Source organism: Enterobacter cloacae complex sp. 309I3, from assembly GCF_050031595.1.
Taxonomy (GTDB): Bacteria; Pseudomonadota; Gammaproteobacteria; order Enterobacterales; family Enterobacteriaceae; genus Enterobacter; species Enterobacter cloacae.
On sequence record NZ_JBLGWI010000001.1, the window covers coordinates 1,204,943 to 1,262,322 of the forward strand.

General features: G+C 55.8%; 53 protein-coding genes, 1 tRNA gene and 2 pseudogenes (2 of these 56 running past the window's edge). 36 read left to right on the forward strand and 20 right to left on the reverse strand.

Annotated features, from left to right (window positions below; translation table 11 throughout):
- Window positions 1-264: the 3' end of a type 1 fimbria D-mannose specific adhesin FimH gene (gene fimH / locus ACQG22_RS05600; protein ID WP_020685033.1), read on the forward strand. 741 nt of this gene lie to the left of the window's left edge; the window shows 264 of its 1,005 coding nt (coding positions 742-1,005); the start codon falls outside the window, past its left edge; it ends in the stop codon at window positions 262-264.
- Between the two features lie 9 nt (window positions 265-273).
- Entirely contained in the window at window positions 274-798 is a 525-nt protein-coding gene (sfmF, locus tag ACQG22_RS05605; RefSeq protein ID WP_013095935.1) for a fimbria assembly protein, read from the forward strand.
- A gap of 51 nt (window positions 799-849) precedes the next feature.
- On the opposite strand, the gene fimZ is transcribed toward sfmF, so the two are convergent.
- The 3 genes from fimZ to ACQG22_RS05620 form a co-directional block, all read right to left on the reverse strand.
- The gene (fimZ, locus tag ACQG22_RS05610) at window positions 850-1,482 is read right to left on the reverse strand and encodes a fimbria biosynthesis transcriptional regulator FimZ (RefSeq protein WP_013095936.1); all 633 of its coding nucleotides are present in this window, start codon (window positions 1,480-1,482) and stop codon (window positions 850-852) included.
- Window positions 1,483-2,287: 805 nt separating this feature from the next.
- Window positions 2,288-3,010, reverse strand: coding sequence for a helix-turn-helix transcriptional regulator (locus ACQG22_RS05615; protein WP_023622262.1), 723 nt, complete (start codon window positions 3,008-3,010; stop codon window positions 2,288-2,290).
- 24 nt (window positions 3,011-3,034) lie between these two features.
- Window positions 3,035-3,733, reverse strand: coding sequence for an EAL domain-containing protein (locus tag ACQG22_RS05620; protein WP_029882622.1), 699 nt, complete (start codon window positions 3,731-3,733; stop codon window positions 3,035-3,037).
- A 278-nt stretch (window positions 3,734-4,011) separates the two neighbouring features.
- Here ACQG22_RS05620 and ACQG22_RS05625 point away from each other — a divergent pair.
- From ACQG22_RS05625 to ACQG22_RS05685, 13 genes are all read left to right on the forward strand, one after another.
- Window positions 4,012-4,088: transfer RNA gene (locus ACQG22_RS05625), tRNA-Arg, on the forward strand.
- A 437-nt stretch (window positions 4,089-4,525) separates the two neighbouring features.
- Entirely contained in the window at window positions 4,526-5,356 is an 831-nt protein-coding gene (locus ACQG22_RS05630; protein WP_038418833.1) for a CPBP family intramembrane glutamic endopeptidase, read from the forward strand.
- Window positions 5,357-5,714: 358 nt separating this feature from the next.
- The gene (locus ACQG22_RS05635) at window positions 5,715-6,731 is read left to right on the forward strand and encodes an iron ABC transporter substrate-binding protein (protein WP_058681152.1); all 1,017 of its coding nucleotides are present in this window, start codon (window positions 5,715-5,717) and stop codon (window positions 6,729-6,731) included.
- A 24-nt stretch (window positions 6,732-6,755) separates the two neighbouring features.
- Window positions 6,756-8,330, forward strand: a complete 1,575-nt coding sequence (locus ACQG22_RS05640) for an ABC transporter permease (RefSeq protein WP_013097699.1) — start codon at window positions 6,756-6,758, stop codon at window positions 8,328-8,330.
- A 1-nt stretch (window position 8,331) separates the two neighbouring features.
- On the forward strand, window positions 8,332-9,363 hold the full coding sequence (locus tag ACQG22_RS05645; protein ID WP_369706341.1) for an ABC transporter ATP-binding protein: 1,032 nt from the start codon (window positions 8,332-8,334) through the stop codon (window positions 9,361-9,363).
- A gap of 150 nt (window positions 9,364-9,513) precedes the next feature.
- Window positions 9,514-9,789: a DUF1471 family periplasmic protein YahO gene (yahO, locus tag ACQG22_RS05650; RefSeq protein WP_013097697.1), complete on the forward strand. Its 276-nt coding sequence runs from the start codon at window positions 9,514-9,516 to the stop codon at window positions 9,787-9,789.
- A 223-nt stretch (window positions 9,790-10,012) separates the two neighbouring features.
- Window positions 10,013-12,196: a TonB-dependent receptor gene (locus ACQG22_RS05655; protein WP_029882617.1), complete on the forward strand. Its 2,184-nt coding sequence runs from the start codon at window positions 10,013-10,015 to the stop codon at window positions 12,194-12,196.
- Between the two features lie 126 nt (window positions 12,197-12,322).
- Complete coding sequence (locus tag ACQG22_RS05660; RefSeq protein ID WP_045902386.1) at window positions 12,323-14,296, forward strand: PhoX family protein; 1,974 nt, start codon at window positions 12,323-12,325, stop codon at window positions 14,294-14,296.
- A 102-nt stretch (window positions 14,297-14,398) separates the two neighbouring features.
- On the forward strand, window positions 14,399-15,784 hold the full coding sequence (pheP, locus tag ACQG22_RS05665) for a phenylalanine transporter (RefSeq protein WP_040021452.1): 1,386 nt from the start codon (window positions 14,399-14,401) through the stop codon (window positions 15,782-15,784).
- A 283-nt stretch (window positions 15,785-16,067) separates the two neighbouring features.
- Window positions 16,068-17,306, forward strand: a complete 1,239-nt coding sequence (locus ACQG22_RS05670) for an MFS transporter (protein ID WP_029882613.1) — start codon at window positions 16,068-16,070, stop codon at window positions 17,304-17,306.
- A 15-nt stretch (window positions 17,307-17,321) separates the two neighbouring features.
- A complete protein-coding gene (locus ACQG22_RS05675) occupies window positions 17,322-18,347 on the forward strand; it encodes a sugar phosphate isomerase/epimerase family protein (protein ID WP_310815299.1) in 1,026 nt (341 codons plus the stop codon).
- On the forward strand, window positions 18,340-19,482 hold the full coding sequence (locus tag ACQG22_RS05680) for a Gfo/Idh/MocA family protein (protein WP_058651679.1): 1,143 nt from the start codon (window positions 18,340-18,342) through the stop codon (window positions 19,480-19,482). Before ACQG22_RS05675 ends, ACQG22_RS05680 begins: the two co-directional genes overlap by 8 nt.
- A gap of 75 nt (window positions 19,483-19,557) precedes the next feature.
- Window positions 19,558-20,529: a LacI family DNA-binding transcriptional regulator gene (locus ACQG22_RS05685; protein WP_369706342.1), complete on the forward strand. Its 972-nt coding sequence runs from the start codon at window positions 19,558-19,560 to the stop codon at window positions 20,527-20,529.
- Here the strand turns inward: ACQG22_RS05685 and ACQG22_RS05690 are convergent, their stop codons facing one another.
- Complete coding sequence (locus ACQG22_RS05690; protein ID WP_020689363.1) at window positions 20,530-21,774, reverse strand: mechanosensitive ion channel family protein; 1,245 nt, start codon at window positions 21,772-21,774, stop codon at window positions 20,530-20,532.
- A 64-nt stretch (window positions 21,775-21,838) separates the two neighbouring features.
- Complete coding sequence (locus ACQG22_RS05695) at window positions 21,839-23,275, reverse strand: MFS transporter (RefSeq protein WP_029882609.1); 1,437 nt, start codon at window positions 23,273-23,275, stop codon at window positions 21,839-21,841.
- A 107-nt stretch (window positions 23,276-23,382) separates the two neighbouring features.
- Between ACQG22_RS05695 and ACQG22_RS05700 the strand changes: the two genes are divergently transcribed.
- The 3 genes from ACQG22_RS05700 (at window position 23,383) to ACQG22_RS05710 (ending at window position 26,039) form a co-directional block, all read left to right on the forward strand.
- Window positions 23,383-24,252 carry a helix-turn-helix transcriptional regulator gene (locus ACQG22_RS05700; protein ID WP_369706343.1) on the forward strand — a complete coding sequence of 290 codons (870 nt, stop codon included), beginning with the start codon at window positions 23,383-23,385 and terminating at the stop codon, window positions 24,250-24,252.
- Window positions 24,249-25,283, forward strand: coding sequence for a DUF2157 domain-containing protein (locus tag ACQG22_RS05705; protein WP_369706344.1), 1,035 nt, complete (start codon window positions 24,249-24,251; stop codon window positions 25,281-25,283). Before ACQG22_RS05700 ends, ACQG22_RS05705 begins: the two co-directional genes overlap by 4 nt.
- Before the next feature lie 153 nt (window positions 25,284-25,436).
- Window positions 25,437-26,039 carry a hypothetical protein gene (locus tag ACQG22_RS05710; RefSeq protein WP_262819720.1) on the forward strand — a complete coding sequence of 201 codons (603 nt, stop codon included), beginning with the start codon at window positions 25,437-25,439 and terminating at the stop codon, window positions 26,037-26,039.
- A 27-nt stretch (window positions 26,040-26,066) separates the two neighbouring features.
- Here the strand turns inward: ACQG22_RS05710 and nfsB are convergent, their stop codons facing one another.
- The 3 genes from nfsB to ACQG22_RS05725 all read right to left on the reverse strand — a co-directional run bounded on the left by nfsB (window position 26,067) and on the right by ACQG22_RS05725 (window position 27,789).
- A complete protein-coding gene (nfsB, locus tag ACQG22_RS05715) occupies window positions 26,067-26,720 on the reverse strand; it encodes an oxygen-insensitive NAD(P)H nitroreductase (protein ID WP_058661410.1) in 654 nt (217 codons plus the stop codon).
- Between the two features lie 120 nt (window positions 26,721-26,840).
- Entirely contained in the window at window positions 26,841-27,209 is a 369-nt protein-coding gene (locus ACQG22_RS05720; RefSeq protein ID WP_013097681.1) for an MmcQ/YjbR family DNA-binding protein, read from the reverse strand.
- Window positions 27,199-27,789 carry a TetR/AcrR family transcriptional regulator gene (locus ACQG22_RS05725; protein ID WP_013097680.1) on the reverse strand — a complete coding sequence of 197 codons (591 nt, stop codon included), beginning with the start codon at window positions 27,787-27,789 and terminating at the stop codon, window positions 27,199-27,201. The genes ACQG22_RS05720 and ACQG22_RS05725 overlap by 11 nt, the downstream gene beginning before the upstream one ends.
- Window positions 27,790-27,979: 190 nt before the next feature.
- On the opposite strand from ACQG22_RS05725, the gene ACQG22_RS05730 reads away from it, so the two are divergent.
- A complete protein-coding gene (locus ACQG22_RS05730; protein ID WP_013097679.1) occupies window positions 27,980-29,083 on the forward strand; it encodes an MBL fold metallo-hydrolase in 1,104 nt (367 codons plus the stop codon).
- A gap of 32 nt (window positions 29,084-29,115) precedes the next feature.
- Window positions 29,116-29,457 (forward strand): RamA family antibiotic efflux transcriptional regulator, encoded by a 342-nt coding sequence (locus ACQG22_RS05735; protein ID WP_014830972.1) that lies wholly within the window; start codon window positions 29,116-29,118, stop codon window positions 29,455-29,457.
- Window positions 29,458-29,504: 47 nt separating this feature from the next.
- Here the strand turns inward: ACQG22_RS05735 and ACQG22_RS05740 are convergent, their stop codons facing one another.
- Window positions 29,505-29,753: a DUF1158 domain-containing protein gene (locus ACQG22_RS05740; protein WP_020689370.1), complete on the reverse strand. Its 249-nt coding sequence runs from the start codon at window positions 29,751-29,753 to the stop codon at window positions 29,505-29,507.
- 489 nt (window positions 29,754-30,242) lie between these two features.
- On the opposite strand from ACQG22_RS05740, the gene ACQG22_RS05745 reads away from it, so the two are divergent.
- The 3 genes from ACQG22_RS05745 (at window position 30,243) to ACQG22_RS05755 (ending at window position 37,265) form a co-directional block, all read left to right on the forward strand.
- Window positions 30,243-32,951, forward strand: coding sequence for a cation-transporting P-type ATPase (locus ACQG22_RS05745; RefSeq protein ID WP_038418853.1), 2,709 nt, complete (start codon window positions 30,243-30,245; stop codon window positions 32,949-32,951).
- Between the two features lie 105 nt (window positions 32,952-33,056).
- Window positions 33,057-34,121, forward strand: coding sequence for an efflux RND transporter periplasmic adaptor subunit (locus tag ACQG22_RS05750; protein WP_102752032.1), 1,065 nt, complete (start codon window positions 33,057-33,059; stop codon window positions 34,119-34,121).
- 9 nt (window positions 34,122-34,130) lie between these two features.
- Window positions 34,131-37,265, forward strand: coding sequence for an efflux RND transporter permease subunit (locus tag ACQG22_RS05755; RefSeq protein ID WP_369706345.1), 3,135 nt, complete (start codon window positions 34,131-34,133; stop codon window positions 37,263-37,265).
- Here ACQG22_RS05755 and ACQG22_RS05760 read toward each other — a convergent pair.
- Window positions 37,216-38,337, reverse strand: a complete 1,122-nt coding sequence (locus ACQG22_RS05760; protein ID WP_023620415.1) for a YbdK family carboxylate-amine ligase — start codon at window positions 38,335-38,337, stop codon at window positions 37,216-37,218. The genes ACQG22_RS05755 and ACQG22_RS05760 overlap by 50 nt on opposite strands.
- Window positions 38,338-38,442: 105 nt before the next feature.
- Between ACQG22_RS05760 and ACQG22_RS05765 the strand changes: the two genes are divergently transcribed.
- Window positions 38,443-39,333, forward strand: coding sequence for an oxidoreductase (locus ACQG22_RS05765; RefSeq protein WP_102752030.1), 891 nt, complete (start codon window positions 38,443-38,445; stop codon window positions 39,331-39,333).
- Here the strand turns inward: ACQG22_RS05765 and ACQG22_RS05770 are convergent.
- From ACQG22_RS05770 to ACQG22_RS05785, 4 genes and pseudogenes are all read right to left on the reverse strand, one after another.
- Window positions 39,330-39,551 (reverse strand): annotated as a pseudogene (locus ACQG22_RS05770) (helix-turn-helix domain-containing protein); the annotation flags it as partial. The gene ACQG22_RS05765 and the pseudogene ACQG22_RS05770 sit on opposite strands and share 4 nt — an antisense overlap.
- A 57-nt stretch (window positions 39,552-39,608) precedes the next feature.
- Window positions 39,609-40,001: a hypothetical protein gene (locus ACQG22_RS05775; protein WP_013097670.1), complete on the reverse strand. Its 393-nt coding sequence runs from the start codon at window positions 39,999-40,001 to the stop codon at window positions 39,609-39,611.
- Window positions 40,002-41,393 (reverse strand): PAAR domain-containing protein, encoded by a 1,392-nt coding sequence (locus tag ACQG22_RS05780; RefSeq protein ID WP_102752029.1) that lies wholly within the window; start codon window positions 41,391-41,393, stop codon window positions 40,002-40,004.
- Window positions 41,393-41,863, reverse strand: a complete 471-nt coding sequence (locus ACQG22_RS05785; RefSeq protein ID WP_102752028.1) for a PAAR domain-containing protein — start codon at window positions 41,861-41,863, stop codon at window positions 41,393-41,395. The genes ACQG22_RS05780 and ACQG22_RS05785 overlap by 1 nt, the downstream gene beginning before the upstream one ends.
- Before the next feature lie 189 nt (window positions 41,864-42,052).
- Here ACQG22_RS05785 and ACQG22_RS05790 point away from each other — a divergent pair.
- The 7 genes and pseudogenes from ACQG22_RS05790 to ACQG22_RS05820 all read left to right on the forward strand — a co-directional run.
- Window positions 42,053-42,289 (forward strand): annotated as a pseudogene (locus tag ACQG22_RS05790) (efflux transporter periplasmic adaptor subunit); the annotation flags it as partial.
- 72 nt (window positions 42,290-42,361) lie between these two features.
- Window positions 42,362-42,799 carry a DcrB-related protein gene (locus ACQG22_RS05795; RefSeq protein ID WP_108453285.1) on the forward strand — a complete coding sequence of 146 codons (438 nt, stop codon included), beginning with the start codon at window positions 42,362-42,364 and terminating at the stop codon, window positions 42,797-42,799.
- Between the two features lie 17 nt (window positions 42,800-42,816).
- Window positions 42,817-47,007, forward strand: a complete 4,191-nt coding sequence (locus ACQG22_RS05800) for an RHS repeat-associated core domain-containing protein (protein WP_369706346.1) — start codon at window positions 42,817-42,819, stop codon at window positions 47,005-47,007.
- Window positions 47,007-47,375, forward strand: coding sequence for a hypothetical protein (locus ACQG22_RS05805; RefSeq protein WP_095427340.1), 369 nt, complete (start codon window positions 47,007-47,009; stop codon window positions 47,373-47,375). The genes ACQG22_RS05800 and ACQG22_RS05805 overlap by 1 nt, the downstream gene beginning before the upstream one ends.
- A gap of 256 nt (window positions 47,376-47,631) precedes the next feature.
- Window positions 47,632-48,174, forward strand: a complete 543-nt coding sequence (locus ACQG22_RS05810) for an SMI1/KNR4 family protein (protein WP_369706347.1) — start codon at window positions 47,632-47,634, stop codon at window positions 48,172-48,174.
- A 55-nt stretch (window positions 48,175-48,229) separates the two neighbouring features.
- Window positions 48,230-48,445 (forward strand): hypothetical protein, encoded by a 216-nt coding sequence (locus tag ACQG22_RS05815; protein WP_130626539.1) that lies wholly within the window; start codon window positions 48,230-48,232, stop codon window positions 48,443-48,445.
- A complete protein-coding gene (locus ACQG22_RS05820; RefSeq protein ID WP_369706348.1) occupies window positions 48,432-48,809 on the forward strand; it encodes a hypothetical protein in 378 nt (125 codons plus the stop codon). The genes ACQG22_RS05815 and ACQG22_RS05820 overlap by 14 nt, the downstream gene beginning before the upstream one ends.
- Window positions 48,810-48,877: 68 nt before the next feature.
- Here ACQG22_RS05820 and ACQG22_RS05825 read toward each other — a convergent pair whose 3' ends face one another.
- Together ACQG22_RS05825 and ACQG22_RS05830 are read right to left on the reverse strand one after the other, a co-directional pair.
- Window positions 48,878-49,297 (reverse strand): helix-turn-helix domain-containing protein, encoded by a 420-nt coding sequence (locus ACQG22_RS05825; RefSeq protein ID WP_369706349.1) that lies wholly within the window; start codon window positions 49,295-49,297, stop codon window positions 48,878-48,880.
- The gene (locus tag ACQG22_RS05830) at window positions 49,294-49,605 is read right to left on the reverse strand and encodes a type II toxin-antitoxin system HigB family toxin (RefSeq protein WP_369706350.1); all 312 of its coding nucleotides are present in this window, start codon (window positions 49,603-49,605) and stop codon (window positions 49,294-49,296) included. Before ACQG22_RS05830 ends, ACQG22_RS05825 begins: the two co-directional genes overlap by 4 nt.
- Before the next feature lie 458 nt (window positions 49,606-50,063).
- On the opposite strand from ACQG22_RS05830, the gene ACQG22_RS05835 reads away from it, so the two are divergent.
- Entirely contained in the window at window positions 50,064-50,768 is a 705-nt protein-coding gene (locus ACQG22_RS05835) for a DUF4145 domain-containing protein (protein WP_369706351.1), read from the forward strand.
- A gap of 181 nt (window positions 50,769-50,949) precedes the next feature.
- Here ACQG22_RS05835 and ACQG22_RS05840 read toward each other — a convergent pair whose 3' ends face one another.
- Window positions 50,950-51,405 (reverse strand): hypothetical protein, encoded by a 456-nt coding sequence (locus ACQG22_RS05840; protein ID WP_369706352.1) that lies wholly within the window; start codon window positions 51,403-51,405, stop codon window positions 50,950-50,952.
- Window positions 51,406-51,634: 229 nt separating this feature from the next.
- Window positions 51,635-52,516: a LysR family transcriptional regulator gene (locus ACQG22_RS05845; RefSeq protein WP_020684590.1), complete on the reverse strand. Its 882-nt coding sequence runs from the start codon at window positions 52,514-52,516 to the stop codon at window positions 51,635-51,637.
- 105 nt (window positions 52,517-52,621) lie between these two features.
- On the opposite strand from ACQG22_RS05845, the gene budA reads away from it, so the two are divergent.
- The 4 genes from budA (at window position 52,622) to ACQG22_RS05865 (ending at window position 56,497) form a co-directional block, all read left to right on the forward strand.
- On the forward strand, window positions 52,622-53,401 hold the full coding sequence (gene budA / locus ACQG22_RS05850; RefSeq protein WP_014831009.1) for an acetolactate decarboxylase: 780 nt from the start codon (window positions 52,622-52,624) through the stop codon (window positions 53,399-53,401).
- Window positions 53,373-55,094 carry an acetolactate synthase AlsS gene (gene alsS / locus ACQG22_RS05855; protein WP_176601416.1) on the forward strand — a complete coding sequence of 574 codons (1,722 nt, stop codon included), beginning with the start codon at window positions 53,373-53,375 and terminating at the stop codon, window positions 55,092-55,094. Before budA ends, alsS begins: the two co-directional genes overlap by 29 nt.
- 20 nt (window positions 55,095-55,114) lie before the next feature.
- Window positions 55,115-55,885, forward strand: coding sequence for a (S)-acetoin forming diacetyl reductase (locus tag ACQG22_RS05860; RefSeq protein WP_013097651.1), 771 nt, complete (start codon window positions 55,115-55,117; stop codon window positions 55,883-55,885).
- 138 nt (window positions 55,886-56,023) lie between these two features.
- Window positions 56,024-56,497: a cold-shock protein gene (locus ACQG22_RS05865; protein WP_013097650.1), complete on the forward strand. Its 474-nt coding sequence runs from the start codon at window positions 56,024-56,026 to the stop codon at window positions 56,495-56,497.
- A 101-nt stretch (window positions 56,498-56,598) separates the two neighbouring features.
- Here ACQG22_RS05865 and ACQG22_RS05870 read toward each other — a convergent pair whose 3' ends face one another.
- A complete protein-coding gene (locus ACQG22_RS05870; RefSeq protein WP_029883734.1) occupies window positions 56,599-56,817 on the reverse strand; it encodes a YgdI/YgdR family lipoprotein in 219 nt (72 codons plus the stop codon).
- Window positions 56,818-57,013: 196 nt separating this feature from the next.
- Window positions 57,014-57,380: the end of a glycyl-radical enzyme activating protein gene (locus ACQG22_RS05875; protein WP_248091050.1), read on the reverse strand. Its footprint extends 593 nt past the window's final position; 367 of the gene's 960 nt are visible here — the last part of the coding sequence; its start codon lies beyond the right edge, outside the window; the stop codon is at window positions 57,014-57,016.

The window sequence follows — 57,380 nt, forward strand, 5'->3', positions numbered from 1 at the left end:
GCGTATCTGACGATGCGCATCGAGGCGGAAAAAATCTCGGGCAATGCGCTGGTTTCCGATAACCCGGATTTAGGGTTTGTCGTGGCGAACGATAGCGGTACGCCTCTGACGCCTAACAACCTGAACAGCAAAATTCCGTTCCGTCTGGATGACAGCGCGCAGGCGCAGGTGGGGATCCGGGTCTGGCCGGTGAGCATTACGGGGAATAAGCCAGCAGAAGGCCGGTTCACCTCTCGCGGCTATCTGCGCGTGGATTACGATTAAGGGGAAGAGATGGGGAACTGGAAATGGCCTTTCGCTGCGCTGGCCCTGACGATGTGTCAGGCAAACGCGTGGTCAGCCACAGCGCTGGGCGAGATCAATATTCAGATGTACGGCAATATCGTTGATTTTACCTGTGTGGCAGAGGGCAGCGACAGCGACAAGACCGTCACTCTGGGCACCTGGCCGACGAAGCAGCTCAGCACCACGGGGAGCCGCACGCAGCCCATGCCCTTCACGCTGAAGCTGACAGGCTGTCCGCCAGGCTCGGCATCAATTACGTTTTCCGGGAAAACTGACGGGAGTGACAGCGGATTGCTGGCGTTGAATGACGCCAGTACGGCGAATAACGTCGCGGTGGAGATCAGGGATGCGGATAAAACACGTCTTGCGTTACAGCAGGCCAGCCAGCCGGTGGCGGTAGATGCGCAGGGTAATGCCGTGTTGTCATTTTATGCTAATTATATTGCCACAGCGGATAACCCCCGGCCCGGACGCGCCGATGCGGATGCCACATTTATGATTAATTATAATTAGCGCTGACCGCACTCCCTGCAACTCAGATAAACTGCAGGGAGTGAATTCAGGTTATAGCAGCTCGTGTGCCTTGGCGTAATCAATTAATTCCACAATGCTTTGCACACCGAGCTTGGAATAAATATTGGATTTGTGCGCGCTAATGGTTTTGTTGCTTAATAGCAGCTGTTCGGCAATTTCCTTATTCGATAAGCCATTCGCCAGATACCGCAGTACGGTGACCTCACGGTTCGATAATGGCATATCGGATGCCATCCCTTTCCCTGAGCCCAGATGATTAATAAAGTTCAACGTTTCCGACGGGAAAAAAGAATAGCCCATCAGAATCATTTCCACGGCGTTGTAGATCTCACCTAAATCTTTTCGTTTACTGACAAACCCATTTGCCCCGGCGCGGATGGCGCGGCCCGCGTAAAAGGACTCCGATTTGGAAGAGAGGAACAGGACCTTTATGTCTTTGTTTAAGTTTCTGATTCTTTTCAATAAAGCGAAGCCATCGGTGCCCGTAAGTTCAATGTCCAGGATCACCAGATCGATGGCGTGATTGCGGATACAGTCGAGAACTTCATGGCTGTCGCCAGACTTCAGTTTGACTGTGATATTTTTATTTTTCTGTAGCAGGACTTCTATCGACATTCTGACGATAGGATGTTCGTCCATAATGATAACGGATGCCGGTTTCATTTTTTATGCCTCAGATTGTTAAAAGCGTTATGCTGAGTTTGGTTCAAACTCTCGAAATGCCGGAAGGATAAATTTGCAGATCCTTATAGGGTGGTATTTCCCTGGAAAGAGCGAAAGCATCCTTGTTAACGTAGTGGTAATGTCATTGCCTCAGCGCGGTCATCTCATTTGGCTGGTGGCGGCAAAAAGGTTTTTCTTATTCATAATTGGTACGCGTCTTATTATACCGTGTAAGTTTTCTCCGAAAAGCCTGCAGATTAATTCATGATTATTGATTTGTATTATCTTCTGGATCTGAATGGCTATTTTTTTAAATTTAGCGGAAATGTCCTGTTATTCCATTTACCGCATCTTTTCATCTTTATGTAATAACAAAAAATAACAGATACCACTATATGTTGCAAAGTTGTTAATGAAATGACGGGGCAGTAAAACGTCTCACCTGCTGCTGAAGTGGCGTGAATTTGCACAGATAGCGCGTCTCATCCTCATCCCGATACCTCTCCCCGATATCAGAAAAATACTATGCCGGAAGAGCAAAATCTTCTGCGGCCTTCGCTTTTAGCGCCAGGGGCGTGCAACCAAATTGCTTGTTTTTACATCATTATCATCCTGTTAACGGAACCATCAATCCCTTAACGCATGGATGAAAGTGCTGCGCTTTACTTATTCTTTAATATTTCACGTGGTTCAGAGTCAGAAATTAGGAATAGTTGTAATTTCGAGATTTATGTTAATGGTTAACATAAAATTAACATTTCCAGTAAGTAACTTCCTAAAGATCTTTAGGAAATAAGGGGTTAGGTTAAGAGTAAAACGGGCAGTCGGAGAGATTATTGAGAAGATGCAGCAGTTCCTGGCGATGGCTAAGCCCGAGCTTCACCAGAATGCAGCTAAGGCGATAGATAATGCGGCTGTAGGGGCGATTCTGCAGCAGGGCGATCTGACGTAGTGATTTCCCCCGCGACAGCTCCTGTAAAATGGGCCACTCGCCGCGAGAGAACCACTCTTTACTGGAGCCCTGTGGAGGGCTGATGTCCATCAGGCTGTGCTGGAGTGCCGCCGCCGTTGACTGGCGTTCAAGGACATGAAACGGCCCCGCCGCTTTACAGAACAGACGGGTGTCGTAATTATCCGCCCTGACCAACAGATACGGCGTGAGAAAGGGCGGATACAGGCTGTGTCTTCTCAGCTGATCCAGCTTTTCCATAAGCGCCGTGGTGCGGCTTTCAATATCTACCACCAGACGGGCTGCAGGCCACTGATTCAACGCCTGAAAAGCTTCGTCCAGCGTCGGGTAGTCGCTACAGCTGCTCAGGGGAAACTGGCCGTTCAGAAAACCGGTGCGCAGGAAATGATCTTCCGTGACCAGAATAATAAAGGGCGCGTCGGTTTTGCGATGTTGGTGGATGGACTGGCTCAAAAATTCGAGCCGGTCGAAAAAGGGGGGAGCAAAAGGCGAGTGCGTAAATCCCAGTGCATCACTTCCTGTACGCCGCCGCCGGTAACGGCGCACTGTCATTCGCATGGCTTCCCTCCTGGAAATGGCTTTTTATTCCTCCGGCCATGTCCAGGACGGCCAGTAGTACCCCTGGCCGAGTCCTGCTCCTGCCTGTCGTGCCCGGCTATGATCCTTTTCAGTCTCAATACCTTCAATAAGCACGTTGTCGGCAAGCTGAAAGCAACGTGTCACCAGTTGCCCGAGCGCAGGGGTGGCGCGTAAACGCCAGAATGCTTCCTTGTCGATTTTTATGCCGGTTAACGGCAGCCGGCAGGACAAAAACGGTTGGACGATCGCTTCATCAATATCATCCAGCCAGATACCGTGGCCTTGTCTTCTGAGCTGCAGCAGGCGCTGGTGAACATCCTGCCGTTTTGTGTCAGACAGCGCCAGAAAGCGTGCCGGGTCGACAATTTCTATATTCAGCGGTGCGGCAGGCAGCCGGAGAAGCCGCTGAAAGGCGTCCGGCTGCGTTAATACGGTTATCGGCAGATTGACGTAAAGATTATGACAGTGCGGGGTATTTTTTAGCGCGACAAGTTGCGCTTCAAGCAGCGTAAGTGACCACTCCGCAGATCGATCGTTGAAAAATGCTTCGCTTTGCTCTCTTGCTGACAGAACGCTCAGCACTTCCACCCCAACCTGGCGCTGCGAGGAGAGGGCGATGATAGGCTCAAGTTTGATGCCCGCGATATCGTGAGAGAGGTGCTGTAAGCTGGGGGACGTATCGATCAGGTTTTGCGCTGTCACTCCATTGTCCTGTTGTCTGTCAGCCTCCAGGCGGCCGGGATACCTCACACTAGTGTGACGAGCTGACGCTCAGGAAAACAGCAGGCGTTACTTAAATGCAGCTAAGCCTTTTCGCAGCGCTAAATTCTACGAAAGAAAGGCCGGGAATGTTGAAAAAACAGCCATATTTACAATCAGCTAGCCCTAATCGGAGGTGAAAACGGAAAAGGCATTGACTCACCTGCCATTGACCGTATAATTCTTCGCGTTTCACCACCGCGAAGTTCACTCTTCTCAGTGCGCCCTTAGCTCAGTTGGATAGAGCAACGGCCTTCTAAGCCGTAGGTCGTAGGTTCGAATCCTACAGGGCGTGCCATTTAGTCTCAGCGCTTAATCCAGCCCACTCTTCCCCAGACCGACCAACCGCTACCGATCCTTCACTCTGTGCCTGCTTTTAACCGTCTGATTTGCGTGGTTAATTCCAGATGTGTATCATTCTGAACCCGGCCCTGTAGCCTGTCGGTCAGAACGTTTGTTCCGCCATCGACCGGTCATTGGCGTAGTTCCAGTCAGGGCCACCATACCGCCACTAGCTCATCGGGAAGAGCGACAACCAGGATGTTGTAGTACGGGGTTCGAGGCTCCGGTGGCGGACCAACGCCGACTTAGCTCAGTAGGTAGAGCAACTGACGTGTAATCCGTAGGTCATCCGTTCGATTCCGGTAGTCGGCACCCTATTTATGGCTTCCCCGCGGGATGCCTCCGGCACGACATTCGTTTCACTGTTGTACATGCCAATCATGAAGGACATTTATGTGGTATCTACTCGCAACTTCGCTTGCCGCACTTTCCCTGAATAAAAGCCTGGCTTACCTGATGCTGGGGTTAACGGCATTTCTCGGCTGGAAACAGAGCATTCTTGACGCCCCGGCGCTGCTGGTGATTGCATTAATCGTTATTGGCTGGTCTGTTGTTGAATGGCTACGTAATAAAAATAATAAATATACTTATCTGGTCGAGGGCCTGTGCGTGGTCATCGCCGTTGCCCTGGTTTTGCATGCGATCCCTGGCTTCCATAACCCGAAGGTACTGGACGCTGTCGTTGTTGGTCCGCAAAGCATGCCGTTCAGTATGTACTTTAATATGGACAAGGCAGTGGTGCCGTTCTTTTTAATTACGTGCATGCCAACGTTATTCGTAGCAAAACCCCTTTATAAAGCTGGCAAGGTCGGCTGGGGAATATTGGTATTGGCGATACCCGCGCTGTTACTTCTGGCTGTTGCGTTGGGCGGGCTGAGAATTGAGCCGCATGCGCCAGAATGGTTTGCTCAATTTGCCCTTGCGAATATTTTCTTCGTCTCTTTGGCCGAGGAAGCCTTGTTCAGAGGCTATCTGCAGCAGCGCTTGTCCCGGGTTGTGCATCCTGTTGTAGCACTGTTGATTGCCTCACTCATTTTTGGGCTAATGCATTATAGCGGCGGTTTACTGCTGATTATTTTTGCCAGCCTCTCCGGTATTATTTACGGCCTGGCGTGGATGTGGAGTGGCAGGCTCTGGGTTGCAACGTTCTTCCATTTTGGGCTGAACTGCGTGCATTTATTGTTCTTCACCTATCCGATGTATGCCCCTCACGCGTCCGTGTGATGCTTTTTAAAATAGTGGCCTTATAAATTTGGCTGCCTCCGGATAAGCATAAAAAGCCCCGAAGCATCGGGGCTTTTTTTATATATGCCGCGGGCATGAATAACACATTTACCTTCGCGTCAGAATAAATAGAAGGCTAATGAATTTCATTGTTGGCAGGCTTAAGGTTTTCTTAATCTAAAAATTATCTCGCATTAAAATTTGGGTTTTTATCATTCTAAAATCTGCTAAAAACGCATTTTACACTTTTACGTCTAAACTCGATTGATAGTAATTATCATTAGCGTTGTTGTATGCTTTAATCCTGTCCCACACAGCCCTTTGTTGTTTATCACGTTGGTCTATTAAGGATATGTTCATGAATTCTCGCCTGCTGTCATGCTTCTCGCTTGCCCTGTTGTCTTCATCACTTTTCCTTTCAACTCAATCGGTTGCCGCTGATAACAACGAAGGTATCGTTGTTTATAACGCGCAGCATGAAAATCTGGTGAAGTCGTGGGTAGACGGTTTTACCAAAGAAACGGGTATTAAGGTCACGCTGCGTAATGGCGATGACAGCGAGCTGGGCAACCAGCTGGTGCAGGAAGGCAGCGCATCGCCTGCGGATGTATTTTTAACTGAAAACTCGCCGTCAATGGTGCTGGTTGATAACGCCAAACTGTTTGCGCCATTAGATGCAGAGACATTAAAGCAGGTACCGGCGGAGTATCGTCCGGCACACGGCCGCTGGATCGGGATCGCCGCTCGCAGCACGGTGTTTGTCTATAACCCGGAAAAACTGAGCGAGCAGCAGCTGCCAAAATCGCTGATGGATCTGGCTAAACCCGAGTGGAAAGGCCGCTGGGCTGCCTCTCCGTCAGGAGCCGATTTCCAGGCGATCGTCAGCGCAATGCTGGCTCTGAAAGGCGAGCAGGCTACCCTTGAGTGGCTCAAAGCGATGAAAGCCAATTTCGTTGCCTATAAAGGCAACAGCACCGTGATGAAAGCCGTTAACGCCGGTCAGATTGATGGCGGGGTGATTTATCACTACTACCGTTTTGTCGATCAGTCCAAAACGGGTGAAAACAGCAAAAACACTAAGCTCTACTACTTCAAACACCAGGATCCGGGCGCCTTTGTTAGCCTCTCCGGCGGCGGCGTGCTGGCGTCCAGCAAACACAAAGCGCAGGCACAGGCCTTCATTAAATACATCACCGGCAAAGAAGGGCAGGAGAGCCTGCGCACCAATAACGCCTTTGAATATGCGGTGGGCGTGAACGCGGCCTCTAACCCGAAACTGGTGCCGCTGAACGAGCTGGATGCACCGAAAGTGGAACCTTCCACGCTTAACAGTAAAAAAGTCATCGCGCTGATGACGCAAGCTGGCCTGCTGTGATCCTGAGAGTAAAGTGAACGTCCTATGTCTGGTCTGAGTCTCGACATCGGCAAAAACAGAGTGCGGGAGCCTGCCCGCAGGCGTCCTGCGCTGCCGATGGTTGCGTTAGCTGTCCTGTTTTCATTAATGGCGCTTCTGCCTTTGGGCTTTATCATTGCCATAGGCATTGAGACGGGCTGGGAAACCATTAAGGCGTTGGTGTTTCGCCCGCGTGTTGCTGAGCTGCTCAGCAACACGCTGTGGCTGACGGCCTTAGCGGTGCCACTCTGTATCGTCACCGGCGTGGCGATAGCCTGGCTGACGGAACGTACTCAGCTCGCCGGGCGGGGGATCTGGTCTGCGCTGGCGGTGGCCCCGTTGGCCATCCCCGCGTTCGTGCAAAGCTACGCCTGGGTGAGCGTGGTGCCTTCCATGCATGGGCTTTCTGCGGGCGTGTTTCTCTCCGTGTTAGCCTACTACCCGTTTATCTATATGCCCGTGGCGGCGGTGCTGCGTCGTCTGGATCCAACGCTTGAAGATGTTGCCGCTTCGCTCGGCACGCCGCCGTGGCGGGTCTTTTTTCGCGTGGTGTTACCGCAGCTTAAGCTCGCGATTTGCGGCGGCGCGCTGCTGGTGGCCCTGCATCTGCTGGCGGAATATGGCCTGTACGTGATGATCCGCTTTGATACCTTCACCACCGCCATTTACGACCAGTTCCAGTCGACATTCAGTGGCCCGGCGGCAAACATGCTGGCGGGGGTGCTGGCGCTATGCTGTCTGGCCATCTTGCTGCTGGAAGGGGTCACCCGCGGGAAAGCCCGTTATGCGCGCATCGGCGCTGGGGCGGCACGTGAACAGACGCGCTGGCCGCTAAAGCCTGTTGCTGCGGCGTTGGGCCAGCTGTTTTTCCTCATGCTGATTGTGCTGGCGCTGGGCGTACCGCTCATTGTGCTGTGTCGCTGGATATGGCTTGGCGGCGTACAGAACTGGATGAGCGCCGATCTCTGGCACTCGCTGCGCCAGACGCTGATGCTCGGCGTGGGCGGCGCGCTGCTGACCACCGCCTGTGTCATTCCCATCGCCTGGCTCGGTATCCGTTATCCGCACCGCATCTTCCGGATGCTGGAAGGGTGCATTTACATCACCAGTTCTCTGCCGGGGATCGTCACCGCCCTCGCGCTGGTCACGGTCACCATTCACTATGCACGTCCGATTTATCAGACCGAAATTACGCTGTTCCTGGCTTACCTGCTGATGTTTATGCCCCGTGCGCTCATTAACCTGCGGGCCGGGATTGCCCAGGCGCCGGTGGAGCTCGAAAACGTGGCGCGCAGTCTGGGCAGCACGCCCGCGAAGGCATTGTGGAGCGTCACCATGCGATTGGCCGCGCCCGGTGCGGCGGCAGGGGCGGCGCTGGTCTTCCTTGGCGTCAGTAACGAACTGACGGCGACGCTGCTGCTCTCCCCGCTGGGAACGCGCACGCTGTCCACCGGTTTTTGGGCGCTGACCAGCGAGATCGATTATGTTGCCGCTGCGCCTTACGCCATGCTGATGATTTTGATTTCACTTCCGCTGACCGCCATTCTTTATATGCAGTCCAAAAAAATTGCAGGGCTATGAGATGCTTGAATTAACGTCCATTTCTAAATCGTTTTCCGATGCGCAGGTGCTCGACAGCTTAAACCTGAGCGTCGCGCCGGGAAGCCGGACGGCGATTGTCGGGCCGTCAGGGTCGGGTAAAACCACGCTGCTGCGTATCCTTGCCGGGTTCGAAACGCCGGATAGCGGACGGATCGTGATGCAGGGCCGAACCCTGTTCGATCAGAACAACTTTATTCCCGCGCATCTGCGTAAAATTGGCTTTGTACCTCAGGAGGGGGCGCTCTTCCCGCATCTTAATGTGGCAGACAACATTGCCTGGGGATTAGACGGTACCCGCCACGAGAAGCGCCAGCGCGTGGAAGTACTGATGGAGATGGTCTCGCTTGACAGACAACTCGCCACGCACTGGCCGCATGAGATTTCCGGCGGCCAGCAGCAGCGCGTGGCGCTTGCCCGCGCGCTGGCGCAGCGTCCTTCCCTGATGCTGCTGGATGAACCCTTCTCGGCGCTGGATACCGGCCTGCGCGCCATGACGCGTAAGGCCACGGCTGACCTGCTGGCGGAAGCGGGCGTGGCCTCGATCCTGGTTACTCACGATCAAAACGAAGCGTTGTCCTTTGCCACGCAGGTGGCGGTCATGCGATCCGGACGTTTCACTCAGGTCGGCACGCCTTATCAGGTCTATAGCCAGCCCGTGGATGAAGAGACGGCGCTGTTCCTGGGGGATGCGGTGATCCTGCCTGCTCAGCTCGCCAGCGGCTATGCGCTCTGCGCGCTGGGCGAAGTGCCCACGGACAACGCCCAGGCGACGGGGCAGGGCAGAGTGATGTTGCGCCCTGAGCAACTGCACGTGACGGCATGCGCGGCGCACGAAAGCCCGGTGTCGATTGTTGATGTGGATTTCACCGGCCAGCTCTCCACGCTGACGCTGGCGTTAGCCGGACAAACGGAGCCGATTACCCTGAAAACCGTCAGTCAGCCTGGATGGCACCCGGGGGCGGCGGTGCGTATTGATATTGCTGGTACGGCGCGCGTTTTTGAATATTCTTAATGTTCGTTAGTAATTCAATCCAACGGGTTGTTATAAAAGAATTTTCCTTAACGTGTGGCATTTCCTGAGATTCTCTACCATGCTCATAAAACCTCACCATCATGTGTGAGGTTTTTCGTAGTTGCTGATTAATCTCAAGGAAAAAAGGTTATGAAAAAGACGACTGCTATTTTGCTGGGAACGGCGTTTCTGTTTACCACCAATACCTTTGCGGCTGAACTGCTGACGAAAAATGAATTCGAGAAAGTCGAATCGCAGTATGAAAAAATCGGTACGGTAAGCACTTCAAATGAAGTCTCTATTGATGATGCAAAGAAAGAATTGATTGAAAAAGCAGATAAAGAAGGTGCCGACGTACTGGTGCTCACGTCAGGTAATACCAACAACAAAATTCACGGCACGGCCGATATTTACAAGAAAAAATAATGTCCTGCAGCCATCCCGGATCCGGGGTGGCTGTGCGTCACGCTTTTCCTCTGTAACACCTCTCTCTTCCCCGGCTTCATTTAACCCCCTGTCCTCAGGCCGAAACGCGCGGTTACACTTGCTAACGCAGATATAATGCGTATAGTTCTCATTTGCATTACACATAAACTTTTCTAAGGCCCGACAACGGGCTATTTTTGCGCGCACATTTAATGAGTCCATTATGAACAACACCAGAATGCATAAAACACTGCTGGCGCTCGCCGTTGGCGCAGTGACCCACGCTGCCCTGGCGGCAGAGGCAAAGCCAGAAGACACCATGGTCGTCCAGTCTGCCACCGGGCCTGATTTCACTCCCGGCGGCGACCAGCTGGTACCCGCCTTCCTGGATGGACAGGTGGCAAACGGCGGCCGTCTGGGGATGCTCGGCCAGCAGAATGCCATGGACGTGCCGTTTAATATCATCAGCTACACCTCGAAGCTGGTGGAAGATCAGCAGGCGAAAACCATTGCTGATGTGGTTGCCAACGATGCGGGCGTGCAGTTCGTGCAGGGTTACGGTAACAGCGCCGAAACCTTCCGTATTCGCGGCCTGAAGTTTGACGGCGATGACATGACCTTTGGCGGCCTGTCCGGCGTGCTGCCGCGTCAGGTGGTGGATGCCCAGATGGTCGATCGCATTGAAATTTTCAAAGGGGCAAACTCGCTGATGAACGGCGCGGCAAGCTCCGGCGTGGGCGGGATGATCAACCTTGAGCCAAAACATGCGGGCGACGTCCCGCAGGCGAAAGTGGGCGTGGACTACACCTCCGACTCACAGATTGGCACCACGCTCGATGCTGGCCGACGCTTTGGCGACAACGATCAGTTCGGCGCGCGCGTGAACCTGGTTCACCGGGAAGGGGAAACCGGCGTGCCGAACGACCGTCGCCGCACCACGCTGCTCTCCACCGGTCTGGATTACAAAGGCGACAATTTCCGCACTTCGCTGGATCTGGGCTATCAGAAGAAAACCTTCCACGGCAGCCCGACCAGCGTCAACATTTCCGCCGTGGACTTTGTGCCAGAGCCGCCGAAAAACGATCGTAACTTCTCGCAGAAATGGGCCTACAGCGACATTGAAAACGAGTTCGGGATGTGGCGCAGCGAGTACGACATCACTGACAACTGGACGGCCTATACCGGCCTCGGCGCGCAGCACGCGCACGAAGAGGGGATCTACAGTGCACCGAAGCTGGTGGACAAGAGCGGTAAGGCCACGGTCAGCCGTCTTGATACCAACCGTATCAGCGATTCCGTCAGCGGTATGGCGGGGATACGCGGTCACTTCACTACCGGCTTTGTCTCGCACAAGGTCAACGTGGGGTACTCCGCGATGACCAAAAACGAAAAAATCGCCTGGAAAATGTCGGCGACGGCGGATAACCCAACCACCAACATTTACCACAACACCGGCGTCGCGATGCCGGACAGCTCCAATTTCAACGGCTCTGGCGGCAAATACAGCGATCCGCTGACCAGCGGGCGCACCCGCACTCAGGGCTGGCTGCTGAGTGATACCCTGGGCGTGCTGGATGACAAGCTGCTGTTTACCGCTGGTGCACGTCATCAGAAAGTGGTCATTCGCGGGTACAACAAAATTACCGGTGCGGAAAACGACGCGGACGGTTTTGACGGCAGCCGCTGGATGCCAACCTACGGTGTGGTTTATAAACCGTGGGAGGAAATTTCGCTTTACGCTAACCACACCGAAGCGCTGCAACCGGGTAAAACCGCGCCCAACACGGCCACCAACTACGGCCAGAGCACCGGTATCGTTCACTCTAAGCAGAATGAAGTGGGCGTGAAGGCGGACTTTGGTCGCGTGGGCGGCTCCCTGGCGCTGTTTGAGATCAAAATGCCGTCGGCGATCCTCGACGACAGCGGTCACTACGGCCTGGACGCTGAGCAGCGTAACCGTGGCGTAGAGCTGAACGTCTTCGGCGAGCCAATGCTCGGGATGCGCCTGAACGCCAGCGCCACCTGGCTGCAGGCCGAGCTGACCAAAACCAAAAACGGCGTGAATCAGGGTAACGATGCCATTGGTGTCCCGAACTTCTACGCCGTGCTGGGCGCAGAGTACGACATCAAACCGATTGAGGGCCTGACGGCTACCGCCCGCGTCAACCACTCCGGCACGCAGTACGCCGACCTCGCGAACAGCAAAAAGCTCGACAGCTATACCACGCTGGATCTGGGCATGCGCTATCGCTTCGCGGTGAACCACAATGAAAACCAGATGACGGTGCGCGCGGGCATCGACAACGTGACCAACGAAAACTACTGGTCCAGCGTTGACGATTCCGGCACCTACATCACGCAGGGCGAACCGCGTACCTTTAAGGTCTCGGTTGGCTACGAGTTCTAAGCGTTCCACCTCGTTATCCGGGGCAGGGATGCCCCCATCCTTCCGTACCTTGTTATAAAATTGTAATAAAAGCTTCTTACACTGGCCTCCAGACCTTTACCTCTTGGCCAATGACAGGAAGCCGCTATGGGCAGACCCCTCAAATCCGTATTTAAAAAAGAACATCGCGACGATATCACTAACCGCAGCGCTAACCCGGTATTCTCCGAGGTTGCGGAGGTATTCCTCTCCCGCCGCCGTTTTTTACAGATGGGCGCCGTGGCGGGTGCTGCCGCTTCATTCCCTTTTCTGATCAAACCTGAAAGCGCCATTGCCGCAGTATCAAAGCCTTCTGCACTGGCAAAAGCGGTTTCCCTGGGCTTTACCAGCATCGACGTATCCACGGAAGATACGGTCAGGGTGCCGGAAGGCTATATCGCCCGTCCGTTTTATCGCTGGGGTGACCCGACGGGGATCAAGAACAACATGCCGGCGTTTAAACAGGATGCCAGCAACACTACCGACGAACAGGCCGTGCAGGCGGGCATGCACCACGACGGGATGGCGTGGTTTAGCCTGCCGCAAGGGAAACAAAACCCGGAACATGGCCTGCTGGCGTTGAATCATGAGTACATCGATAACGGGATGCTGTTTACCGACGGCACGGCCAACTGGAATCTCGACAAGGCCCGCAAGGGGCAGAACGCGATGGGCGTGTCGGTGGTGGAGGTGAAAAAATCGGGCAGCGACTGGCAGGTAGTTCGCCCGTCTTCGTATGCCCGCCGCATTACCGTCAATACGCCGATGCAGCTTACCGGCCCGGCGCGGCATCAGGACTTAATGAAAACCGCCGCTGACCCGCAGGGGGAACGCGTGCTGGGCACCATGCAAAACTGCGCCAACGGCCATACGCCGTGGGGCACCTATCTCACCTGCGAGGAGAACTGGTCGGATATTTTTGTCAAAAAAGCCGATCTTAATCCGCTGGAAAAACGCTACGGCATCAGCGACAGCGATGAATCCTACCGCTGGAACGAGGTGGATGACCGCTTCAGCGTCGATAAAACCCCTAACGAACCCAACCGTTTCGGCTGGGTGGTGGAGATTGATCCCTACGATCCCACCTCCACGCCGCGCAAGCACACCGCTCTGGGCCGCTTCAAGCATGAAGGCGCCGCCGTCACGCTCGCCGCCGATAACCGCGTGGTGGTCTATATGGGGGACGACCAGAAGTTTGAGTACATCTATAAATTCGTCTCGGACAAAAAATACGATCCTGCCAACCGTGAAGCCAATATGCAGCTGCTGACGTCCGGCACGCTGTACGTTGCCCGGTTCAACGAGGAGGGGAGCGGCGACTGGCTGCCGCTGATCTTCGGGCAGAATGGCCTGGATAAAAGCAACGGTTTCGAAAGCCAGGGCGATCTGCTGATCAAAACCCGTCTGGCGGCCGATGTGGTGGGGGCGACGAAAATGGATCGTCCAGAGTGGATTGCGGTCGATCCGCACGCCAGCGGCAGCGTCTACTGTACGCTCACCAACAACAGCGATCGCGGGAAGGAGGGCAAGGCGCCGGTCGATGCCGCCAACCCGCGTGCCAACAACGTGTTTGGTCATATTATGCACTGGCACGAAGAGGGAGCCGATCCGGCCGCCGCTCGCTTTAAGTGGGATATTCTGGTGATGGCCGGGCGTACCGACAGCGACGATCCGAAGGCCAAAGGCTCCATGCAGGGTGCAGCATTCGGCAGCCCGGATGGCCTGTCGTTCGATCACCAGGGCGTGCTGTGGATCCAGACCGATGTCTCTTCCAGCACCATTAATAAGAAAGCGTACGAAGGGATGGGCAATAACCAGATGGTGGCTACCATTCCGGGCACCAATGAGTATCGCCGTTTCCTGACCGGCCCACGCGGGTGTGAAATCACCGGGATTGCGTTTACGCCGGACAACCGCACGCTGTTTATTAACATTCAGCATCCGGGAGAGGGCGGGGATGATATTACCGACCCGGCCAATCCGCGTGCTGTTTCCAACTGGCCAGACGCGAACCCGAACGGCCGTCCGCGTTCGTCGACGGTGGTGATCACCAAAGCGGACGGTGGGATCATCGGTTCGTGACGTTTATCCGCCGGGTGCACGCAGTGGCCCGGCGTTAAACTTGCTACCACCAGCATGAAGTGTTAAAACGTGCCCCTTCTAAAAAAGAGACAGGGGTAGGACGTGAAAGACGCGTCATCCGCTTCAGGCAACGGTAGCGCTGAAGCTTCGTCGGAACAGAACCCGACGCTGCAACGTGGTTTGCAAAATCGACATATTCAGTTAATTGCCCTTGGCGGCGCGATCGGTACCGGGCTGTTCCTGGGTATCGGCCCCGCCATTCAGATGGCTGGCCCGGCGGTCCTGCTGGGGTACGGTATCGCCGGGGTTATCGCCTTCCTGATCATGCGCCAGCTCGGCGAGATGGTCGTCGAAGAGCCGGTGTCAGGCTCGTTCGCTCACTTTGCCTATAAATACTGGGGCCCGTTCGCAGGCTTCCTCTCCGGCTGGAACTACTGGGTGATGTTTGTGCTGGTGGGAATGGCCGAACTGACCGCCGCAGGCATCTATATGCAGTACTGGCTGCCCGAGGTGCCAACGTGGGTCTGGGCTGCGGCCTTCTTTATTATCATCAACGCCGTTAACCTCGTGAACGTGCGCCTGTATGGTGAAACCGAGTTCTGGTTCGCGCTGATCAAGGTGCTGGCGATTATCGGCATGATCGGCTTTGGCCTGTGGCTGCTGTTCTCAGGCCACGGCGGCGAGCGGGCCACTCTCGACAACCTCTGGCAGCACGGCGGCTTCCTGGCGACGGGCTGGAAGGGGCTGATCCTGTCGCTGGCGGTGATTATGTTCTCGTTCGGCGGGCTGGAGCTGATTGGGATCACCGCGGCCGAAGCGCGCGATCCGCATAAAAGCATTCCAAAAGCGGTTAACCAGGTGGTGTACCGTATTCTGCTGTTCTACATCGGCTCGCTGGTGGTACTGCTGGCGCTCTACCCATGGGTGGAAGTGAAGTCCGACAGCAGTCCGTTTGTGATGATTTTCCACGATCTGAACAGCAACGTGGTGGCGTCGGCGCTGAACTTCGTCATTCTGGTGGCGTCGCTGTCGGTCTATAACAGCGGGGTTTACTCCAACAGCCGCATGCTGTTTGGCCTTTCGGTGCAGGGGAACGCCCCGAAATTCCTCACCCGCGTCAGCCGCCGCGGCGTGCCGGTCAACTCTCTGCTGCTTTCCGGGGCCATTACGTCGCTGGTGGTGCTGATCAACTACCTGCTGCCGAAATCCGCCTTTGGTCTGTTGATGGCGCTGGTTGTCGCCACGCTGCTGCTGAACTGGATCATGATCTGCCTGGCGCACCTGCGTTTTCGCGCCGCGATGCGCCGCAAGGGGCGTGAGACGCAGTTTAAGGCGCTGCTCTATCCGGCAGGCAACTACATCTGTATTGCGTTCCTGGCGATGATCCTGGTGCTGATGTGCACCATCGACGACATGCGCCTGTCCGCCATGCTGCTGCCGGTGTGGGTGGTGTTCCTGTTTATCGCGTTTAAGCTCTCTCGAAGGTAAAAGCAAAACGGCAACCTGGTTGCCGTTTTTAATGTTTGCCCCCTCTCCCTGTGGGAGAGGGCCGGGGTGAGGGCACCAGACCGCACCAAACCCGACCGCATCCCGGCCGCATCTGCCTTCACGCCCGGTGGCGCTGCGCTTACCGGGCCTACAAAACACCGCTTCATCTTTATCGTGACCCCCCTCCCAAATCTTCTACGCTCCACAGGATCTTTATTTTGTAATCGATTACTTTTTGTTTGAGCTGTTTTGTAATCGATTACTTTTTAGGGTGAGGCTTATCATGGTGTCAACAACTGAAAGTAGTGGAAAAGCGATAGCACCGCACCGGCTGCTGGTGCCGCGTCTGTCGCTGATGATGTTTCTGCAGTTTTTTATCTGGGGAAGCTGGTCGGTCACGCTGGGTCTGGTGATGACCCAGCACAACATGTCGTTGCTGATTGGCGATGCGTTCTCCGCCGGGCCTATCGCCTCTATTCTGTCGCCGTTTGTGCTCGGCATGCTGGTGGATCGCTTCTTCGCTTCGCAAAAGGTGATGGCGGTGATGCATCTGGCCGGGGCAGCAATCCTCTGGTTTGTGCCGGGCGCGCTGATTGCTGAAAACGGTGCGCTGCTGATCGGCCTGCTGTTTGGTTATACGCTCTGCTATATGCCGACGCTGGCGCTGACCAATAATATCGCCTTTCACAGCCTGGCGAACGTGGATAAAACCTTCCCGGTGGTGCGCGTGTTTGGCACTATCGGCTGGATTGTGGCGGGCATTTTCATCGGCGTCACCGGCGTGGCGGCAAGCGTCACCATCTTCCAGGTGGCGGCAGTGAGCTCCGTGCTGCTGGCTCTCTACAGCCTGACGTTACCGCACACGCCTGCTCCCGCGAAAGGGCTGCCGGTGCAGGTTCGCGATCTCTTCTGCGCGGATGCCTTTGCGCTGCTTAAAACCCGCCACTTTTTCGTCTTTTCCGTCTGCGCGATGCTGATCTCCGTCCCGCTGGGGACCTACTACGCCTACACCGCCTCGTATCTGGCGGATGCGGGTATTGCGGATGTCAGTACCGCCATGTCGTTCGGGCAGATGTCTGAGATCTTCTTCATGCTGGTCATTCCGCTGCTGTTCCGCCGCCTGGGCGTGAAAATCATGCTGTTGATCGGCATGCTGGCGTGGTTTGTGCGCTACGCCATGTTTGCGCTGGGCGTGAGTGAAGAGGGGCGCATCCTGCTCTATCTCGGCATTCTGTTGCACGGCGTCTGCTACGATTTCTTCTTTGTCGTCGGCTTTATCTATACCGACCGGGTCGCAGGCGAAAAGGTCAAAGGTCAGGCGCAGAGCATGATCGTGATGTTCACCTACGGCATCGGCATGCTGCTTGGCTCGCAAATTTCTGGCGCGCTCTATAACCGCCTGGTGGCCGGGCAGGCCGTTCCGCAGGCGTGGGTCACGTTCTGGTGGATCCCGGCGGTGGCTGCCGCGGCGATCGCGCTGATTTTCCTTCTCACGTTTAAGTATGACGATGACAAGGCGTAATGTTCTGGAGGTGGTATGAGAACGATTAAGGGTCCGGGTATTTTTCTGTCGCAGTTTATTGGTGTGAATGCACCGTTCAACACGCTCGACGGGCTGGCGGGCTGGGCGGCAGCGATGGGCTATAAGGCGGTGCAGATCCCCTGTAACCATCCGGCTATTTTTGATGTGCAGAAAGCGGCTGAAAGCCAGACCTATTGTGATGACATCACCGGCACGCTGGCGGAGCACGGGCTGGTGATCAGCGAGCTGTCGACCCATCTGGAAGGCCAGCTTGTGGCGGTAAACCCGGTGTACAGTGACGCGTTTGACCACTTCGCCCCTGCAGCCGTGCGCGGCAATGAGGCCGCCCGGCAGGCGTGGGCCACAGAAAAACTGAAACAGGCCGCTGTGGCCTCGGCGAGATTAGGCCTGAAGGCGCACGCCACCTTCTCCGGCTCGCTGGCATGGCCGTTTTTCTACCCGTGGCCGCCGCACAATGAGCAGCGTTTTCAGGCGGCGTTCCAGGAACTGGCAACCCGCTGGCGCCCGATTCTGGACGCCTTTGACGAGCAGGGCGTGAACGTCTGCTTTGAGCTGCATCCGGGGGAAGATCTGCACGATGGAGTGACCTTTGAGCGTTTTCTGGCGCTTGTTGATAACCACCCGCGCTGCAACATTCTCTACGACCCAAGCCATATGCTGCTCCAGCAGATGGACTACCTGACCTTTATCGACATCTACCATGCGCGTATTAAAGCGTTTCACGTGAAGGATGCCGAGTTTCGCCCCAACGGGCGCAGCGGCGTCTACGGTGGCTACCAGCCGTGGCTCAACCGGGCCGGGCGGTTCCGCTCACTGGGGGACGGGCAGATCGACTTCAAAGGCATCTTCAGCAAGCTGACCCAGTACGACTACGACGGCTGGGCGGTGCTGGAGTGGGAGTGCTGCCTGAAGGATGGCGATACCGGCGCGAGGGAAGGCAGCGAGTTTATCCGCTGTCACATCATTCCGGTCTCCGGGCGTGCGTTTGATGATTTTGCCGCAGGGGGTAACGATGATTAACGTCGGCATTATCGGCAGCGGGTTTATCGGCCCGGCGCATATCGAGGCGCTTCGGCGTCTCGGGTTTGTGCAGGTGGTGGCGCTCTGCGACGGTACGTTTGCCGAGGCGCAGGCAAAAGCGCGTCAGCTTAACGTGCCGCACGCCTTCGACAGCGTGGAGGCGTTGCTTGCACATCCGGATTTACACGTGGTGCACAACTGCACGCCAAACCATCTGCACGCGGAGATTAATCGCCAGATCCTGCGCGCGGGAAAACACGTCTTTTCCGAGAAGCCGCTGTGCATGACCCCGGACGAAGCGCGTGAGCTGGTAGCGCTGGCGGAGCAGGCAGGGGTGATCCACGGCGTCAGCTTTGTCTATCGCCAGTTTGCCATGGTGCGCCAGGCCGCAAGCATGATGAGGGCGGGTAGCATCGGGCGGATCTTCGCCGCGCACGGCAGCTATTTGCAGGACTGGATGCTGCTGGAAACGGACTACAACTGGCGGGTGGATGCGGCCCTGGGCGGTGCGTCGCGCGCGGTGGCGGATATCGGCTCGCACTGGTGCGACACGGTGCAGTTTGTTACCGGGCGGCGCATCACCGAGGTGATGGCCGATTTATCCATCGTCTGGCCGACGCGCAAGGCAAACGTGGCAGGCAATCACACCTTCACTCATGACGAAAATGCGCAGTATGAAGACAAGCGGGTCACCACCGAAGACGTTGGCTCCGTCCTGTTCCGCTTTGACGACGGCAGCAAAGGCTGCTTTAGCGTTTCGCAGGTGAGCGCCGGGCGCAAAAACCGTCTGACGTTTGAAATCAACGGCAGCGAACGGTCGGTGGCATGGGATCAGGAGGTGCCGCAACAGCTGTGGATTGGCCACCGCGCGCAGGCCAATCAGACGCTCAGTGACGATCCGGGTCTGATGAACCGCGATGTGGCCGACAGCGCTCACTTCCCCGGCGGGCACATCGAAGGCTGGCCCGATGCGTTTAAAAACATGATGGCGCAGTTTTACCGTGCCGTGCAGGCTGGCGTGATGCCCGAACGGCCGGCGTTTGCGACGTTCCACGACGGGGCAAACGTGATGTATATCATTGATGCCATTGTGAAAAGCCATCAGCAGCAGCGCTGGGTTCGTGTGCAAGCGTAACGCGTTGCCCGGTTCGCCGGGCAACGAATTTATGGTAGCCTGCATAAAACGTTAACCGCAGGAAGTGCCGTCGCTATGTCAATTCAGAAAATCGCTCAGCTTGCCGGAGTGTCCGTGGCAACGGTCTCGCGCGTGCTTAACAACAGCGATACCGTGAAGGCGAAAAACCGCGAGCGCGTCCTACAGGCCATTAAAGAGAGCAATTACCAGCCCAACCTGCTGGCACGCCAGCTGCGCACCGCGCGCAGCTATATGATCCTGGTGATGGTCTCGAATATCGCCAACCCGTTCTGTGCCGAAGTGGTGAAGGGCATTGAAGAGGAAGCCGAGAAGAACGGCTACCGTATTTTGCTGTGCAATTCCGGGTCTGATATCGAACGCTCCCGCTCGGGGTTAAGCCTGCTGTCGGGCAAAATCGTCGACGGCATTATCACCATGGATGCCTTCTCAAAATTGCCTGAACTTGCCGCCCTGATCGGCTCCGCGCCGTGGGTGCAGTGCGCCGAATACGCCGATGCCGGAACGGTCTCCTGCGTGGGCATCAATGATGTGGACGCGTCACAGCATGCCATCAGCCAGCTTGCCGACGGCGGACGCAAACGTATCGCGATGATCAATCACGATCTCAGCTACAAATATGCCCGCCTGCGCGAACGCGGTTACAAAAGCGTGCTCCACCTGCGGGATCTGGGTTATCAGGCGGTGGAATATGCCCGCGATCTCAGCTCCAGCGCGGGCATGGCGGCGATGCAAAATCTGCTGAAGGACAACCCGCCGGACGCGGTATTTGCCGTGTCCGATACCCTTGCGGCAGGGGCGCTGCGTGCCATACAGCAGGTGGGGCTGCGCGTGCCGGAGGATATCGCGGTGGTAGGGTTTGACGGTACGGAGCTGGCGGAGATGATCTCGCTGACCACCATTGAACAGCCTTCGCGGGATATCGGGCGCAAGGCAGTCGATCTGCTGTTGAATAAAATCGACAACCCGGATGCGCCCACGGAGAGGGTGATGCTGGACTGGCGCTTTATTTCCCGCGCCAGTACCTGATTATTGTGCGATGCCGCCCGCCAGGGAGCGAATATCGTTCCCGGTGGGGGACTGATGAATACGCAGACCAAATTCATCCACCACGGCAAAAATATGGTCGAAGATGTCAGCCTGAATCTCTTCATATTCCGCCCAGACCACCGTGTTGGTGAAGGCATATATTTCAATCGGCAGACCATTTGCGTCAGGCGCCAGCTGGCGCACCATCAGCGTCATATCTTTACGAATACGCGGGTGGTTACGCAGATATTCATTCAGATAGGCGCGGAAGGTGCCGATATTGGTCATCTTGCGCAGGTTTAATACCGATTCCCCTTCACCGTTTTGCTGATTCCACAGGTTTATTTCCTCATGACGCGCGGCCAGATAAGGCTTAAGCAGTTTCGCCTGAATCAGCTTCTGCTGCTCCTGCTCGTCGAGGAAGTGAATGCTGGTGGTGTCGATATTCAGGCTGCGCTTAATGCGTCGCCCGCCGGAGGCAGACATGCCGCTCCAGTTGATGAACGCGTCTGAGACCAGCGCCCACGTCGGAATGGTGGTGATGGTGTTATCGAAGTTGCGGACTTTAACCGTGGTGAGACCAATGTCCGTCACCGTGCCGTTAGCGCCGTATTTCGGCATCTCCAGCCAGTCGCCGAGCTTGAGCATATCGTTAGCGGAGAGCTGAATACCGGCGACCAGCCCCAGAATGGGGTCTTTAAACACCAGCATTAACACCGCCGCCATGGCCCCCAGGCCGCTTATCAGAATGGCGGGTGACTGGCCGATCAGCAGAGAGATAATTAAGATCCCCACCAGAATGGCGCTCACCAGCTTGATCCCCTGGAAGATCCCCTTCAGCGGCAGCTGTGAGGCGGTCGCCATTTTCTGCGACAGATTAAAAATCACGTCCAGCAGCGAGAAGAAAGAGAGCAGGGCATACACCATCACCCACAGCTTCGCGCAGGTGGTGAGCATTTCCGCTGCTTCGCTGCCTTTTTGCAGCCACAGTACCGCCTGAACGTTGACGATTATCCCCTGAAGGGTAAACGCCAGGCGGTGAAATAACTTGTTCTGCGTAATGATCTGCAACCATAAATGGCTGCTGGCCTGCGCGCGTTTCTCAAAAGCGCGTAGCACCACTTTGTGCAAAATAAAATGAACAATGATGGCGGTAAGAAAAATAATACCAAAGATAATCACTAACGAGGTGGTGTGATTAATTTCAATCCCTAACTCTTCAACCTGAGCAATTAATTCCTGCATAACGTCTCCTGTATTGATGCAGCCCCATAATGGCGGCTGCGGATCTATTATGCAAATTCGCGGCTTATTTGGTGGCGTGGCAGGTTTTCACCACCGGCAGGCACAGACGATGGCGCATACGTAACGTTGCCAGCCCCAGCACGATCATCATGCCGGTTTCCACGGCGAGGAAGACGTTAATCGCCTGGGTGTAATCGCCGTGGTGGTTTTGCAGCGCGTGCAGCAGGATCGCACCAAAAATCGCCGGGCCAAGCCCCAGGGCGGCCTGCTGCAGCGTACTTAAAATCGCGCTGGCCGCCCCGGCATCGTCAGGCTGAATGTCGCGCATCCCGATGCGGTAGAAGCTGTTGACGATCAGCGCCTGCCCATAGCCAACCAGCCCGGTTGCCGGTGCCAGCGTCAGCGCCGTGTTGTCCATGCCCCAGAGACGGAAGGTGGCAATCAGCGCCAGCAGGCCGATAATCTGAATCGCCAGCCCGGTCAGCAGAATCGAGCTGGTGCTGTAGCGGGCAATCAGACGCGGGGCAAACCATGCCGATATAAAATAGGTCACCCCCAGGGCGATAAAACTGTTCCCCGACTGCCACGGTGCCATTCCCAGACCGGTTTGCATGGTCAGCGCCATACAGAACATAAACCCGGACCAGACGCTGAAAAAGAGCAGCGCAATCAGCACGCCAAAGCGGATGCTGCGAAGCTGCATCAGACGCGGCGGGATCAGCGGATGGGCATCCTCACGCTCTTTTTTACGGGCATTTAAGACCATCAGATACCCCAGCGGGATAATCGCCATCAGTGCGGCCTTCAGCGGCCAGGACCAGTGCCACTGCGGGCCGAGGGCCATCGGAAACAGCAGGCAGCAGAGAATGACGGCCAGCAGGACGGTGCCCGTCCAGTCAATGCGCGACGGGGTTTCGCGACGGGTTTCCGGCACATAGCGACGGCTCAGCCCCAGAACCACCAGACAGATGGGCACGTTGATAAAGAAGGCGTTACGCCAGCCCAGCCCGGCGATATCTGCCGACACCAGCCAGCCGCCGCCCATCTGCCCGACGATAAACGCAATGCCGCCGATACCGCCAAACAGGCTGATCGCTTTCGCATGGGCCGTGCCTTTTAGCGTCACGTGCAGCGTGGCGAGGATTTGCGGCACGATCAGCGCCGCTCCTGCGCCCTGAATGATGCGCGCGGCAAGCAGTTGCTCAATGGTTCCCGCCATTCCGCACAGCAGCGACGCCAGGCCAAAACTTGCCACGCCCCACATAAACAGACGACGGCGCCCGAGGTTATCCCCGAGCTTGCTGCCAAGGGCAAGGCAGACGGCGAAGGCCACGCCGTAGAGCGCGACAATCAGCTCCAGTTCGGTGGCGGTGGCGTGCAAGGAGTGGGTGATAGCGTCCAGCGCTACGTTGGTGATCGAGGTATCAATCAGCGGCAGCATCTGGCCGGTTAACAGCAATATCAGGCCTGCGCGACCCGGTGAAACAACTGACGTATTCATGGTAACTCCATTGCGTCATTCAACAGATGGTCGTAGCATCAACGATCTGATAAACGGGTACCAGTTCTTGCTTATACTGGTACTGGCACTACCATGCAGGGGGAGTTATGGCGCTGATGTCTGAACCTGTTGTCTCACTCAAGGACGACACGCGAAAACAGCTGGGGGCATTTTTACGCGCCCGGCGTGAGAGCCTTGATCCACAGCGTCTTGGATTGCCGCGCAGCGGCCGCCGCCGCACGCCGGGGTTGCGCCGTGAAGAGGTGGCTTTGCTGGCTGACGTGGGCGTGACCTGGTACACGTGGCTGGAGCAGGGCAGAGATGTTAATCCCTCCAGCACCGTGATGGCGGCAGTGGCAAAAGCGCTGCAATGCACCCCGACCGAGACGCGCCACCTTTTTGTGCTGGCCGGATTGCCGCCGGGTGAAGCGCCACAGGCGACGGGCTGCGAGGGGATCAGCGAGGGCACGCGTCGCTTGCTTGATACCCTCATGCCGAAACCCGCCAGCATCCAGAAACCCAACTTCGATATCGTGGCGTGGAACGACAGCTTCGGGCACTTAATGGGCGTCGATTTCAATGCGATCCCGCCGGAAGATCGCAACTGTATTTATCTTTTCCTCACCCATCCCGCATGGCGTGCGCGGCTTGGCAAGCGTGACGACGTGCTGCCGATCTTTGTCTCCTATTTCCGCGTGGCGATGGCCGAGCATCGGGGCGATCCGCTGTGGGAAGCGAAACTGGCGCGTTTCTTTGCGGTGTCTGAAGAATTTAAAACCCTGTGGCATCAGCGCAACGACGTGCGCGGAGTGGAGAACCAGCTCAAGCTGTTTACCCATCCTGAGCTGGGCGAGTTTACCCTGCAGCAGATGTACTGGTACTCTGCACCGCGTAATGGATCGCGGCTACTGGTCTATCTGCCGGTGGATGACGCGGGGGAGAGGGCGATGGAATGGCTGGCGGAGCAGGCAAAATGAAGGTAACCCGAAAACAGGAGCGGCTTTTGCGCCGCGCGCTCAACGAATGGCAGCAGGAAGGCACATTAAGCGCTGACGAGCATCAGCGTCTGGCGGGCACCTTGACACGCGTCACCATGGACTGGCAGCGGCTCAGCCGCTATGCCTTCTGGACGGCGCTGGCCTGCGTGATCATCGCTATCGGCAGCCTGTTCTCCGACAGTGAATTGATGGCGCGCATTATTGCATTCTTCTCTTTCTCCTCCATCGCACGCATCGGGCTGCCTGCGCTGGTTGCCGTGCTGTTTTATCTGTGGGGCTTCAGCCGACAGCGGCGTGAAACCCAGTGGCATTACAGCACTGAAGCCATGCATTTTCTCGGCGTACTCTTTACCGCCATCGCGCTCTGGCAACTCGGGGAGCGACTGGATAACGGCAGCGGCCATATCGCACCGCTGTTCCTGGCGGGATGTGCGGTTTACGGGCTGGTGGGCTTCTTTGGTCGCTCTGGCCTGGTGTGGCTGTTTTTCCTGCTCTCACTCGGTAACTGGTTTGGTGCGGAGACGGGCTATATGTCCGGCTGGGGCGCCTACTGGCTGGGAATGAACTACCCGGTACGCTTTATCTTCTTCGGCGGTGCGCTGCTGGCACTGTGCTGGCTGCTGCGCGGAAGGCTGCAGGCGCGCCATCTATACACGACCAGCAAAGCGATGGGGCTCACGTATCTGTTTGTCGCCCTGTGGATCATGTCGATTTTCGGCAACTACGATATCGATAACTGGTATGGCGTTACGCAGGCTTCGCTGCTGCCGTGGGCGCTGCTGTTCGCCGTGGCGGCGGTGCTCTGCATTTACATCAGCCTTAAAACCGACGACGGCATGCTGCGCGGTTTTGGCCTGACCTTCCTCGCCATTAACCTCTACACCCGCTATTTCGAATACTTCTGGGACGGGATGAACAAAGTGGTGTTCTTCCTGCTACTCGCGGCGTCGCTGGCGGTGATTGGGCGCTATGCAGAACGAATCTGGCACGCGGGTAACCCGGCCAGGTAAGTTTTTTGCGAGAAGGATTCAGGGAATCAGTGACGGTTCTGCTGTATCGATAAAAAGCGCGTAAGGTGAGCTTTGAATTAAACCAACCTACTGAATCTGCGTCATTTAGATGCGTTGTAAAGTGGACTATACTTACGCGATGAGAAACCACCGATGTCGCCACTGATGATTGAGTCAGCAGATTTTAGTCAAAAACTCGGGCTTATCTCCCGAAATGTCGAACATACAGAAGCATTCCTGGCGCGGGGCACGGTGGATTTTCAGTTGCCGGGGTATTTGCTGCCTGCAGGATACCGGCTCCTGAAATCGCGTTATAGCGATGAATACCGTCTCGTCACTACCGACGACGGCAAACCTTATACGGCATATGCCGTGAAGCTGGCGTTCCATAAAGAGATCACCTTTCCTCACGGTGCCGCAACGCAAGTTATGGTCTGGCGTACGCCCCGCGCTGTCCATCAACGCGTGATAAGCGGATTACCACAATTGTTTTTTCAGTGGGTGCTAAGCGAATACGACATTGTAGTGTCAGACAGCGAGCAAACCGGAGACGGTCAACGGTTCTGGTTACGCATGATCGACTGGGCATTTACCATGAATTATCGCATTAGCGTGGCGGACGGCACGGAAGGAGAAGAGTGGAGACTCACGCCAGTAAGTTCATACGCGGAACTGGAAGAGCGCTGGATCGCCTTTGCGTGGGGGTACGATCGTGACGTTCATCCGCACCGCAGATTGGTGATCAGTAAGGTGTAACGGGCCGCAGCGAGCGGCCCGTATGTATTAGCACTCAGTCACAATCGTGCTCAGCGGCAGGCGAGATTTTGGCAGCGTGGCGTTGAAATCTTCCACGCTGTGATGCCCAACCGGCACCACCACCAGGCTGGTGAAACCTTTCTCTTTCAGGCCGAACTCTTCGTCGAGGATCGCGGCGTCGAAGCCTTCAATCGGTACTGCATCCAGGCCCAGCGCAGCCACGCCCAGCAGGAAGTTACCCACGTTCAGATAAACCTGTTTCGCCATCCAGTGGTCGTCATCTTTCAGATCCACACGGTGCATGTCAGCGAAGTAGGTACGACCTTTATGGTTCGCCGCTTTGGCTTCTGGCGTGTTGAAACGGCCATCGGCCTCTTCCTGATCCACCACGCGTTCCAGCCAGGCATCGTCCATCGCGGTTTTTGCGCAGAACACCACCACGTGAGAAGCGTCCAGCATTTTGCGCTCGTTGAAGACGTAAGTACCTGCGGCAGATTTCGCCACGCGAGCTTTACCTTCCTCGGTGCTGGCGACAATAAAGTGCCACGGCTGAGAGTTGGTGCTGGACGGGCTGTATTGCAGCAGGGTTTTGATCTTTTCCGCTTCGTCTGCGGTCAGTTTTTTAGCGGGATCGAACGCCTTGGTGGAGTGGCGTTTCAGGGCGACAGAAATAATATCCATAACAACTCCTGGTAATGAAATTCGCCCGCACGCGGGCGCGAAAGGAGAGCAGATTACAGCGAGACGCGGAAAAAGATAAGTGCGATTCGAGCGCTTATACTGTTCGTCTCAGACGAACAATCAAACCGGTCTGATCCACTTCTGGTCTTTTTTCGGCAGCTTATCCACCACCAGATTCCACGAGTCATTGATGAGATCGGTCACCAGCTCTGGCGTAACGTCGTCGGTACCGTAGAGGGAAATCCAGTGTTTTTTATTGAGGTGATAGCCCGGTTCCACTCCACGATAAATCTGCTGGTTTAACAGCGATTTTTCCGGGTCTGACTTCAGGCTGACGTGGGGCCGTCCATGTACGGTGCCCATCAGCATAAAAATTTTTCCGCCTATCTTAAACACATCGTATTCCGGCCCAAACGGCCAGCAGTGTTCGGTGAAAGGCAGCTCCAGCGCCACGCGTTTGGCGTGCTCCTGCAGGGATTTACTGTCCATCGCTCTCTTCCTGGGCAAGCCCGCGCCACATAACCTCAAACCCGAGCGCTTTAAAATCGACGGCGCGAGAAGGATCGCGGGTGGCAAATTCCATTGTGGATTCGGCAAGCGATAAGAAAAGCGCATCGCCAAAGGTTTTAAACTCATCGGACATAAACACCTGGCGCACCGAGCGGCGGCAGAGTTCATGCAGCTCCGGGAACATCTCTTTCACCGCCAGTTCCGTTTCGGCGCTCAGCTTTTCACTCACGCCTATCTGGCGGATTGCCGCATGCGCAACGGGGTTACGAATCCCCCAGTCCACATAGCTGTTCCAGATGTTTCGCGTATGCTCTTTCGGTGTGGTAAGGCTGCGGTCCAGATTAGAGAGCATTGACTGACAGAGGTCCTGCTTGAGGTGCAGGTAGAGGGCATTCAGCAGATCGTCTTTGGTAGCAAAGTAGCGGAACAGGGTGCCTTCGGCGACGCCCGCTTTACGGGCAATTAACGCCGTTGAGGCGGCAATACCTGACTGCGCAAATGCCGCGGTTGCGGCGTCCAGTAAGGCCTGTTTTTTATCTTCACTCTTCGGACGTGCCACTAAATTTTTCCTCCTGTCAATTGTAAAAACCCTGATTGAAACACGTGCTTTGACCCGCTGCAACGCGGAATGTCAAAGATCGAAAACGTCTTGACGACTTTATCATCATATCTATAATGAGTGCTTACTCACTCATAATCAAGTTCAGCCCGCGCAAACCATCGGATGGGGCGCGTTTTCGGGTCAGGATATGAAAAAGTCCCTCTTCATCTGCGTGGTGTTTGTCATGATTATTGCTTCAGCCGCGAGTTTACCGTTTGTTCTGAATGCCGGATTTGGCCAGCCACCGCAGGGTGCGCAGCTCACGGAAGTGGAGGCCTCGCCGCAGTATCGCGACGGCAAATTCCACAATACGTTGCCCACGCCAGGCTATAACGGCGACAAAAATATGCTGGTGGCGATGTGGGAGTTCCTGACCAAAAAGACCGAAAACGCCCGTCCTGCACAGCCACTGCCGCTGGTGAAAACCGATCTCGCAAGCCTGCCGCGGGAGCAGGAGACGCTGGTGTGGCTCGGTCACTCCTCCTGGTATATGCAGCTTGCGGGGAAACGGATCCTTATCGACCCCGTTCTTGGAAATTACGCCGCACCGTTTTCATTCCTCAACAAAGCCTTCGCCGGGGAATATCCCTGGCAGGCGAGCAGCATGCCGGAGATCGACCTGCTGATCATTTCGCACGATCACTACGATCACCTGGATTACGCCACCATCACGGCGCTGCTGCCGAAGGTGAAACGCGTGGTCACTCCGCTGGGCGTGGGATCGCACCTGCGTTACTGGGGAATGAAGCCGGAGATTATTGAAGAGCGCGACTGGAACCAGTCGGTGCGCATCAGCGAGGCGCTGACGGTACATGTACTGCCCGCGCGTCACTTCTCCGGGCGCGGCATCAAGCGCAATCAAACCCTGTGGGGCAGTTTTATGTTCGTTACGCCCGAACAGAAGATTTATTACAGCGGCGATTCAGGTTACGGGCCGCATTTTAAGGCCATCGGCGAGCAGTTTGGCGAAGTGGATTTAGCCATTATGGAAAACGGTCAGTACGACCAGGACTGGAAGTACATCCATATGCTGCCGGAAGAGACGGCGCAGGCCTCGGTGGATCTGAACGCGAAAGCCGTGGTGCCGGGACATAACGGGCGCTTCGTGCTGGCGAAACATACCTGGAACGATCCGCTGATCCAACTGGCAAAAGCCAGCAAGGACAAAAATTATCGGCTGTTGACACCCGCGCTGGGCGAGCCTGTCCGGGTGAGTGATCCCACGCAAACATTTCGTGAGTGGTGGGAATAATGATCAATCAGGAAGCTGAAGGGGAGAGCAGTATGACCATTTCCGCTCAAGTCATCGACACTATCGTCGAGTGGATCGACGATAACCTGCACCAGCCATTACGTATCGAAGAGATTGCCCGCCATGCGGGTTACTCGAAATGGCACCTGCAGCGGCTGTTTATGCAATACAAAGGGGAGAGTCTGGGGCGCTATATCCGTGAACGCAAGCTGCTGCTGGCGGCGCGGGATCTGCGCGAATCAGACGCCCGGGTGTACGACATCTGCCTGCGTTACGGGTTTGACTCGCAGCAGACCTTCACCCGCATCTTCACCCGCACGTTCAACCAGCCGCCTGGGGCGTATCGTAAAGAGAACCACAGCAGGGCACACTGATCTGTTTTGCCCGGTGGCGGTTTCGCCTGACCGGGCCTGCATCACGCTTACGACGTCAGAGAAAACCAGCGGCGCCAGACGAAACGCAGCACGAAGAATTCGATGGCGCCGAGCAGTAAGAACCACACGCAGAACAGAATGGTGTAGAGCTGGTTAAGGTCGACCATGTGGAAGGTCTGAACCAGCTTCTGCGCCAGCACCAGCCCGAGAGAGGGTGCCGGTAGCAGCAGGCACGAAAGCAGGGCCAGCAATAAAATGCCGCCCGCAGTGAGCAGCGATTCTAACGGGTGTTTCATCGTAATGTTAATCGTCAGTTAAAAATGTCATTGTCCGGCATCCCGGAACGTAAAGCAATATAAACCCACCCACCCGGTTTCACTGAAATAATCACCGCTTATCAGCTTCTTATTCGTAAAATAAAAATAAATCCTCACGCGCGATTAAGACAATATCGCGTTATGTCAATTAATGTCTGGATTACGAAAATAATTTTACAAAGGAATAGGTGCTATATCCAATTAACGTTGCAATAACAATGGCTGCGATAATGTATAACGCCAGACGGCGTCCGCGATAAATACCAAACATGGTTCCTCCTCGTTTAAAGTTGGTTTAGAAATATTTTGTAAAAATTGGCTCATCGAAATAGTTTTATGCAGTTTTGAATAACCGAGAAGTCATTATATTGCGGTAGATCAATTTTACTCGCAAGACTTTAAAATGAATTTATTTTAGCCCGAAAGGAATTCAGGCTTCAGTTCACCGGATATTGAAGGAAAAATACGATGACCGAAAAAAAATTGTCCCCGAACGTGCCGCCTTCCGGCGGGCTGGCATACCAGCAGACCGTAGAGCAGGTGCTTGCGCACACCCAGAGCCAGGCCAGGGGTCTGGAGCGTGCAGAGGCGCAGGCGCGTTTGCAAAAACATGGCCCGAATGCGCTGCCGGAGAAAAAAGGTAAACCCGCCTGGCTGCGTTTTTTAGCCCATTTTAATGATGTTCTGATTTATGTCCTGCTGGCCGCAGCCGTATTAACGGCAATAATGGGCCACTGGGTCGATACGCTGGTTATTTTAGGCGTGGCGGTGATCAATGCGTTAATTGGTCATATTCAGGAAAGCAACGCGGAAAAATCATTGAAGAGTATTCGTAATATGCTCTCCAGCGAGGCGCGCGTTATTCGCGATGGCAACCATGAAACAATACCCACAACTGAAATAGTTCCGGGGGATATTATTGTTTTACGGGCGGGGGATCGTATTCCCGCAGATATGCGCTTAATCGAAGCACATAATTTACGCGTGGAAGAGGCGATTCTCACCGGCGAATCAACGGTGGTAGATAAACACACCAACCCGCTGACCGGTGAACTGCCGCTGGGCGATCGCACTAACCTGGTCTTCTCGGGCACCACCGTGAGCGCGGGTGGGGGGATCGGCGTGGTGATTGCCACCGGGCAGGAGACCGAGCTTGGCCACATCAACCAGATGATGGACGGGATTGAAAAACACCGCACGCCGCTGCTGGTACAGATGGACAAGCTGGGCAAGGCTATCTTCGCCATTATTCTGGCGATGATGGCGGCGCTGTTTATCTTCAGCCTGGTGTTCCGCGAGATCCCAATGGGCGAGCTGCTGCTCTCGCTGATTAGCCTGGCGGTGGCGTCCGTACCGGAAGGTCTGCCGGCGATTATCTCCATTATCCTCTCTCTGGGTGTGCAGGCGATGGCGCGCAAGCGGGCGATTATCCGCAAGCTGCCAACGGTTGAAACCCTGGGGGCGATGACCGTGGTCTGCTCGGATAAAACCGGCACCCTGACCATGAACGAAATGACGGTGAAGGCCATCATCACCGCTGACGCCTGCTACCGCGTGGACGGCAACAGCTACGAGCCGGTGGGTAACATTTACCTGGAAGGCAGCGACGAGCCGATGCAGATCCAGCCGGACACCGTGCTGGAGCAGTACCTGCGCACCATCGACCTGTGCAATGACAGCCAGCTGATTCAGGACGAGCGCGGCCTGTGGGGCATCACCGGTGGGCCGACCGAAGGCGCGCTGAAGGTGCTGGCGGCGAAAGCCCACCTCGCGCCGGTGATGACCACGTTGATTAACAAAATCCCGTTCGACTCGCAGTACAAGTACATGAGCACCCACTACCAGATTGGCAGTGAGGAGCAGATCCTGATCACCGGCGCGCCGGATGTGATTTTCGCCCTCTGCGCACAGCAGCAGACCCGCAACGGTGCGCAGGCGTTTGACCGCGCGTACTGGGAAAGCGAGATGGAGCGCTATGCGCGCCAGGGGCTGCGTATGGTGGCCGCAGCGTTCAAACCGGCAAACGGCGAGCAGGCGCTGACGCATGACGATCTCAGCCACGGTCTGATCTTCCTCGGTATCGCCGGGATGATGGATCCACCGCGCCCGGAAGCCATTGACGCCATTAACGCCTGCCAGCAGGCGGGGATCCGCGTGAAGATGATCACCGGCGATCACCCGCAGACGGCAATGAGCATTGGCCAGATGCTGGGGATCACCAACAGCGAGCAGGCGGTGACCGGCTACCAGCTGGAGAAGATGGATGACACCGAGCTGGCGGACGCGGCGGTGAAGTATGACATCTTCGCCCGTACCAGCCCGGAGCATAAGCTGCGCCTGGTGAAAGCGCTGCAGGACAAAGGCGAGATCGTCGGCATGACTGGCGACGGCGTGAACGATGCCCCGGCGCTGCGTCAGGCGGACGTGGGTATTGCGATGGGCATCAAAGGCACGGAAGTGACCAAAGAGGCGGCGGACATGGTCCTGACGGACGATAACTTCGCCACCATTGCCAGCGCGGTAAAAGAGGGGCGTCGTGTCTACGACAACCTGAAGAAAACTATTCTGTTCATCATGCCAACTAACCTGGCGCAGGGGCTGCTGATTGTGATTGCGCTGCTGGCGGGGAACATCATTCCGCTCACGCCGGTACTGATTCTGTGGATGAACATGGCAACCTCCGCCACGCTCTCCTTCGGCCTGGCGTTTGAAGCCGCCGAGCGCAACATCATGCGCCGTCCGCCGCGTCAGACCGGGCAGCATGTGATGGACGCGTATGCCGTGTGGCGCGTGGCCTTTGTGGGCACCATGATTGCCATCGCCGCCTTTGCGCTGGAAGCCCTGCTGGCCCCGCGCGGTCACAGCGCGGAGTTCATCCGCACCGTGCTGCTGCAGATGCTTGTCTGCGCCCAGTGGGTGTACATGATCAACTGCCGCAACACCGAAGGGTTCTCCCTGAACCGTGGCCTGCTGGCAAACAAAGGGATCTGGCTGGTTACCGGCGTGCTGTTCCTGCTTCAGGCGGCCATCATCTACCTGCCGTTTATGCAGATGCTGTTCGGGACGGAAGCGCTGCCGCTGCGCTACTGGTTCGTAACGCTTGCGGTAGCGGGCGTGATGTTCTTCGTCGTCGAAATCGAGAAGCGACTCACCCGCAGGTTCCGTAAGGCTGCATAACCTTTTGCCCTCACCCTAACCCTCTCCCACAGGGAGAGGGGACCCTGACCTCCCTCTCCCGGTGGGAGAGGGCCGGGGTGAGGGCAACAACCCTGAGGTACTCCCATGAAATTCCCACTCCTGTTCGCACTGCTTACCTTCACCCTGCCACCTGCCTTTGCCGCCGCCATTCCTGTTCGCGTTGCCACCGTGGAACAAACTACCCACGCTGCTGAGCGCCAGATCCCGGGCCGCATCGAGGCGATTCACACCGTTGAGTTGCGAGCACGTACGGAAGGCGTGATAACCAAAATCAACTTCCGCGACGGGCAATATGTGAAAAAAGGCGACGTGCTGTTCGAACTGGATGATGCCGAGCCACGTGCTGCCGTGCGTCTGGCTCAGGCCGAGGTGACAAGCGCCGAAGCCACGCTGCGGCAGGCGCAGCAGCAGCTCTCCCGTTTTGAAAGCCTGGGCAACAACAACGCCATCAGCCGCCACGATGTGGATAACGCCCGTATGCAGCGCGATGTCGCCCGCGCCGCGCTGGAGCAGGCGAAAGCCCGGCTGGAAACCCGCAACGTGACGCTGGGGTACACGTGCATCACGTCACCGATTGCCGGGCGCGTGGGGCACAGCAACTTCCACGTCGGCAGCCTGGTCAACCCCGCAAGCGGTGTACTGGTGGATGTGGTGCAGCTGGATCCGATCCGCATCGCTTTTGCGCTGGAAGAGGGCGCCTTTGCCGCTAAAGTCGGCAAGCATACCGATCTCCGCGCCATGAAGCAGGCCTGGCAGGCATTAATTGACAACAACGGTCAGCGTATCGTCGGCGAGCTGACGTCGGTGGACAACCGCATCGACCCGCGCACCGCCAGCGTGATGCTGCGCGCCGAATTCGCCAATCCACGCCATCAGCTGCTGCCCGGCGGCAATGTGAATGTTTTTCTGCGGCCCGCCAGCGCAACGCCGGTTATGACGCTGCCCGCCGCTGCCGTACAGCAGAATGACGGCGGTTTCTTCGCCTGGGTGGTAAACGCCGACGGCAGGGCGGAAAAACGTCCGCTGACGGTCGCCGGACAGATCGGGCAGCAGTTCCAGATCGCCTCTGGCGTACAGCCTGGTGAGCGAGCGATCGCTGACGGCGTGCAGCGTGTTCAGCCCGGCGCTGCCGTCCAGATACTGAATTAAGGAGCCATCATGCTGACGTTTTTCATCAAACGCCCGCGCTTTGCGATGGTGATTGCGCTGGTCATTACCCTGTTGGGGGCTATCGCGCTGAAGCTGATCCCGGTGGAGCAGTATCCGCAGATCACGCCGCCGGTCGTGAATGTGTCAGCGTCATGGCCGGGGGCCAGCGCGGCTGACGTGGCCGAGGCCATCGCCACGCCGCTGGAGACCCAGCTTAACGGCGTGGACCACATGCTGTATATGGAGTCCACCAGTTCGGATGAAGGCACTTACAGTCTGAACATCACGTTTGCTGCCGGGACAGACCCGGATCTGGCCGCCATCGACGTGCAAAACCGCGTGTCGCAGGCCACGGCACAGCTACCGGCCGAGGCACAGCAAAACGGCGTGCAGGTGCGCAAGCGCGCCACCAACCTGATGATGGGGGTAAGTCTTTACTCACCGGAAAACACCCACACGCCGCTGTTTGTCAGCAACTACGCCAGCACTCAGGTGCGCGAGGCGCTGTCCCGTTTGCCCGGCGTCGGGCAGGTGCAGATGTTTGGCGCGCGCGACTACAGCATGCGTATCTGGCTGCGGCCCGATCGCATGAACGCGCTCAACGTCACCACCGACGACGTGGCGCAGGCGCTGCGTGAGCAGAACGTGCAGGGCGCGGCAGGCCAGGTCGGTACACCACCGGTCTTTAACGGCCAGCAGCAGACCCTGACCATCAACGGGCTGGGGCGCTTAAACCAGGCAGAAGAGTTTGCCAACATCATCATCCGCGCGGGCGAGATGGGGCAACTGGTGCGCCTGCAGGACGTTGCCACCATCGAACTTGGCTCGCGCAGCTACAGCTCCGGCGCGCAGTTGAACGGGCATGACTCCGCCTACCTCGGCATTTATCCCACTCCGTCTGCTAACGCCCTGCGCGTCGCCGGGGCGGTGCGTGCAGAGCTGGAGCGTCTCTCGACGCGCTTCCCGGACGACCTGGTTTATGAGGTGAAATTCGACACCACCACCTTCGTGGCTGCCACCATTAAAGAGATTGGCGTCTCTCTGGCGCTGACGATGCTGGCGGTGGTGGTGGTCGTCTCCCTGTTCCTGCAGAGCTGGCGCGCCACGCTGATTGTCGCCCTTGCCATTCCGGTGTCGCTGGTGGGCACCTTTGCGGTGCTTTACACGCTTGGCTATTCCGCCAACACGCTCAGCCTATTCGCCATTATTCTGGCGCTGACCATGGTGGTGGATGACGCCATCGTGGTGGTGGAGAGCGTCGAAACGCTGATGGCGGAAGGGCAGAGCCGGACGGCGGCGACAGCGCTGGCGCTGCGCCAGATTGCCGGGCCGGTGATCGCGACGACGCTGGTGCTGCTGGCGGTATTCGTGCCGGTGGCGCTGCTGCCGGGGATTGTCGGCGAGCTGTACCGCCAGTTTGCGGTCACGCTCTCCACCGCCGTAACGCTCTCAAGCCTGGTGGCGCTGACGCTGACACCCGCGCTGTGTGCGCTGCTGCTGCGTCCGCGTCCGGCGCAGCCCGCGGCGATTTTCCGCGGCTTCAACCGGGGGCTGGAGGCCACGCGTAGCCTCTACTCCCGCATGGTGAGTATATTCACCCTTCGTCCGTGGCTGGCACTGCTGGCCACCGCTGGTGCAGCGGCTGTGGTGGTGTTCAGCTTTATGTCGATGCCTAAAGGTTTCCTGCCGCAGGAAGATCAGGGCTACTTCTTCGCCAGCGTTCAGTTGCCGGAAGCGGCCTCGCTGGAGCGCACCGAGGCGGTGATGGCTACGGCACGCGAATTAATTGCTAAACATCCGGCGGTGGAAGACGTGATTCAGGTCTCCGGGTTTAACATCCTCAACGGCACCAGCGCCTCCAACGGCGGGTTTATCTCCATCATGCTGAAGGACTGGAGCGAGCGTCCGCCGCTGGATGAAGTGATGGGTACCCTTCAGCGCCAGCTGCTGACGCTGCCGGAAGCAACCATCATGACCTTTGCCCCGCCGACGCTGCCGGGGCTGGGCAATGCTTCCGGCTTCGACCTGCGTATTCAGGCGCAGGCGGGGCAGAGCCCGGCGGAGCTGGAGCGCATCACCCGCGAGGTGCTGGTAAAAGCCAACCAGCATCCGCAGCTGAGCCGCGTATTCACCACCTGGAGCAGCAACGTGCCGCAGCTGACGCTGACCGTTGACCGCGAGCGCGCGGCGCGTCTCGACGTACCGGTGTCACGCATCTTCAGCAGCCTGCAAACCGCATTTGGCGGCACGCGTGCCGGCGATTTTAGCGTCAACAACCGCGTCTACCACGTGGTGATGCAAAATGAGATGCAGTGGCGCGAGCGCGCCGGGCAAATCAGCGAGCTGTTTGTGCGCAGCAACAACGGCGAGCGGGTGCGCCTGAGTAATCTCGTGACCATCACGCCCACCGTTGGCGCGCCGTTCCTGCAGCAGTACAACCAGTTTCCATCGGTGTCGGTGAGCGGTTCCGCGGCGGAAGGGGTGAGCAGCAGCACTGCGATGGCGGCGATGGGCGACATTCTGGCGCAGAGCCTGCCCGCCGGGTACGACTACGCCTGGAGCGGCATGTCGTACCAGGAGCAGCAGACCGGCAATCAGGCAATCTGGATCGTGCTGGCGGCGGTGGTGATGGCGTGGCTGTTCCTCGTCGCCCAGTACGAGAGCTGGACGCTTCCGGCGAGCGTAATGCTTTCGGTGCTGTTCGCCATCGGCGGGGCGCTGGTCTGGCTGTGGATAGCCGGCTACGCCAACGACGTGTATGTGCAGATTGGCCTGGTGTTGCTGATAGCCCTTGCTGCCAAGAACGCGATCCTTATCGTCGAGTTTGCCCGCGCGCGGCGCATGGAGGGGATAGCAATTGTCGATGCGGCTCGCGAGGGGGCATCACGCCGCTTCCGTGCGGTAATGATGACGGCGGTATCGTTCATTATTGGCGTCCTGCCAATGATGCTGGCGACCGGGGCGGGTGCCCAAAGCCGTCGCATCATTGGTACTACGGTATTCAGCGGTATGCTGGTGGCGACCGTGGTGGGGATCCTGTTCATCCCCGCACTGTTTGTGCTGTTCCAGCGCCTGCGCGAGTGGGGGCACGGCCTTACGGACTCGTCGCCCACAGCTCGCAGTGCTTCTGAACCAGAGAAATAAGCGAGCCGCCGTCGGCGATAAAGTCCCGCATGCGCTGCGCCTCGCTCTTGCCCTGCTTTAACAGCAGGGCAAGTTCCTTAATCGCGCTCGTCGCGCCGAGTTTCTCGGCCGATGGCGCAACCTGCTCCAGCAGCCAGGCAAGATCTTCCGCCACCGTCTTATGCTCGCCGGTATGCACGTCCGTCAGTATGCCCTCAAGCCCGTAGCGACACGCCTGAAAACGGTTAAAGCGATACAGCAGAAAATCCCTCTCCTGATGCTTATACGGCCGGGTGGTCAGCAGCCAGTGGGATGTCGCCTGGATCAGCCCGGCGATATTGATCGCATGGCCGAGCGTCAGCGGCGTATCCATCACCCGCACCTCAACGGTGCCAAAATGTGGGCTGGGGCGGATGTCCCAGTGCAGATCTTTAATGCTGTCGATCATGCTGGTTGAGCTCAGGCGGCGAAACAGCCCCTCGAACTCCTGCCAGTTGTTGACCCACGGCATCTGCCCGTTATCCGGGAACCCGGAAAAGATATTGAGTCGCGAGGAGGCAAACTTCGTGTCCGTGCCCTGCATGTAGGGTGATGCGGCGGCCAGGGCGATAAAGTGCGGGACAAAGCGTGACAGGCCATGCAGCAGATAAATCGCGTCATCGCCGGTCCGGCACCCGACATGCACGTGCTGGCCAAACACCGTCGCCTGTAAAATCAGATAGCCAAAGCGCTCCAGCGTGATGTTGTAGCGCTCGTCATCGCACACCTCCTGCCGCTGCCACTTCTGGAACGGATGCGTCCCGCCGCCGCAGATCTGAATATGATGCTCCGCCGCCGCCCGCAAAATGCTCTGCTGCATCATGGAGAACTGTGCCGCCGCCTGATCGATGTTCTGGCACACACCGGTGGCAATCTCAAGCATGCTTTCGGTGATATCGTGTTTAACTTCACCGCCTTTGATGTCGTCTTTAACGGCGGCGATAAGCGCGGAAGAGTCCTGGCTCAGATCGTATCCCGGTGGGTTAACCACCTGCAGCTCGAGTTCGATGCCAAGGGTATAGGGTTCAGAGGATTTGAAATCGGGTAAAGGCATGGCGTACTCCGTTGTCTGTCGTGTGTTGAGTATAGACAACGACGTGGCGCTCACTTTTTACAGTGGTATAACTGTTAGCAGGCTTAGCGAAAAGGGGAGTTAACCATGTCTGACAATCCAGTGATTGCGCTGATTGGTCCTGGTGCAATTGGTACCACTATCGCCGCGGTGCTACATGACGCTGGCCGCACGCCGCAGTTGTGCGGACGCACCGCACATCCTGAACTGCGTCTGCGCGACGACGAAGGTGAAACGGTCGTGCCGGGTCCGGTATTAACCGACCCGTCTGTCGTCACGCGTCCCGCCGATCTGGTTTTTGTGGCGGTGAAAACGACTCAGAACGCCGACAGCGCCGGGTGGCTGCGCGCCCTGTGCGATGAAAACACGGTGGTCTGCGCCCTGCAAAACGGCGTGGAGCAGAAAGCCCAATTGGAGCCGTGGGTTAATGGCGCAACGGTGCTGCCGTCGGTGGTCTGGTTCCCGGCGCAGCGTGAGCCGGATGCGTCGGTCTGGTTGCGTGCCAAACCGCGCCTGACGCTGCCGGACGTTCCGCAGGCAAAACGGGTGGTAGACGCGTTGCAGGGCACACGCTGTGCGGTTGAGCTGTCGGCTGATTTCGCCACTGTCGCCTGGCGCAAGCTGCTGCAAAACGCGGTGGCCGGGTTAATGGTGCTGGCCAATCGTCGTGCCGGGATGTTTTCGCGCGAGGATATCAGCGCGCTGGGGCTGGCGTATCTGCGCGAAGGCCTTGCTGTCGCCCGTGCCGAGGGGGCAGCGCTCAATGATGACGTTGCGCAGGAGATCCTGGCGAACTTCCAGCGCGCCCCGGCCGATTTAGGCACCTCGATCCTTGCCGACCGTCAGGCCAACCGCCCACTGGAGTGTGATATCCGCAACGGCGTGATCCAGCGCTATGGCCGTGCGCACGGTATTCCGGTGCCCATCAGCGATGTGATAGTGCCGCTGCTGGCGGCGGGGAGCGAGGGGCCGGGCTAACGGCCGCTGTTTTTCCGTTCGGCAAAGTAGTGCGCGGGCGTGGTGCCCATCGCTTTGCGAAACATGGTGATAAACGCATTCACGGATTCATACCCGAGTTTTGTTGCCACATTCTGCACCGGGGCACCGCTCGCCAGCTCCTGCAGGGCGATAATCAGGTGCAGCTGCTGCCGCCATCGCCCAAAGCTCAGCCCGGTCTCGCGCTGCATCAGGCGCGCAAATAAAAAAAATATATTTAAAATCAATTTTTTCCTGTATTTTTGCTTAAAGGGATGCTATCGAAAATATAACACTGCTCCGGCGATAACGATTGATACCAATCCTAAAGCGGAGAAAGCATACTCGACGATAAACCAGTTTTTGAGGTGAGGTGGCAAGTCTTTGATGAATGCAACATCATCATTTGTACTGTCAACTGAGCTTTTACCAAAGATCAAAGGGTTCACGATAAAGTTGATCTTCGCTGCATAACCTGAGCTAAACCCTATAGAATCGGCATTATCGAAGATAATCGATCCGGCAGGGAGAGAACCAAACTTTTCTTTATACAGCGTGCAGATCGCGGAGAAGCGCTTTTTGTTGAGAAATGAGAGGAACGCGACCGCGATACCACAGCAGAGGCTTAACCCTGCGAATCCGCAGATAATCAAATCAGATAGAGTGAACATTTATTTAACAACCTCATAAATTTTCTCTCCTGCAAACTCCCCAACGTTGCTGCCAACTTCACCGACACCATACCCAACGGCTCCAGAAACTATTACGCCACATGCTAACGCGCCAACGGCTCCGACTTCTACAGTTAACGCGCCGAGCACTACCGCACATGCCGCAGTGGCTCCACTATACACTGCTGAGGATGTGTAAATACCCGCAGCAGTACCAACACTGAATCCGCCGACCTGAGTAAATGCCGCTTTTTCACAATCGCTCCCAACGGTGCAGGCTTCATAAACTTTGTCCAGCCTGTTAGCGCCATCGAGAGCAATACCGACATAGCCAACTGCTTTCATCATCTTCACGTATTTTGCTGCGTTCTCCATGAAGGTGGCGTAGCCTTCAATGTCAGCAACCCCCGTTTGATTCCAGCGGTGAGTGATAGAACTGGTCGATAGTCCTAATGCTCGCTTGATGTCCGGGTAGTCTTGCAAGGCGAGTTTGTGACGGGTGAAATCAGTGAGAATGCTATCAAGTTCACCGAATAGCTGCCGCCTCTGCACATAGAACTGTTCGCTGATCAGTGATCCACTGGTAATGTACTGATTTTTGTACGCTTGCTGAATCCTGGTCAAAACATTTTCGATCTTCTCAAAGTATTTACCAGCAGCATCTGAAGCAACCCCGGCTGTCGTACTGGCACGTGAAGTAAACAGATCAATGGTGTCTTTGTTCTTATGAAGAAAGTTTGCTTCATGGATAGTCAGTGGTTCTAACGCTGCATCAACCCTCGCTTTCGCGGCTTTCATGTGGGCAATCTGTTCCTCGTCCTGCTTTTCAGGATCAACCAGAAGCATAATCGAACCAGCTTTGTATTTTTCATCGGGGCCGTTCAGCGTAGCGAATAGTTCCTTTGCTCCCGCTGGCGGGTTTTCGGTGAATAGCAGACGTTGCCAGGCTTCTGTAGTGCCGCCATAGGGGAGAACGGCAAAACCAGCGTCTATGCCTGTTTTCTTCTTCGCTGTCTGGGCGTGTTGTTCCGGTTCTGATTCAATCGGTTCTGGGAGTACAGGAATCCCTACGGGGTGAGACAGATCAGTGTGTGTTACTGTTTCTTCTCCACCAAGTTCGTAACCATCGTCAAAGTTTGAAGGAACGAATTTCGATTTGCAGGGGCAGGAGCTATAGCTGTGCAGCGTTCCGGCGATCCTTTTACCATGTATATAGTCGGTATCAAGCCCGCCACAGATACGGTAACGACCTGGATATTTACCACAGGTCACTTGATGACCTTCACAGGACATGTCTTTACCGAAAAACTGATGATCACTCCATCCTTCAATAATCCTACCGCCGCATACTGTCTTATCGCCCCTGAATAAAAAGTACCCCTTAACGCCCATCAGTGCTTACTCCCTGGCATGGTTAAGAATCCTTTCGGGAATGTATCACCTTCACGAAATACCAGTCTGCCGCTGGACTGTGGTGTTGAGATTATTTCTTCTCCGTTATCGAGCATACTGCCAACCAGTGCCGCAGATGCGCCTTGCATTAAACGCGCTACACCTGCACCGGAAATAATAGTGGCTTCACTGCCGTCAGCGTAAACAACTCTATCTCCAACCCGCGCCATCTTATACCCACCAGTTGGACTGCCTGCCGAAGCATTGCGGATCACTCCCCTGTTGCGGGTGATGCTTCCCACTACAGCGAATCGGAAAATGGAGGCTAATGGGTGACTAACTTGTTTATTAAAATCCTCAAGCTCTTCACGTGTCTTGCTGTCACAGCTTGCTAAAAAATCTTCGTCGTAGTGTTCCTGTGAGGAGGATTCTCGGATTTCAGGCGTGATCTCGTTGGTGTATTGCTGCATAAATCCCTCTACTTTATATGGAAATAATCCCTGCGGTCATTTTACAAACAATGACCACATGCACAACAAGTATTAAATCTAAGTGAAACTACGTTTCGTAAGAGAAGGTTATAGTCATGAAATCACTGCTCTCTTTACTGGCTCGCTATACGCTGACGTTAAGCGTCGTCGCGGCGGCCAATTATCATGGCGCACTTGCCGCTGATGGGTTATGACCCTGTACTCACGGGGCACGTGGAGAGCATCGGTCATGGGATTGGCGATAACAACGACGAGACCGGCGGGCTGGGTCTGCCCGACGTGGAGCCCACCTTCAGCTGGGTGCGGCTGGCGCAGCGCGTACCGGTGCGCATTCATATCGACACCTTACCGAAGGGGGTTGAGCTGGTGGCGGGCCTGTCGGCGAGCGTGGCGGTGGGACAATAATCTGGGGATAGTCAGCCTTAAACACATATGCGAAACTTACCGCTTCTGAAAAAATGTGGTGGGACCCGCTCAATGTCAGAATCATCTTCGCAGTGCCTGTTTAATGAAGGAATGATCGCTTTTCCTGAGGGCTATCAGGATCGTACCGTCAATGTCTTCGCGCCGCCTGCAGCGGATGCGCCAGCATTCAACATCTCCCGTGATACCCTCAACTCCGGCGAAGCGCTTGCCGCGTATATCGATCGCCAGCTCGCCCTGATGGAAAAACATCTCAAGGGCTGGAAGCAGGGTGAACGCAGTGCCGCAACGCTCGGCGACGGCCTTTTGCAGGGTGAAATTGTCCACGCCAGCTATCTGCGCGACGGGAAACGCATCTGGCAGCAGCAGGCCGTGTTTAATGCCGAGGGCGATAACATTCTGGTGTTCACCATGACCTGCACCCGTACGCTGGGCGATACGGACTGCGCGCTGTTCGGCGATCTTCTCAGGAGCTTTCGCTTCCACCATTAACACCAGGGATAGTCGTTATGTTTGAAGCTGCACGCGTTGGTGATGATATCGGCCACTCCGGTGCGCTGGCCGGGATGATTGCCGGAACGATTGTCGGTGGTCTGATTGCCGCCGCCGGGGGCATTCTGGCGGGGGCGATGTTTATTGCCGGTCTCGGCGCATCCTGCCTTGGCGTGGGTGTGCTGCTCGTCGGCGCAAGCCTGGCCGTGGGGTATTACACCGGGGAGCTGGCGACCGCCGCCCGGGACAGTATCGCCGATGCCGGGGCATCCAGTATGACGAAGAAAGGCGTCATCACCTCCGGCTCGCCCAATGTGTTTATCAACAGCAAACCCGCCGCCATCGCGACGGACAGCGCGGTGAAGTGCTCGGACGACGGCTCGCAGCAGATGGCCGAAGGCTCTAAGCGTGTCTCCATTAACAGCCAGCCTGCGTCCCGCATCGGGGATCGCACCACCTGCGACGCGAAGGTGATGACCGGCTCGGACAACGTCTTTATCGGCGGCGATCCCCAGCAAACCCTGCCCATTCAGTCTGAAGTGCCCGAGTGGCTCTATAAAGTCTCCGATCTTACCCTGCTGTTCGCCGGGCTTCTCGGCGGCTGGGGCGGTGCGGCCGGCAAAGTCGGGGCGCTCTCTAAGCTGCTGGGCAAAATCCCTGGGATCAATAAGCTGGCCCGTATCGCCTGCCGCGCTGGCACGCTGATGACCGGCGTAGCGGCCGCGGGGATCATCGCCCGTCCGGTGGATATCGTCAGCGGACAGAAGTTTCTCAGCGGGGATGATGAACTCGATTTCGTTCTGCCGTCACGCCTGCCGGTGCGCTGGCAGCGCTACTGGCGCAGCGGCAACCCCGGCGACAGCGTGCTGGGCCGCGGCTGGAGCCTGTTCTGGGAAAGCCGCCTGGAGCCCTATCAGGACGGGCTGGTGTGGCGTGCGCCGTCCGGCGATTACGCTGCCTTCCCGAACGTGCCGAAAGGGATGCGCACCTACTGCGAGAGCGAAAAAAACTGGCTTGAACATCACCATGACGACAGCTGGTCGGTGTATGACGTCAGTGGCGAGCGCTGGCACTACGCAGCGCTGAAAGATGACGCACCGTCACTGCTTCAGCGTATCTCAGAACCCTGCGGCAACGATATTCTCTTCGAGTGGAATGCGGATAATACCCTGCATGCCCTGACCGACAGCGCGGGCCAGCGCGTGGTCTGCCGCTACGACCGTGGCAGGCTCGCCAGCGCCTGGCTGGATGACGAGATTTGCCTGGTCAGTTACGCTTATGATGAACAGCGCCAGCTGGTCTGCGTGACCGGCCGGGGCGGTAGCGTGCGCCGACGCTTCCGCTGGCAGGACGGGCTGATGAGCGCCCACGAGGACGCCAATGGCCTGCTGAGCGAATACCGCTGGCGGGAGATTGATGGTCTGCCGCGCGTGGTCGGTTTCCGCCACAGCGGCGGCGAACAGCTGACGTTTGAATACGATTTTGAAAACGGCATCCGTCGCGCCAATCGTGATGATGGTGCGCAGGCGCACTGGCTGATTGACGACGACGACAACGTCGCGCGCTTCACGGATTACGACGGCCGCCAGACGACGTTTGTCTACCGCGACGGCGAGCTCAGTGATGTCATTCTGCCCGGCGGTGCAATGCGCTGCAGTACCTGGGATAAGTATGGCCGCATGACCAGTGAGACGGACCCGGCAGGCCGTCGCACAGAATATTACTGGTATCGTCTGACCGACCGCATCACCCGGACGGTCTACCCGGACGGTACTTCATCGCAGGCCATGTACGACCTTCGCGGTCGTCTGCTGTCGGAAACGGATCCGGCCGGTAACGCCACCGCGTATCACTATCCCGATGAGGAAGAGAACCTGCCGGAGAGCATCACTGATGCCCTCGGCGGCGTGGTACGTCTGGTCTGGAACATCCAGGGGCTGCTGACACAGCGCACCGATTGCTCCGGCAGCGTGACCCGTTTCAGTTACGACCGTTTCGGGCAGCTGATTGCCAGCGAGGATGCGGAAGGGAATATCACGCGTCGGGAGTGGAACAACGCCGGGCTGCTGAGTGCCGTGATCCATCCGGACGGCAGCCGCGAGTCGCTGGTGTGGAACGAACGCGGCCAGCTCACGGGCTGGCGCGACCCGCTGGAAAGCGAGGTAAGCTGGGCCTATAACGCGCTCGGTCTCCCGGTCAGCCTCACCGATCGTATTGGCCGCGTGCGCCAGTGGCGCTACGACCCGCGCGGTAACCTGCTGCGACTCGATAACGGCAACGGGGCGGAATACCGCTTCACCTATGACGCCGTGGGCCGCCCGCTCAGCGAAACGCGCCCGGACGAGACCGTGCGCCATATGGAATGGGATGCGCGAGGGTTCCTCTGCGCGCTCGAAGAAAACGGCCGACCTGCCGCCGACGGCGGCATCGCCCGTCGCGTCCTGCAGTTCAGCTATGACGACAGCGGGCTGCTGATCGGGCGCACTCAGCGCCACGCGGAGTACCGCTACGTCCGTGACCTGAGCGGCCAGATCACCCGCATCCGCTGCACGCCAACAGCCGAAGGCGTTGCGCTGGGTATCGAAAGCGATGAGATTGCTTACCGCCACGATGCCGCCGGGCGCGTGCTGAGCGAATCCGGCATTAACGGCGCAGTGGGCTATGAATGGGATGCCCTGAGCAACCTGACCGGCCTGACGCTGCCCGGCGAGCAAAAGCTGGCCTGGCTGCACTATGGCTCCGGCCATGTCAGCGCCATCCGCTTCGGGCAGCAGCTGGTGACCGAGTTCACCCGCGACCGCATGCACAGGGAAATTCGCCGCACCCAGGGCGCGCGCGAGCAGTTCCGCCAATATGACAGCCTTGGCAGACGTACCCTGCAGCGCAGTGAGCTGAGTACGGAGGTGACCCTGCCGGAGCAGGCGATACTGGAACGCCTGTATCGCTACACCGCGCGCGGTGAGCTTTCTGGTGTCAGCGACACCCTGCGCGGTGAGGTGGATTACGGCTACGACGCCGAAGGGCGTCTGCTGAAGCACTACGAGGCCCGACAGGGGCACAGTCGCGCGCAGTTCAGCTATGACGCCGCGGATAACCTCGCCGCCAATGACGATGCGGTACCGGTCACGGATAACCGCCTGCAGCACTGGCAGGCGCTGTTTATGAAATACGACCACTGGGGCAACCTGGTCAGCCGCCGCAACGGACTGTATGAACAGCATTATGCGTATGACGCCGAGAACCGGCTGGTATCCGCCCGCGGAACCGGGCCGGAAGGGCGGTTTGAGGCGCGCTATCACTACGACGCGCTGGGCCGCCGTACCCGCAAAATCGTCACCACCGCGCACGGCACCACCGAAACGCGCTTCCTGTGGCAGGGCTACCGCCTGTTGCAGGAGCAGCAGCAAACCGGGCTGTGCAGTACGTATATTTATGACCCGAATGAAGCCTGGAGCCCGCTGGCGCGGGTGGATCATCTCCGTGACCAGAGCAGCGGTGAGATTTACTGGTTCAACACCGACCTGAACGGCGCGCCGCTGGAAGTGACCGACGAGCGTGGTGCGGTACGCTGGAGCGGCCAGTACGGCAGCTTTGGCGAGATACTCCATCAGAGCGAAGGGTTCTCACGGGTTGTGAATCGCACAGCGATGGCGCATCAACCGCTTCGCTATGCCGGGCAGTACGCTGACGGTGAAACGGGACTGCACTATAACCTGTTCCGCTACTACGACCCGCAGGTCGGGCGGTTTATTGTGCAGGATCCGATTGGGCTAGCGGGGGGATTAAATCTCTACCAATATGCTCCAAACCCTCTCAAATGGATAGATCCGTTAGGCTTAATGAAGTGCATGGGCGTTAGCGAGTCTGGTCATCATGTACCTGCTGTCCGCAAATCAAAAGGGCGGCCATTTGAAATTTCTAGATCAGATAAAACTCGTCCTACATTATTCCCTAGGGGAGAAAACCCAGAACATGATCATTGGCGATTACATGATGCGGAAAGAGATACAATAGGGCCAAGACAAGGTGATTTTCCTGGTTCAGATAAAGAGTTATTTGATGCTTACAGGAGAGCGTATTCCAAATTAGATGATATCAAAGTTGATGTTAAGTCTCCAAACGGAACCTATTCGTTAGGTACTAATGTGACGCCAGTTAAAGCCGTTGATTTAATAGAGGCCTGGCTAAAAGAACAAGGGTTAATGTAATGAGTAATAATAAGTTAGCTGAAGTTGAAAAATTTTTGTCCTCTGCATCAGTTTTTGATTTTCTCAAAACATTAGATGCAGACAGCGCCTTGGATTCTAGAGATGAGCCAGAATTCGATGATGCATGGATGAAAGAGTTTAACTCATTTAAAAATGAAAGTTTTGATGCTGATGATATTGAACATATCAATTCCGTGCGAGAAAAAGCATTTAAGCTATCATTCAGAGTAATAAATAATTCTGAAATATCATCACGCATATCAGATGATTTTGAATTAATTGCTAAAAGCGTTGTTGTTGGAAAGGATAATAACTGGGCCATCAGTTATCTATGGTCTTCGTATAAAGGTGGAAAGTTCCCACAATAAATGACGAGCCGGGAAAAGGTGTATTTTCCCGGCTGGTTTATTACTGAGTTCTATTTAAGTAGGCGAAGTGTGAATATTTTTCATCTACTTAACAATTTCTTATCTTTATGATTTTCTCGCTCAGGATCACCATTTAATTGATGCCAGCGATAAAATGCTTCATTTGAATCCTAATGTTATAATTCTATTTCCGAGAGCTTCATAGTGGTATGCCACATGTTGACTACGCACCAAATATGAGGAGTAAAGGACATTGTTGAAAAAAATAGAGCGTTTTGGAGCGAAGCCGGCATCATTACCATTAGATGAACTGAAAAAGAGTTTAAATACATTACAAACATCAACAGGGCCAATTCCTGAAAGTTATCGTGCCTATTTACTTCATTTTGGCGTTTCTGTTCTTTTTGATGTAAATATTGTTTTCAAGGCGTTACAACCATCTCCATGGTCTGATGAGCAAGGAAACGATACGCTTGAGTCTTTGTACGGCCTTGCAGAATCGGGTAAAGAATATACTGTTTTTGAAATGGCTGATACATACCGGAATGATTTTCGCGATCAATGGTTACCGATAGGAGCCTCGTCTGGTGATAATCAAATCTGTCTTTGCCTCAAGGGAGGTATGTCGGGAGAGATTTGGTTTTGGGATCACGAGTCTGATCCAATATTCAATCATTCAGTAGTGACCTCCGGGCTGACGAAAATAGCAAACTCCTTCGATGAGTTTGTTGATATGCTTACTGCTCAGAATGATAAAATAGATGCATCAGGGGTAGTTAAAGTCGATCTTGATTTTTAATAAAAGTGTACTTGCGGTGATCCTGGCGAAGCCCATCTATTGCTGTAAGGTGGGTGTGGCTGGTGCAGCATATCACAGCAGCAACAGCCGCTTCGCTATACTGGAAATATATAATTTGTCTTTTAAAAAGAGCATTATTAAAAATATTTCTGTGGATGCCATTTTTGGCTGTTCATACGATACTAACTATATTAATGAATTTCAGGCTTTCGGTAAAAATCTGTCAGGAGTGAAACGATTCATGATAAGGACAACTGATGAGTATAATTAAAAATCTTGTTGCAACGTGTATTATCTGCGCTGAAGAAAATGATGTTCTCACCATTGGAATAGGGGATGACAGTCATGATCCAAAAAACTTTATCATTATCGGACGATTCGACGAAGATGAATTATCCGTTAACGAATGCATTGGTTTCCAGAGTGAGTCAACGGAATATGAGTTAACAGACTCTATTCGTTCTGTTCAGCTCATTGAAGACAAACTTGTGATCGTGCTTAATGAAGATGCCGTAAAAATGATTGGTATCAGGGAATATCATGTGGTCATTCCTGCAGCAAAAGACTCTAAATCGCTTGGAAAGTGTTTGTGGGAAGTGTTTGAAGGCAGTGACGTGCCTCTAGAATTATCATAGAAATTTTAGCCGCGACATGGCCAGCTTGGCTGCGTCACTTTTTTCTAAATATAAAAAAATCATCCTCATCAATTCCCCACAAATGCACTTACCGGCACGCCAAAACGCTTCGCCAGCGCGCGCATATGATCCAGCGTTAACGTGCGCTGTCCGTTAAGGATCCGACTCACCAGAGACTTCTTGCCTATCTCGTTCTCGAAATCGCTCTGAGTGAGATGGTACTGGTCCATCAGCGTTCGCAATAACGCAACGCCTGACGGAATGCTGGCAACACGCGCATTAAATTCTGCAAACTCCGGAGACTCGTTTTCGTATTTATCGATTTTCGCGGTGAGCATCTCTACCAGCGGGCTATCGGGGTCATGCTCAACCAGATACTCCACTAGCGCCATAGCATCCTCGTAATCTTGTCGCGACGGGCTTGAGCCCAGGAAAGGAAGCTCGTTGGTCAGATCGTTTGCCGCTTTGATTGCTGCTGCATAATTCATTCTTTCGTTCTCCGGTAGAGGTCCGTGATCTTGTCATAATCTGCATGAGTGCTGATGTGTTTGATGAAGATCTTTCCACGCTCAAAATCCGCAAAAAACATCACTCTTAAATGCCCGCCACCCACATCAATGACCCACCATTTTTCCCGGTATTTCATCCTGTCCAGACTGGGGAAGCGCTTTCGCATGTCTTCTGGTGACTGGTAGTGCTCCTTTTTTAGTACCCGGTAAAGATCGTCTAGGGCGAGTGCTTGATTAGGAAATTGTCTGGTGGCTGCGTCGAAAGGTGCTCTTGAGACTACGTGCATCCTTGCCCCTTGTTTCCATACTGGAAACATTATAGGTGATGGTTGATTGGTTGACAATGTGGAAACTACGATGAAATCGCAGATTCTACATTACCGTGACAATGGAACTCGTGTATTGAGTGCGAGAACTTTAAATGGTGGTGGCTAGAGATTAAAGTGTTAGGGGGAGCTCGGTTTGGGATATTTGTTTGATTTGCGTAACGTATTCAGAAATTGCTTGCTGAAAGAAAATGTGGTGGATGATAATTTTGCTACCAATACTTTATGTGCCTATATGAAAGAAGCGTCCGCTTTTTTTAAAAAGCCGTCGTTGCTAAAATCATTATGTCCTCTTCAACGGGGCAGGTGTGTCAGTGTTCAAGCTGGTTAATTAGTATTTGAAGTTTAATAACAGAGCTAAAAAAGTTGTTCGAATACCAATGGTGGAACTCTTTTACTAGAGCAAGGAATACTTACAGATGGCAATATATGTAGATAACTGTCCAAGGTGTGCTACCCAAAACATAACATTCGATGTCCATGGGGCTAATCATTTTGGTAATTATAAAGAGTTTGCAAAGCCAGATGTTCCCGCATATGAATTTTATTGCGTTTGCCGGGAATGTCACAAGACAACAGTTTTCCTCGGGGTTAGCTTAGACAAACATCAAGAGCTTCATAGGATAAATTGGGGTATGGCCATGTTCGGGCTAAAAGATGTAGCTAAGGTATTAAGACCAATTTCGCCAGCGGATCTGAGCGTCGGTGAACCACCTGATTTTTTACCGGCAGAAATTAATGGTGCTTATGAAGAAGGGGCTAAATGCCTTGCAATTGGTTGCTACAATGCGGCTGGAACAATGTTTAGGCTTTGTCTTGATTATGCAACAAAAGGACTAATCCCTGATGGCGATGGTGGTCCAGCAGCGAAAATAAAGAGAAGCTTGGGGCTGAGAATGGAGTGGTTATTTGATAACAAACGCCTTCCGGCAGCCCTCAGAGAACTAGCTGAGTGTGTCAAAGATGATGGGAATGATGGTGCTCATGAAGGGATTCTAGATAAGGCTGCAGCAGAAGATCTTGAGGAGTTCACATACTTATTCCTGGAACGGCTATACACAGAACCGCAGCGCCTTGCTGAAGCCAAGGCAAGGCGTGAAGAAAGAAGAAACAAAGAGGCCTGATTTTACTCAACATCAAACGGTAAGAATGAATAGCGTCTGTTTCAGTCGTCAGTTTTTTGGTCGCAAAAGCGTCAATTTCCGTTTTTCGCTCTTAACAGACATTCAACAAACAACATTGCATTTTGCGTAAGGCCGAAATCCTGCTTCTTACCCAGCAGAATTTCGGCCCCCATCACCCGCCTCAATGCGCCGAAATATACGGCTCCTTCACAAATTCCGCCAGCAGCCAGACCATATCATGCAGCAGTCCGGTCAGGTCTTTCGCCACGTTCGCAGGCAGCGTGCCGCCCATGACTGCCCGCGTGAGGGCCAGCGCATAATCCACCTGCAACGCCGTTTCCTGCCAGCAATCCGGCACGCAGGAAACGATCTTCTCCCCAGCGATGAGTCGTTCAACCAGATGCGGGGGAAGTTCCGTATCGCAACGATCCCGCAGACGCTTAAGCAGCGCCAGCAAGCGCTCGCAAAGTATGGAAAACGTCACGGGATCGTCAGTTTCAACTAGCACGCTCACACAGGCGGCGCAGGTGTCAGCCAGTTCGAAGAGATCTGCTGAATCGCCGGGCTGAAGATTGATGAGCTGATGAGCAGCGCTTTCTTCAGAGAGTGCATAAGAAAAGTTAGGTGTAGTAGCCATTTAGCATCCTCGTTGTGCAAAAAAGTGTCATGTCATGCTAACGGGTTCCTACGCCCGGTTGCGGATGTGCCGCAACGCAGGCACTTTACGGCGGCAAAAAAAGGAAAGGAAGGGATGCTCCTGAATTACATAAGGTTGCTTGCAGGTTTGCGAGGCGGCTTCCAGAAGGGCATTGCCAGATGCGGGTACGCCGTATCCGGCCTACAAAAACTACCAACCAAACCGGCCGCTACTCCTCGCTTATCATCGTCAAGAACCGCTTCACCGTCCGCGAGCGTTCAAAGCGCCGCCAGCACAGCGCGATATCGGTATAAAGCTCCGGTGAGCTCAGCGCGTGGTAGGTGACATTCGGCGGAGAGATGGCCGCCATCGATTTCGGCACCAGCGCGAATCCGCCGCCTGCAGAGACCATGCTCAGGGAGGACGAGAGCTGAGACGACTGCAGCGCGTGCTGTACGTCTATTCCGGCCCGTTCGCAACAGCTGTAAACCCGGTCGAACAGGCCGGGCGCGACCTCCTGCGGGAACAACACCACTGGCGTATCCCGGAGTTGCTCCAGCGCCAGATCGCCGCTTGTTGCGAGCGGATGGTCGCGATGCAGTGCCACCACCATCGGCTCCCGGTCGAGGATTTTTAACTCGAATGCCTTGCTGCTCTCACACGGCAGCCGCACGAAGGCGATATCCAGTTCCCCCTCCGCCAGCATCGCCGTCAGAGAAGACATATTGGCCTCCACCTGGTGTACCTGCACCGCCATGTTCTGTACCTGAAACTGACGAATGAGCGCGAAAATTTTGGGATGAAAAGCATCTGAACTGGTGATGCCAATCGACAGGTTGCCGTTCAGACCGCGCGCGATGCCGCGGGCTTTCTCCAGCGCGGCGTCGCTCAGCGCCAGGATCTTACAGGCATCCTCGTAGAAGGCTTCTCCCGCTTCGGTTAGCTCCACACCTCTCGTCAGACGCCTGAACAGCGGCGTGCCCACTTCCTCTTCGAGCCGTTTGATCTGCTGACTCAGAGGAGGCTGTGAAATACCCAGCGCTTTGGCCGCCCTGGTGAAGTGTCGCTCGCGTGCAACCGCGACAAAATACCGCAGATAACGAAGTTCCATATCAAAAACGTCTCAAACCAGCATGGATTCTATATTGGAACTCTCTGCTGAATCGGGTCAACATTTATTTAACCTTTATAAATAAAGTTGAAGAGGACGAGCATGATGATGCACTCATCTGCCTGCGACTGTGAGGCGAGCTTATGCGAGACCCTGCGCGGGTTCTCCGCTAAGCATCCTGACAGCGTGATCTATCAGACATCGCTAATGAGCGCCCTGCTAAGCGGCGTCTACGAGGGGGACACCACCATCGCCGATCTGCTGGCACACGGTGATTTTGGTCTGGGCACCTTCAACGAGCTGGACGGCGAAATGATTGCCTTCAGCAGCCAGGTGTACCAGCTGCGCGCCGACGGCAGTGCACGCGCCGCGAAGCCAGAGCAGAAAACGCCGTTCGCGGTGATGACCTGGTTCCAGCCGCAGTACCGCAAAACCTTTGATGCGCCGGTCAGCCGTCAGCAGATCCACGACGTGATCGACCAGCAAATCCCCTCGGATAACCTGTTCTGCGCGCTGCGCATCGACGGCAACTTCCGCCACGCCCACACCCGTACCGTACCGCGTCAGACGCCGCCATACCGCGCGATGACCGACGTGCTGGACGACCAGCCGGTGTTCCGCTTTAACCAGCGTGAAGGGGTGCTGGTTGGGTTCCGCACGCCGCAGCATATGCAGGGCATCAACGTGGCCGGCTATCACGAACATTTCATTACCGACGACCGTCAGGGCGGGGGACATCTGCTGGATTACCAGCTGGAGAGCGGCGTGCTCACCTTTGGCGAAATACACAAGCTAATGATTGACCTGCCCGCCGACAGCGCGTTTTTACAGGCCAACCTTCACCCCAGCAACCTTGATGCAGCGATCCGTTCCGTCGAAAACTAACAGGAGAACTACCGTGAACAGTGAGAAACAGTCACGTCAGTGGGCGCACGGCGCCGATATGGTTGTCGGCCAGCTGGAAGCGCAGGGCGTGAAGCAGGTGTTCGGGATCCCGGGGGCGAAAATCGACAAAGTCTTTGACTCCCTGCTGGATTCGTCCATCGAAATCATCCCGGTACGCCACGAGGCGAATGCGGCGTTCATGGCGGCGGCGGTAGGGCGTCTGACCGGCAAGGCAGGGGTGGCGCTGGTTACCTCCGGGCCGGGCTGTTCCAACCTGATCACCGGTATTGCCACCGCCAACAGCGAAGGCGACCCGGTGGTGGCGCTGGGCGGAGCGGTGAAGCGGGCGGATAAAGCCAAACTGGTGCACCAGAGCATGGACACGGTTGCCATGTTCAGCCCGGTCACCAAATACGCAGTGGAAGTCAGCTCTCCGGATGCGATTGCTGAGGTGGTATCGAACGCGTTTCGTGCCGCCGAGCACGGCAGGCCGGGGGGCGCGTTCGTCAGCCTGCCGCAGGATATTGTTGACCAGCCCGCCACGGGCGCGATTTTACCGGCCAGCGGCCCGGCGCTGATGGGCCCGGCTCCCGAATCGGCCATTAACGATGTGGCGAAGCTCATCGACAAAGCCAAAAACCCGGTGATCCTGCTGGGGCTGATGGCGAGCCAGCCTGCCAACAGCGCGGCGCTGCGTAAGCTGCTGGAGAAAAGCCGCATTCCGGTCACCAGTACCTATCAGGCCGCCGGGGCGGTGAACCAGGAGCACTTCACCCGCTTTGCCGGACGCGTCGGACTGTTCAATAACCAGGCGGGCGACAGGCTGCTGCATCTGGCGGATCTGATTATCTGCATCGGCTACAGCCCGGTGGAGTATGAGCCTTCCATGTGGAACAGCGGCGACGCCACGCTGGTGCACATTGATGTGCTGCCGGCCTATGAAGAACGCAATTATGTACCGGATCTGGAGCTGGTGGGGGATATCGCCGAAACGCTGAACCTGCTCGCTAACCGGATCGATCACAAGCTGGAGCTGAGCCAGCGTGCGTCAGAGATCCTGGTCGATCGCCAGCATCAGCGCGATCTGCTCGATCGCCGCGGTGCCTCGCTTAACCAGTTTGCCCTGCATCCGCTGCGTATCGTGCGGGCCATGCAGGACATCGTGAATAACGACGTGACCCTGACCGTCGACATGGGCAGCTTCCACATCTGGATCGCCCGCTACCTCTACAGCTTCCGGGCGCGTCAGGTGATGATCTCCAACGGTCAGCAGACCATGGGCGTTGCGCTGCCGTGGGCTATTGGCGCGTGGCTGGTCAACCCCGGGCGCAAAGTGGTCTCGGTGTCCGGCGACGGCGGCTTCCTGCAGTCAAGCATGGAGCTGGAAACCGCCGTGCGTCTTAACGCCAACGTGCTGCACATCATCTGGGTGGATAACGGCTACAACATGGTCGCCATTCAGGAAGAGAAAAAATACCAGCGCCTTTCCGGCGTGGAGTTCGGCCCGGTCGATTTCAAAGCCTATGCCGATGCCTTTGGCGCCAGGGGTTTTGCCGTGGAGAGCGCCGATGCCCTTGAACCGACGCTGCGTGCGGCGATGGATGTGAATGGCCCGGCCGTGGTAGCCATTCCCGTTGACTACAGCGATAACCCGCTGCTGATGGGCCAGCTCCATCTCAGCCAGATTTTGTGACTCACTATAAGGACAGAGAAATGCAAAAAGTTGCTCTCGTAACCGGCTCAGGCCAGGGGATTGGTAAAGCGATTGCGCTGCGCCTGGTGAAAGATGGCTTTGCCGTCGCTATCGCCGACTATAACGATGAGACGGCGCGAGCCGTTGCCGATGAAATCATCCGTAACGGCGGTAACGCCATCGCCGTGAAGGTGGATGTCTCTGACCGCGACCAGGTGTTTGCGGCAGTTGAGAAAGCCCGCACCGCGCTGGGCGGTTTCAACGTGATTGTGAATAATGCCGGGATTGCGCCGTCTACGCCCATCGAATCCATCACGCCGGAGATTGTCGACAAGGTCTACAACATCAACGTCAAAGGGGTGATCTGGGGTATGCAGGCCGCGATTGACGCGTTTCGCAAAGAGGGACACGGCGGCAAGATCATCAATGCCTGCTCCCAGGCGGGCCATACCGGTAACCCCGAACTGGCGGTATACAGCTCCAGTAAATTCGCGGTTCGTGGCTTAACCCAGACCGCAGCACGGGATCTCGCGCCGCTGGGGATCACCGTTAACGCCTACTGCCCGGGCATCGTGAAAACGCCAATGTGGGCGGAGATTGACCGCCAGGTGTCAGAGGCGGCAGGTAAACCGCTTGGCTATGGCACCGAAACCTTTGCCAAACGCATTACGCTTGGCCGCCTGTCCGAACCGGAAGATGTCGCCGCCTGCGTTTCGTATCTCGCCGGGCCAGATTCCGACTACATGACCGGCCAGTCTCTGTTAATCGATGGTGGGATGGTGTTCAACTAAAAACGTAATACTAATAAGCTCTGACATGAGTTTTCCCCTGCCCCCGTGCAGGGGCTTTTTTTTGTCTCCTCCGCCATTGTGCATTACACTGCGCGCTGCAAAACTTTAGTCATGACGATTTGACAGGCGGTAACAGCGATGAACGGTACAATCACAACGTGGTTTAAAGATAAAGGCTTTGGATTTATCAAAGATGAAAACGGTGACAACCGCTATTTTCATGTGATTAAGGTCGCCAACCCTGATCTGATCAAGAAAGATGCGGCGGTGACTTTTGAGCCAACCACCAATAACAAAGGCCTTTCCGCCTATGCGGTGAAGGTGATCCCGGAAAGTAAATACCTCTATATTGCAGGCGAGCGCGTGAAGCTCACCTCCATCAAATCCTTCGTGGTGTTTAGCGAAGAAGAGCCTGCGGATACGGGCATCGACAAAGAGAACGCGGTGCTGTCTGTCGGGCTGCTGATGAATAACATCAAACCGAAAACCGACAAAAAGCCGGGCGAAATGCGCACGGTGAAGAAGCTGGCGATCACCACTTTCCAGAACACCACGCTGATCTTTACCGAAGATGAAATCGATATCGACGCTACGGTTAAGCTGCTGAAGTAATCTGTTGCCGGGTGGCGTTTCATGCATTCTGACCCTCTTCCCTGAAGAGAAGAGGGTAAAATGGTTGCCTGTTCAGGCGATCCACATCATTCCCGCAGGGGTTATTTCTCGATCATCTGAACAATTTGGTCGCGGTTGATGGCATGTTCATTTCCGGCAACATCTTCATAGGTAATTAAACCGTTATCATCATCAACTTCTGGTTTTCCATGCGTAATAATCATCTCACCATTTTTCTTCTGTAAGACATAGTCACTTGAACATCCTGCAAGGGTAAGTGACAGAAATACCAGACTAAAAACTGCAACTAACTTCTTCATCTTCATACCTGATTTAAAAAAGCCACGACGGGCCGAAAGGCGTTACTGATAATCCAGTCATTAAAATTGAGTCATCAGTAACACTGCATAGATTATGAATATAAAAATGAGCGAGCCTATGACGGCGCGGCGTTCAAGTGGCGTGACAACTTTTTCCTGTTTGTCATGGGGTTTCGTTAACATTCTTTTCTCTCCGTTATCCAGCCAGCGTACCCGAGACGTTCACCGGCAGGTGATAGTGCCCGGCAATATTCAGGAAGCGATCGACATTGGCGGAATGGCAATTCCAGCCGTAATCCCTGCTGAGTAATTTATATTTCCCTGTCCCGAAGCGGTGGTAGGGCAATAACTCGACACCCAGAAAATTGCGCCGTCCGTGGGTCAGTGAAGCAATTAACGCCAGTAACTTCGCCGCCTGATCCGGTGCGTCATTAAATCCAGGGATCACCGGGATGCGGATAATGATCTGCTGATCTCCCTGTAATAACCGGGCAAGATTGCGCACAATCGTTTTATTGCTGACGCCGGTAAAACGTTTATGCAGCGTGTCGTCTGCACTTTTT

Bases quoted from the DNA above. Each gene is read 5' to 3' on its own strand.
- sfmF (WP_013095935.1), top strand. From the start codon at position 274: ATGGGGAACTGGAAATGGCCTTTCGCTGCGCTGGCCCTGACGATGTGT.
- fimZ (WP_013095936.1), bottom strand. From the start codon at position 1,482: ATGAAACCGGCATCCGTTATCATTATGGACGAACATCCTATCGTCAGA.
- ACQG22_RS05615 (WP_023622262.1), bottom strand. From the start codon at position 3,010: ATGCGAATGACAGTGCGCCGTTACCGGCGGCGGCGTACAGGAAGTGAT.
- ACQG22_RS05630 (WP_038418833.1), top strand. From the start codon at position 4,526: ATGTGGTATCTACTCGCAACTTCGCTTGCCGCACTTTCCCTGAATAAA.
- ACQG22_RS05635 (WP_058681152.1), top strand. From the start codon at position 5,715: ATGAATTCTCGCCTGCTGTCATGCTTCTCGCTTGCCCTGTTGTCTTCA.
- ACQG22_RS05640 (WP_013097699.1), top strand. From the start codon at position 6,756: ATGTCTGGTCTGAGTCTCGACATCGGCAAAAACAGAGTGCGGGAGCCT.
- ACQG22_RS05645 (WP_369706341.1), top strand. From the start codon at position 8,332: ATGCTTGAATTAACGTCCATTTCTAAATCGTTTTCCGATGCGCAGGTG.
- yahO (WP_013097697.1), top strand. From the start codon at position 9,514: ATGAAAAAGACGACTGCTATTTTGCTGGGAACGGCGTTTCTGTTTACC.
- ACQG22_RS05655 (WP_029882617.1), top strand. From the start codon at position 10,013: ATGAACAACACCAGAATGCATAAAACACTGCTGGCGCTCGCCGTTGGC.
- ACQG22_RS05660 (WP_045902386.1), top strand. From the start codon at position 12,323: ATGGGCAGACCCCTCAAATCCGTATTTAAAAAAGAACATCGCGACGAT.
- ACQG22_RS05670 (WP_029882613.1), top strand. From the start codon at position 16,068: ATGGTGTCAACAACTGAAAGTAGTGGAAAAGCGATAGCACCGCACCGG.
- ACQG22_RS05675 (WP_310815299.1), top strand. From the start codon at position 17,322: ATGAGAACGATTAAGGGTCCGGGTATTTTTCTGTCGCAGTTTATTGGT.
- ACQG22_RS05680 (WP_058651679.1), top strand. From the start codon at position 18,340: ATGATTAACGTCGGCATTATCGGCAGCGGGTTTATCGGCCCGGCGCAT.
- ACQG22_RS05685 (WP_369706342.1), top strand. From the start codon at position 19,558: ATGTCAATTCAGAAAATCGCTCAGCTTGCCGGAGTGTCCGTGGCAACG.
- ACQG22_RS05690 (WP_020689363.1), bottom strand. From the start codon at position 21,774: ATGCAGGAATTAATTGCTCAGGTTGAAGAGTTAGGGATTGAAATTAAT.
- ACQG22_RS05695 (WP_029882609.1), bottom strand. From the start codon at position 23,275: ATGAATACGTCAGTTGTTTCACCGGGTCGCGCAGGCCTGATATTGCTG.
- ACQG22_RS05700 (WP_369706343.1), top strand. From the start codon at position 23,383: ATGGCGCTGATGTCTGAACCTGTTGTCTCACTCAAGGACGACACGCGA.
- ACQG22_RS05705 (WP_369706344.1), top strand. From the start codon at position 24,249: ATGAAGGTAACCCGAAAACAGGAGCGGCTTTTGCGCCGCGCGCTCAAC.
- ACQG22_RS05710 (WP_262819720.1), top strand. From the start codon at position 25,437: ATGTCGCCACTGATGATTGAGTCAGCAGATTTTAGTCAAAAACTCGGG.
- nfsB (WP_058661410.1), bottom strand. From the start codon at position 26,720: ATGGATATTATTTCTGTCGCCCTGAAACGCCACTCCACCAAGGCGTTC.
- ACQG22_RS05720 (WP_013097681.1), bottom strand. From the start codon at position 27,209: ATGGACAGTAAATCCCTGCAGGAGCACGCCAAACGCGTGGCGCTGGAG.
- ACQG22_RS05730 (WP_013097679.1), top strand. From the start codon at position 27,980: ATGAAAAAGTCCCTCTTCATCTGCGTGGTGTTTGTCATGATTATTGCT.
- ACQG22_RS05735 (WP_014830972.1), top strand. From the start codon at position 29,116: ATGACCATTTCCGCTCAAGTCATCGACACTATCGTCGAGTGGATCGAC.
- ACQG22_RS05740 (WP_020689370.1), bottom strand. From the start codon at position 29,753: ATGAAACACCCGTTAGAATCGCTGCTCACTGCGGGCGGCATTTTATTG.
- ACQG22_RS05745 (WP_038418853.1), top strand. From the start codon at position 30,243: ATGACCGAAAAAAAATTGTCCCCGAACGTGCCGCCTTCCGGCGGGCTG.
- ACQG22_RS05750 (WP_102752032.1), top strand. From the start codon at position 33,057: ATGAAATTCCCACTCCTGTTCGCACTGCTTACCTTCACCCTGCCACCT.
- ACQG22_RS05755 (WP_369706345.1), top strand. From the start codon at position 34,131: ATGCTGACGTTTTTCATCAAACGCCCGCGCTTTGCGATGGTGATTGCG.
- ACQG22_RS05760 (WP_023620415.1), bottom strand. From the start codon at position 38,337: ATGCCTTTACCCGATTTCAAATCCTCTGAACCCTATACCCTTGGCATC.
- ACQG22_RS05765 (WP_102752030.1), top strand. From the start codon at position 38,443: ATGTCTGACAATCCAGTGATTGCGCTGATTGGTCCTGGTGCAATTGGT.
- ACQG22_RS05775 (WP_013097670.1), bottom strand. From the start codon at position 40,001: ATGTTCACTCTATCTGATTTGATTATCTGCGGATTCGCAGGGTTAAGC.
- ACQG22_RS05780 (WP_102752029.1), bottom strand. From the start codon at position 41,393: ATGGGCGTTAAGGGGTACTTTTTATTCAGGGGCGATAAGACAGTATGC.
- ACQG22_RS05785 (WP_102752028.1), bottom strand. From the start codon at position 41,863: ATGCAGCAATACACCAACGAGATCACGCCTGAAATCCGAGAATCCTCC.
- ACQG22_RS05795 (WP_108453285.1), top strand. From the start codon at position 42,362: ATGTCAGAATCATCTTCGCAGTGCCTGTTTAATGAAGGAATGATCGCT.
- ACQG22_RS05800 (WP_369706346.1), top strand. From the start codon at position 42,817: ATGTTTGAAGCTGCACGCGTTGGTGATGATATCGGCCACTCCGGTGCG.
- ACQG22_RS05805 (WP_095427340.1), top strand. From the start codon at position 47,007: ATGAGTAATAATAAGTTAGCTGAAGTTGAAAAATTTTTGTCCTCTGCA.
- ACQG22_RS05820 (WP_369706348.1), top strand. From the start codon at position 48,432: ATGAGTATAATTAAAAATCTTGTTGCAACGTGTATTATCTGCGCTGAA.
- ACQG22_RS05825 (WP_369706349.1), bottom strand. From the start codon at position 49,297: ATGAATTATGCAGCAGCAATCAAAGCGGCAAACGATCTGACCAACGAG.
- ACQG22_RS05830 (WP_369706350.1), bottom strand. From the start codon at position 49,605: ATGCACGTAGTCTCAAGAGCACCTTTCGACGCAGCCACCAGACAATTT.
- ACQG22_RS05835 (WP_369706351.1), top strand. From the start codon at position 50,064: ATGGCAATATATGTAGATAACTGTCCAAGGTGTGCTACCCAAAACATA.
- ACQG22_RS05840 (WP_369706352.1), bottom strand. From the start codon at position 51,405: ATGGCTACTACACCTAACTTTTCTTATGCACTCTCTGAAGAAAGCGCT.
- ACQG22_RS05845 (WP_020684590.1), bottom strand. From the start codon at position 52,516: ATGGAACTTCGTTATCTGCGGTATTTTGTCGCGGTTGCACGCGAGCGA.
- budA (WP_014831009.1), top strand. From the start codon at position 52,622: ATGATGCACTCATCTGCCTGCGACTGTGAGGCGAGCTTATGCGAGACC.
- alsS (WP_176601416.1), top strand. From the start codon at position 53,373: ATGCAGCGATCCGTTCCGTCGAAAACTAACAGGAGAACTACCGTGAAC.
- ACQG22_RS05860 (WP_013097651.1), top strand. From the start codon at position 55,115: ATGCAAAAAGTTGCTCTCGTAACCGGCTCAGGCCAGGGGATTGGTAAA.
- ACQG22_RS05865 (WP_013097650.1), top strand. From the start codon at position 56,024: ATGAACGGTACAATCACAACGTGGTTTAAAGATAAAGGCTTTGGATTT.
- ACQG22_RS05870 (WP_029883734.1), bottom strand. From the start codon at position 56,817: ATGAAGAAGTTAGTTGCAGTTTTTAGTCTGGTATTTCTGTCACTTACC.